This window comes from Ramlibacter lithotrophicus, from assembly GCF_012184415.1.
Taxonomy (GTDB): Bacteria; Pseudomonadota; Gammaproteobacteria; order Burkholderiales; family Burkholderiaceae_C; genus Ramlibacter; species Ramlibacter lithotrophicus.
Genome location: NZ_VTOX01000001.1, coordinates 726,565 through 781,248 on the forward strand (window position 1 = coordinate 726,565; position 54,684 = coordinate 781,248).

General features: G+C 69.0%; 53 protein-coding genes (2 of these 53 cut by a window edge). 19 read left to right on the top strand and 34 right to left on the bottom strand.

Annotated elements, in window-relative coordinates; all coding sequences use genetic code 11:
* Together RAMLITH_RS03395 and RAMLITH_RS03400 are read left to right on the top strand one after the other, a co-directional pair.
* Positions 1-226, top strand: partial view of an arginyltransferase gene (locus tag RAMLITH_RS03395; RefSeq protein ID WP_168105899.1) — the 3' portion only. Its footprint begins 527 nt before the window's first position; only the last 226 of its 753 coding nucleotides appear in the window; its start codon lies beyond the left edge, outside the window; its stop codon occupies positions 224-226.
* 70 nt (positions 227-296) lie between these two features.
* Positions 297-1,094, top strand: coding sequence for an IclR family transcriptional regulator (locus tag RAMLITH_RS03400; RefSeq protein ID WP_168105900.1), 798 nt, complete (start codon positions 297-299; stop codon positions 1,092-1,094).
* 60 nt (positions 1,095-1,154) lie between these two features.
* Here the strand turns inward: RAMLITH_RS03400 and pbpG are convergent, their stop codons facing one another.
* The 7 genes from pbpG to RAMLITH_RS03435 all read right to left on the bottom strand — a co-directional run bounded on the left by pbpG (position 1,155) and on the right by RAMLITH_RS03435 (position 10,218).
* A complete protein-coding gene (gene pbpG / locus RAMLITH_RS03405; RefSeq protein ID WP_168106441.1) occupies positions 1,155-2,132 on the bottom strand; it encodes a D-alanyl-D-alanine endopeptidase in 978 nt (325 codons plus the stop codon).
* Positions 2,133-2,304: 172 nt separating this feature from the next.
* Positions 2,305-3,843: a 2-isopropylmalate synthase gene (locus RAMLITH_RS03410; RefSeq protein WP_168105901.1), complete on the bottom strand. Its 1,539-nt coding sequence runs from the start codon at positions 3,841-3,843 to the stop codon at positions 2,305-2,307.
* A gap of 11 nt (positions 3,844-3,854) precedes the next feature.
* Positions 3,855-5,546 carry a 2-isopropylmalate synthase gene (gene leuA / locus RAMLITH_RS03415; protein ID WP_168105902.1) on the bottom strand — a complete coding sequence of 564 codons (1,692 nt, stop codon included), beginning with the start codon at positions 5,544-5,546 and terminating at the stop codon, positions 3,855-3,857.
* Positions 5,547-5,739: 193 nt separating this feature from the next.
* The gene (gene pssA / locus RAMLITH_RS03420; protein WP_168105903.1) at positions 5,740-6,564 is read right to left on the bottom strand and encodes a CDP-diacylglycerol--serine O-phosphatidyltransferase; all 825 of its coding nucleotides are present in this window, start codon (positions 6,562-6,564) and stop codon (positions 5,740-5,742) included.
* Between the two features lie 84 nt (positions 6,565-6,648).
* On the bottom strand, positions 6,649-7,665 hold the full coding sequence (gene ilvC, locus RAMLITH_RS03425; RefSeq protein WP_168105904.1) for a ketol-acid reductoisomerase: 1,017 nt from the start codon (positions 7,663-7,665) through the stop codon (positions 6,649-6,651).
* Between the two features lie 132 nt (positions 7,666-7,797).
* Positions 7,798-8,289: an acetolactate synthase small subunit gene (gene ilvN / locus RAMLITH_RS03430; RefSeq protein WP_168105905.1), complete on the bottom strand. Its 492-nt coding sequence runs from the start codon at positions 8,287-8,289 to the stop codon at positions 7,798-7,800.
* 156 nt (positions 8,290-8,445) lie between these two features.
* Positions 8,446-10,218, bottom strand: a complete 1,773-nt coding sequence (locus RAMLITH_RS03435; RefSeq protein ID WP_168105906.1) for an acetolactate synthase 3 catalytic subunit — start codon at positions 10,216-10,218, stop codon at positions 8,446-8,448.
* Between the two features lie 278 nt (positions 10,219-10,496).
* Between RAMLITH_RS03435 and RAMLITH_RS03440 the strand changes: the two genes are divergently transcribed.
* The 6 genes from RAMLITH_RS03440 to RAMLITH_RS03465 are packed head-to-tail and all read left to right on the top strand — an operon-like array spanning position 10,497 to position 13,788.
* Entirely contained in the window at positions 10,497-11,063 is a 567-nt protein-coding gene (locus RAMLITH_RS03440; RefSeq protein WP_168105907.1) for an RNA polymerase sigma factor, read from the top strand.
* Entirely contained in the window at positions 11,060-11,479 is a 420-nt protein-coding gene (locus RAMLITH_RS03445; protein WP_168105908.1) for a DUF3619 family protein, read from the top strand. The genes RAMLITH_RS03440 and RAMLITH_RS03445 overlap by 4 nt, the downstream gene beginning before the upstream one ends.
* A 58-nt stretch (positions 11,480-11,537) precedes the next feature.
* Entirely contained in the window at positions 11,538-12,233 is a 696-nt protein-coding gene (locus tag RAMLITH_RS03450) for a DUF3106 domain-containing protein (protein ID WP_168105909.1), read from the top strand.
* A 7-nt stretch (positions 12,234-12,240) separates the two neighbouring features.
* Complete coding sequence (locus tag RAMLITH_RS03455; protein WP_168105910.1) at positions 12,241-12,774, top strand: RDD family protein; 534 nt, start codon at positions 12,241-12,243, stop codon at positions 12,772-12,774.
* Between the two features lie 28 nt (positions 12,775-12,802).
* Positions 12,803-13,204, top strand: a complete 402-nt coding sequence (locus RAMLITH_RS03460; protein WP_168105911.1) for a diacylglycerol kinase — start codon at positions 12,803-12,805, stop codon at positions 13,202-13,204.
* Positions 13,201-13,788: an LOG family protein gene (locus RAMLITH_RS03465; RefSeq protein ID WP_168105912.1), complete on the top strand. Its 588-nt coding sequence runs from the start codon at positions 13,201-13,203 to the stop codon at positions 13,786-13,788. The genes RAMLITH_RS03460 and RAMLITH_RS03465 overlap by 4 nt, the downstream gene beginning before the upstream one ends.
* Positions 13,789-13,803: 15 nt before the next feature.
* Here the strand turns inward: RAMLITH_RS03465 and RAMLITH_RS03470 are convergent, their stop codons facing one another.
* Together RAMLITH_RS03470 and RAMLITH_RS03475 are read right to left on the bottom strand one after the other, a co-directional pair.
* Positions 13,804-14,142: a P-II family nitrogen regulator gene (locus RAMLITH_RS03470; protein ID WP_168105913.1), complete on the bottom strand. Its 339-nt coding sequence runs from the start codon at positions 14,140-14,142 to the stop codon at positions 13,804-13,806.
* A 122-nt stretch (positions 14,143-14,264) separates the two neighbouring features.
* The gene (locus RAMLITH_RS03475) at positions 14,265-15,935 is read right to left on the bottom strand and encodes an NAD+ synthase (protein ID WP_168105914.1); all 1,671 of its coding nucleotides are present in this window, start codon (positions 15,933-15,935) and stop codon (positions 14,265-14,267) included.
* A gap of 9 nt (positions 15,936-15,944) precedes the next feature.
* On the opposite strand from RAMLITH_RS03475, the gene RAMLITH_RS03480 reads away from it, so the two are divergent.
* On the top strand, positions 15,945-17,159 hold the full coding sequence (locus RAMLITH_RS03480; protein WP_168105915.1) for a GNAT family N-acetyltransferase: 1,215 nt from the start codon (positions 15,945-15,947) through the stop codon (positions 17,157-17,159).
* A 113-nt stretch (positions 17,160-17,272) separates the two neighbouring features.
* Here RAMLITH_RS03480 and RAMLITH_RS03485 read toward each other — a convergent pair whose 3' ends face one another.
* From RAMLITH_RS03485 to RAMLITH_RS03495, 3 genes are all read right to left on the bottom strand, one after another.
* A complete protein-coding gene (locus tag RAMLITH_RS03485; protein WP_168105916.1) occupies positions 17,273-17,593 on the bottom strand; it encodes a hypothetical protein in 321 nt (106 codons plus the stop codon).
* An 11-nt stretch (positions 17,594-17,604) separates the two neighbouring features.
* Positions 17,605-19,374 (bottom strand): DUF3373 domain-containing protein, encoded by a 1,770-nt coding sequence (locus tag RAMLITH_RS03490; protein WP_181017740.1) that lies wholly within the window; start codon positions 19,372-19,374, stop codon positions 17,605-17,607.
* 127 nt (positions 19,375-19,501) lie between these two features.
* A complete protein-coding gene (locus RAMLITH_RS03495) occupies positions 19,502-20,932 on the bottom strand; it encodes a tetrathionate reductase family octaheme c-type cytochrome (protein ID WP_168105917.1) in 1,431 nt (476 codons plus the stop codon).
* 127 nt (positions 20,933-21,059) lie between these two features.
* Here RAMLITH_RS03495 and RAMLITH_RS03500 point away from each other — a divergent pair, with 127 nt between their 5' ends.
* Positions 21,060-21,428 carry an ArsR/SmtB family transcription factor gene (locus RAMLITH_RS03500; RefSeq protein WP_168105918.1) on the top strand — a complete coding sequence of 123 codons (369 nt, stop codon included), beginning with the start codon at positions 21,060-21,062 and terminating at the stop codon, positions 21,426-21,428.
* Positions 21,429-21,432: 4 nt separating this feature from the next.
* Here the strand turns inward: RAMLITH_RS03500 and napE are convergent, their stop codons facing one another.
* The 6 genes from napE to ppa all read right to left on the bottom strand — a co-directional run bounded on the left by napE (position 21,433) and on the right by ppa (position 26,204).
* Positions 21,433-21,663, bottom strand: a complete 231-nt coding sequence (gene napE, locus RAMLITH_RS03505) for a periplasmic nitrate reductase, NapE protein (RefSeq protein ID WP_168105919.1) — start codon at positions 21,661-21,663, stop codon at positions 21,433-21,435.
* Positions 21,660-22,241, bottom strand: a complete 582-nt coding sequence (locus RAMLITH_RS03510) for a cytochrome c3 family protein (protein ID WP_168105920.1) — start codon at positions 22,239-22,241, stop codon at positions 21,660-21,662. The genes napE and RAMLITH_RS03510 overlap by 4 nt, the downstream gene beginning before the upstream one ends.
* A 7-nt stretch (positions 22,242-22,248) precedes the next feature.
* A complete protein-coding gene (locus RAMLITH_RS03515) occupies positions 22,249-22,740 on the bottom strand; it encodes a nitrate reductase cytochrome c-type subunit (protein WP_168105921.1) in 492 nt (163 codons plus the stop codon).
* Between the two features lies 1 nt (position 22,741).
* Entirely contained in the window at positions 22,742-25,246 is a 2,505-nt protein-coding gene (gene napA / locus RAMLITH_RS03520) for a periplasmic nitrate reductase subunit alpha (protein ID WP_168105922.1), read from the bottom strand.
* Entirely contained in the window at positions 25,221-25,535 is a 315-nt protein-coding gene (locus RAMLITH_RS03525; RefSeq protein WP_168105923.1) for a chaperone NapD, read from the bottom strand. Before RAMLITH_RS03525 ends, napA begins: the two co-directional genes overlap by 26 nt.
* Positions 25,536-25,658: 123 nt before the next feature.
* Complete coding sequence (ppa, locus tag RAMLITH_RS03530; protein WP_168105924.1) at positions 25,659-26,204, bottom strand: inorganic diphosphatase; 546 nt, start codon at positions 26,202-26,204, stop codon at positions 25,659-25,661.
* A gap of 264 nt (positions 26,205-26,468) precedes the next feature.
* Between ppa and RAMLITH_RS03535 the strand changes: the two genes are divergently transcribed.
* The 3 genes from RAMLITH_RS03535 to RAMLITH_RS03545 all read left to right on the top strand — a co-directional run bounded on the left by RAMLITH_RS03535 (position 26,469) and on the right by RAMLITH_RS03545 (position 31,078).
* Positions 26,469-28,631 (top strand): sodium-translocating pyrophosphatase, encoded by a 2,163-nt coding sequence (locus tag RAMLITH_RS03535; RefSeq protein WP_168105925.1) that lies wholly within the window; start codon positions 26,469-26,471, stop codon positions 28,629-28,631.
* Between the two features lie 140 nt (positions 28,632-28,771).
* On the top strand, positions 28,772-29,596 hold the full coding sequence (locus RAMLITH_RS03540) for a metal-dependent hydrolase (RefSeq protein ID WP_168105926.1): 825 nt from the start codon (positions 28,772-28,774) through the stop codon (positions 29,594-29,596).
* Positions 29,597-29,644: 48 nt separating this feature from the next.
* Positions 29,645-31,078, top strand: coding sequence for an aldehyde dehydrogenase family protein (locus RAMLITH_RS03545; protein ID WP_168105927.1), 1,434 nt, complete (start codon positions 29,645-29,647; stop codon positions 31,076-31,078).
* On the opposite strand, the gene RAMLITH_RS03550 is transcribed toward RAMLITH_RS03545, so the two are convergent.
* From RAMLITH_RS03550 to RAMLITH_RS03565, 4 genes are all read right to left on the bottom strand, one after another.
* Positions 31,050-33,092, bottom strand: a complete 2,043-nt coding sequence (locus RAMLITH_RS03550) for an ATP-binding protein (RefSeq protein ID WP_168105928.1) — start codon at positions 33,090-33,092, stop codon at positions 31,050-31,052. The two genes, RAMLITH_RS03545 and RAMLITH_RS03550, sit on opposite strands and share 29 nt — an antisense overlap.
* Positions 33,093-33,227: 135 nt before the next feature.
* Entirely contained in the window at positions 33,228-33,818 is a 591-nt protein-coding gene (locus RAMLITH_RS03555; RefSeq protein WP_168105929.1) for a hypothetical protein, read from the bottom strand.
* A complete protein-coding gene (locus tag RAMLITH_RS03560) occupies positions 33,815-35,017 on the bottom strand; it encodes a M48 family metallopeptidase (protein ID WP_168105930.1) in 1,203 nt (400 codons plus the stop codon). The genes RAMLITH_RS03555 and RAMLITH_RS03560 overlap by 4 nt, the downstream gene beginning before the upstream one ends.
* Complete coding sequence (locus RAMLITH_RS03565) at positions 35,014-35,718, bottom strand: hypothetical protein (protein WP_168105931.1); 705 nt, start codon at positions 35,716-35,718, stop codon at positions 35,014-35,016. Before RAMLITH_RS03565 ends, RAMLITH_RS03560 begins: the two co-directional genes overlap by 4 nt.
* A 239-nt stretch (positions 35,719-35,957) precedes the next feature.
* Between RAMLITH_RS03565 and moaA the strand changes: the two genes are divergently transcribed.
* The 3 genes from moaA to moeA all read left to right on the top strand — a co-directional run bounded on the left by moaA (position 35,958) and on the right by moeA (position 38,975).
* Positions 35,958-37,094: a GTP 3',8-cyclase MoaA gene (gene moaA / locus RAMLITH_RS03570; RefSeq protein ID WP_168105932.1), complete on the top strand. Its 1,137-nt coding sequence runs from the start codon at positions 35,958-35,960 to the stop codon at positions 37,092-37,094.
* A gap of 64 nt (positions 37,095-37,158) precedes the next feature.
* Positions 37,159-37,713 (top strand): molybdenum cofactor guanylyltransferase MobA, encoded by a 555-nt coding sequence (gene mobA, locus RAMLITH_RS03575; protein WP_168106443.1) that lies wholly within the window; start codon positions 37,159-37,161, stop codon positions 37,711-37,713.
* On the top strand, positions 37,710-38,975 hold the full coding sequence (gene moeA / locus RAMLITH_RS03580; protein ID WP_168105933.1) for a molybdopterin molybdotransferase MoeA: 1,266 nt from the start codon (positions 37,710-37,712) through the stop codon (positions 38,973-38,975). Before mobA ends, moeA begins: the two co-directional genes overlap by 4 nt.
* A gap of 21 nt (positions 38,976-38,996) precedes the next feature.
* Here moeA and RAMLITH_RS03585 read toward each other — a convergent pair whose 3' ends face one another.
* From RAMLITH_RS03585 to RAMLITH_RS03625, 9 genes are all read right to left on the bottom strand, one after another.
* Positions 38,997-40,436 carry a DUF5666 domain-containing protein gene (locus tag RAMLITH_RS03585; RefSeq protein ID WP_168105934.1) on the bottom strand — a complete coding sequence of 480 codons (1,440 nt, stop codon included), beginning with the start codon at positions 40,434-40,436 and terminating at the stop codon, positions 38,997-38,999.
* Positions 40,433-41,257, bottom strand: coding sequence for a DUF6502 family protein (locus RAMLITH_RS03590; RefSeq protein WP_168105935.1), 825 nt, complete (start codon positions 41,255-41,257; stop codon positions 40,433-40,435). The genes RAMLITH_RS03585 and RAMLITH_RS03590 overlap by 4 nt, the downstream gene beginning before the upstream one ends.
* Before the next feature lie 19 nt (positions 41,258-41,276).
* A complete protein-coding gene (locus RAMLITH_RS03595; RefSeq protein ID WP_168105936.1) occupies positions 41,277-42,068 on the bottom strand; it encodes a hypothetical protein in 792 nt (263 codons plus the stop codon).
* Between the two features lie 201 nt (positions 42,069-42,269).
* Entirely contained in the window at positions 42,270-43,364 is a 1,095-nt protein-coding gene (locus RAMLITH_RS03600) for a WD40/YVTN/BNR-like repeat-containing protein (RefSeq protein WP_168105937.1), read from the bottom strand.
* Positions 43,365-43,366: 2 nt separating this feature from the next.
* Entirely contained in the window at positions 43,367-43,636 is a 270-nt protein-coding gene (locus RAMLITH_RS03605; RefSeq protein ID WP_168105938.1) for a MoaD/ThiS family protein, read from the bottom strand.
* A 97-nt stretch (positions 43,637-43,733) separates the two neighbouring features.
* Positions 43,734-46,889 carry an efflux RND transporter permease subunit gene (locus tag RAMLITH_RS03610; protein WP_168105939.1) on the bottom strand — a complete coding sequence of 1,052 codons (3,156 nt, stop codon included), beginning with the start codon at positions 46,887-46,889 and terminating at the stop codon, positions 43,734-43,736.
* Positions 46,890-46,910: 21 nt separating this feature from the next.
* Positions 46,911-48,248 (bottom strand): efflux RND transporter periplasmic adaptor subunit, encoded by a 1,338-nt coding sequence (locus tag RAMLITH_RS03615; RefSeq protein WP_168105940.1) that lies wholly within the window; start codon positions 48,246-48,248, stop codon positions 46,911-46,913.
* Between the two features lie 146 nt (positions 48,249-48,394).
* The gene (gene rnhA, locus RAMLITH_RS03620) at positions 48,395-48,856 is read right to left on the bottom strand and encodes a ribonuclease HI (RefSeq protein ID WP_168105941.1); all 462 of its coding nucleotides are present in this window, start codon (positions 48,854-48,856) and stop codon (positions 48,395-48,397) included.
* Positions 48,853-49,641 carry a class I SAM-dependent methyltransferase gene (locus RAMLITH_RS03625; protein ID WP_238343988.1) on the bottom strand — a complete coding sequence of 263 codons (789 nt, stop codon included), beginning with the start codon at positions 49,639-49,641 and terminating at the stop codon, positions 48,853-48,855. The genes rnhA and RAMLITH_RS03625 overlap by 4 nt, the downstream gene beginning before the upstream one ends.
* Between RAMLITH_RS03625 and gloB the strand changes: the two genes are divergently transcribed.
* The 3 genes from gloB to RAMLITH_RS03640 all read left to right on the top strand — a co-directional run bounded on the left by gloB (position 49,640) and on the right by RAMLITH_RS03640 (position 52,632).
* Positions 49,640-50,413: a hydroxyacylglutathione hydrolase gene (gene gloB / locus RAMLITH_RS03630; protein WP_168105942.1), complete on the top strand. Its 774-nt coding sequence runs from the start codon at positions 49,640-49,642 to the stop codon at positions 50,411-50,413. The genes RAMLITH_RS03625 and gloB overlap by 2 nt on opposite strands.
* Positions 50,410-51,933, top strand: coding sequence for a transglycosylase SLT domain-containing protein (locus tag RAMLITH_RS03635; protein ID WP_168105943.1), 1,524 nt, complete (start codon positions 50,410-50,412; stop codon positions 51,931-51,933). Before gloB ends, RAMLITH_RS03635 begins: the two co-directional genes overlap by 4 nt.
* Before the next feature lie 126 nt (positions 51,934-52,059).
* A complete protein-coding gene (locus RAMLITH_RS03640) occupies positions 52,060-52,632 on the top strand; it encodes a YXWGXW repeat-containing protein (protein WP_168105944.1) in 573 nt (190 codons plus the stop codon).
* 50 nt (positions 52,633-52,682) lie between these two features.
* Here the strand turns inward: RAMLITH_RS03640 and RAMLITH_RS03645 are convergent, their stop codons facing one another.
* From RAMLITH_RS03645 to RAMLITH_RS03655, 3 genes are all read right to left on the bottom strand, one after another.
* A complete protein-coding gene (locus tag RAMLITH_RS03645) occupies positions 52,683-53,522 on the bottom strand; it encodes an ABC transporter permease (protein ID WP_168105945.1) in 840 nt (279 codons plus the stop codon).
* Positions 53,522-54,352 (bottom strand): ABC transporter ATP-binding protein, encoded by an 831-nt coding sequence (locus RAMLITH_RS03650; protein WP_168105946.1) that lies wholly within the window; start codon positions 54,350-54,352, stop codon positions 53,522-53,524. The genes RAMLITH_RS03645 and RAMLITH_RS03650 overlap by 1 nt, the downstream gene beginning before the upstream one ends.
* 86 nt (positions 54,353-54,438) lie before the next feature.
* Positions 54,439-54,684: the end of an ABC transporter substrate-binding protein gene (locus RAMLITH_RS03655; RefSeq protein WP_168105947.1), read on the bottom strand. It continues 801 nt past the right edge of the window; 246 of the gene's 1,047 nt are visible here — the last part of the coding sequence; its start codon lies off the right edge, out of view; it ends in the stop codon at positions 54,439-54,441.

Here is a 54,684-nt window from a genome sequence, read left to right on the forward strand (position 1 = left end):
CCTGTCGGCGGTCTACACCTTCTACGAGCCCGACTCCGCGTCGAGCTACGGCACCTACAGCGTTCTGTGGCAGATCGAGCAGGCCAGGCGGCTGCACCTGCCCCATGTGTACCTGGGGTACTGGATCGGGCAAAGCCCGAAGATGAACTACAAGGCGCGCTTCGCGCCCAATGAAGTGTTGCTCGACGGCCACTGGCGCCCCGGAAGCGAGCTGCAATCAGGCTGACCCTTGATCCCGCGCTGGCCGGGTCGCATTTCATAAGATAAAATCTTGGCACCTCGTTCCTGAGATTGCCATGAGAAAGTCGGAGCCCGGGGCCCACGCGACCCCCACCATCCAGGTGATCGAACGCATGTTCGCCCTGATCGACGTGCTGGCCTCCCGCGAAGAAGCGGTTTCGCTCAAGGAGATCAGCGAGAAGACGGGGCTGCACCCGTCCACCACCCACCGCATCCTCAACGACCTGGCCAGCGGCCGGTTCGTCGACCGTCCCGAGGCCGGCAGCTACCGCCTGGGCATGCGCCTGCTGGAACTGGGCAACCTGGTCAAGCAGCGGCTGAACGTGCGCGACGCGGCACTGGGCCCCATGCGCGAGCTGCACAAGCTGATCCAGCAGCCGGTGAACCTCTCCATGCGCCAGGGCGACGAGATCGTGTACATCGAGCGCGCGTACAGCGAGCGCTCGGGCATGCAGGTCGTGCGGGCCATCGGCGGCCGCGCGCCGCTGCACCTGACGTCCACCGGCAAGCTGTTCCTGGCGGCCGATGAGCCTCAGCGCGTGCGCGCCTACGCTGCGCGCACCGGCCTGCCCGGGCACACCAAGAACAGCATCACGCAGCTGCCGGTGCTCGAGCGCGAACTGTCCAGGGCGCGCCAGTACGGCATTGCCCGCGACAACGAGGAGCTGGAGCTGGGCGTGCGCTGCATGGCCGCCGGCATCTACGACGACCAGAACAAGCTGGTGGCCGGCCTGTCGATCTCGGCGCCGGCCGACCGGCTCGACGAAGGATGGCTCACCAAGCTGCAGGCGACCGCGGCGGAGATCTCCGACGCGCTGGGCCACAAGCCGGCGCCGCAGCGGGCGGCGGCGTAGCGACGCCCTGGACGCAAGAAAGCCGGCGCGGGGCCGGCTTTTCTGCTGGAGCGCAGCGGTTTACCCGTTCGTCGCCTTCAGCGGATTCGACAGCGCCGGATTGCTCTCCACCCAGCGGCGCACGCGCTCGGCATCGCCGATGCGGCTCAGCTTCCCGGCGGAATCCAGGAACACCATGATCAGCTTGCGGCCGGCGATCTTGGCCTGCATCACCAGGCACTGGCCGGCCTCGGAGATGTAGCCGGTCTTCTGCAAGCCGATGTTCCAGTCGGGGTTCTTCACCAGCCGGTTCGTCGTGCGGTACTGCAGGGTCTGCTTGCCCACGGCGACCTGGTGTTCGGGCGACGTGCTCAGCTCGCGCAGCAGCGGGTCGTCGTAGGCGGCCTTCACCAGCGTCGCCAGGTCCTGCGCGCTCGACTGGTTCTTGCTCGACAATCCGGTGGGCTCGACATAGCGGGTGTCGTTCATGCCCAGCATCCTGGCCTTGGCGTTCATCAACGACACGAACGCCGCCAGCCCACCCGGGTAGGTGCGGCCGAGGGCGTTCGCCGCCCGGTTCTCGCTGGCCATCAACGCCAGGTGCATCAGTTCGCCGCGGGTCAGCGTGGCGCCGACGCGCAGCCGTGAGCCGGTGAACTTCTCGGTGTCCACGTCTTCCTGCGTGATGGTGATCATCTCGTCCATCGGCAGCCTGGCTTCACTGACCAGCAGACCGGTCATCAGCTTGGTGATGGACGCGATCGGCAGGACGGCCGAATCGTTCTTGGAGATCAGCACCTCCTGGGTGTCCTGGTCGATCACGAGGGCGACGCTGGATTTCAGGTCGAGATCGTCCTGCACCGCGTGCAGCCCCGCCAGCTGGCCGTAGGACAGACGGGCCGGCGCGACGCGGACCACCGAGCGCGCCTTCGCCGTGTAGCTGCGGGCGACGCGCTTCTTGGAAACAGAGGACTTCTTGGCGCTGACCGTCTTGGCCTTGCGCGTGCCGGCGTCAGCCGCCGTGGGCGCGAACCCCGCCAGCAGGACTGCGACGGCCATCGAATGGAGCAGGAAGGCCCAGGGCTTTCGCTTCGCGGGTGCTGTGAGGTGCATCGATAAAACTCCTGAAACGCTGCAATCCGGCAGGAAGTTTACGAGATCTGAAAAAGTTACGCAAGATCAATGACTTGTGTAACTTTCCTCAGGCGGCACAGCAATTATATGAAGCGACCTACCCCTGGGCGGCCACGCGATCGGCCTTACTTTGTAACTTGTTGAGTGCGGCGAGGTAGGCCTTGGCCGATGCCACGATGATGTCCGGGTCTGCGCCGACCCCGTTCACCACCCGGCCGGAGTTCTGCAGCCGAACCGTCACTTCGCCTTGACTTTCGGTCGATCCGCTGATGGCGTTGACCGAATAGAGCACCATTTCGGCGCCACTCCTGACGATGGCTTCGATCGCCTTGAGCGAGGCGTCGACCGGACCATTGCCGTCCGACTCGCCTTTCACTTCCTTACCACCGCACGTGAACACAAGCACGGCATGCGGCCGTTCGCCGGTTTCGCTATGTTGCGCGAGCGACACGAAGCCGTAGTGTTCATGCTCGTGCGTGACGGCCTCGTCCGCCACCAGCGCCAGGATGTCCTCGTCGAAGATCTCGCTCTTGCGGTCGGCCAGTTCCTTGAACTTCGCGAAGGCGGCATTGACGTCGGCCTCGCTGTCAAGCGCCACGCCGAGGTCCTGCAAACGCTGCTTGAAGGCGTTGCGGCCCGACAGCTTGCCCAGCACGATCTTGTTGGCGCTCCAGCCGACGTCCTCGGCCCGCATGATCTCGTAGGTGTCGCGGGCCTTGAGCACGCCGTCCTGGTGGATGCCGCTCGCATGGGCGAACGCGTTCGCGCCGACCACTGCCTTGTTGGGCTGGACGACGAAGCCGGTCGTCTGGCTCACCATCCGGCTGGCCGCGACGATGTGCTTCGTGTCGATGCCGACCTCCAGCCCGAAGTGGTCGCGGCGCGTCTTGACGGCCATCACCACCTCTTCCAGCGAGCAGTTGCCGGCGCGCTCGCCCAGGCCGTTGATGGTGCACTCCACCTGGCGCGCGCCGCCGAGCTTGACGCCGGCCAGCGAGTTGGCCACCGCCATCCCGAGGTCGTTGTGGCAGTGGACCGACCAGATCGCCTTGTCGGAGTTGGGCACGCGCTCGCGCAACGAGCGGATGAAGTTGCCGTACAGCTCGGGCACGGCGTAGCCGACGGTGTCAGGCACGTTGATCGTGGTCGCCCCTTCGGCGATGACGGTCTCCAGCACCCGGCACAGGAAGTCCGGGTCGCTGCGGTAGCCGTCCTCCGGGGAGAACTCGACGTCGGCGCAGAGGTTGCGCGCGAACCGCACCGACTGCTTCGCCTGCTCCAGCACCTGCTCGGGCGTCATGCGCAGCTTCTTTTCCATGTGCAGCGGCGACGTCGCGATGAACGTGTGGATGCGGGCGCGGGCCGCGCCCTGCAGCGCCTCGGCAGCGCGCGAGATGTCGCGGTCGTTGGCCCGTGCCAGCGAACAGACGGTGGAATCCTTGATCGCGTTGGCGATCGTGTGCACCGCCTCGAAGTCGCCGTTGGAACTGGCGGCGAAGCCGGCCTCGATCACGTCGACCTTCAGCCGCTCGAGCTGGCGCGCGATGCGCAGCTTCTCGTCCCTGGTCATCGAGGCGCCCGGCGACTGCTCGCCATCGCGCAAGGTGGTGTCGAAGATGATCAGCTTGTCTGCCATGTGACTGTCCCTCATTTCGCAGTAACGCCGGCGGGCTGCTCCGACGCGCGCTGCCCCGGCTGCGCCCGCTGCACGCCGGAAACGATGGCCTTGAGCGACGCCGACACGATGTTGGAGTCGATGCCGACGCCGAACAGCGTGCGTTCGCCGACCCGCAGCTCGAGATAGGCGACGGCCTGGGCGTTGGCTCCGGCGCCGATGGAGTGCTCATGGTAGTCGAGCACCCGGATCGGCGTGTCGCAGGCCTGCCCGAGCGCCTGCACGAAGGCGTCGATCGGGCCGTTGCCGGCGCCTTGCAGCGCCAGCTTCCTGCCGGCCACCTGGACCTCGGCGGCAAGGCGCACGGCGCCCCCGGCCGCCTCCTCCACCTGGTGCTGCGGCGCCGGAGTGCTGCGCGCGCCGTACTCGCGCTCGAACAGGGCAAACAGGTCCTGCGCCGTGAGCTCCTTGCCGGTGGCGTCCATCACGCCCTGCACCACCTGGCTGAACTCGATCTGCAGGCGCCGCGGCAGCTCCAGCCCGTACTCGCTTTCCAGCAGGTACGAGATGCCGCCCTTGCCGGACTGGCTGTTGACGCGGATCACGGCCTCGTAGCTGCGGCCCAGGTCCTTGGGGTCCAGCGGCAGGTACGGCATTTCCCAGGCGGCGCCGGCCTGGCGGGCGGCGAACGCCTTCTTGATCGCGTCCTGGTGCGAGCCGGAGAAGGACGTATAGACCAGATCGCCGGCATACGGATGGCGCGGATGCACCGGAATCTGCGTGCAGTGCTCCACCGTGCGGCGGACCTCGTCGATGTCGGAGAAATCCAGGCCCGGGTCCACGCCTTGCGAATAGAGGTTCAGCGCCACGTTGACCAGGTCGACGTTGCCGGTGCGCTCGCCGCCGCCGAAGAGGCAGCCTTCCAGGCGGTCGGCGCCGGCCATCAGCGCGAACTCGCCGGCGGCCGTGCCGGTCCCGCGATCGTTGTGCGGGTGCACCGACAGCACGATGGCGTCGCGCCGCGCCAGGTTCCGGTGCATCCACTCGATCATGTCGGCGAAGATGTTCGGCGTGGAGTGCTCTACTGTCGACGGGAGGTTGACGATGCACTTGCGCGCGGGCGTCGGTTGCCAGACCTCGGTGACGGCGTCAACCACCCGCTTGGAGAACGCCAGCTCGGTGCTGGAGAACATCTCGGGCGAGTACTCGAAGATCCACTCGGTGCCCGGATAGTCGGCGGCGATGTCGCGGAACAGGCGCGCCTGGCTGGAGGCCAGTTCGACGATGCCGTCCTCGTCGAGGCCCAGCACCACCTTGCGCATCACCGGCGCCGTGGCGTTGTACAGGTGCACGATCACCCGTCGGGCGCCCTGCATTGCCTCGAAGGTGCGGCGGATCAGGGGCTCGCGCGCCTGCGTCAGCACCTGGATGGTGACGTCGTCGGGCACGAGCCCGTCGTCGATCAGCTTGCGCACGAAGTCGTATTCGGTCTGCGACGCCGAGGGGAAGCCGACCTCGATCTCCTTGAAGCCGATGTCCACCAGCGTCCTGAACAGCCGCAGCTTGCGGGCTACGTCCATCGGCTCGATCAGGGCCTGGTTGCCGTCACGCAGGTCGACGCTGCACCACACCGGGGGCCGGGCCAGCACGGCGTCGGGCCAGGTGCGATCGGCAAGGCGTACCGGGGCGAAGGCGCGGTACTTGCTGGCAGGGTTCTTCAACATGGGTCGCTCTCTTGCAGTTTCGGGTGAACCAGCAGCCCCAAAAGCAAACGGCCCGCTGCTGGTGCAAACGGGCCGTTGAACTGGTGTACGCGTGCGCTACCGTCTCCGCCCGTGGGTGGATAGCAGTAGGGCCAGCGAAATCAGGGACATGCGGCGCACTGTAGCACAACGGCGGGTCGGGGGTTTCCCTCGCCTACTTGTGCAGCCCGCGCTCGTCGGGCTCGTCGGTGGACGTGCTGATGACGCTCGTGTGCTGGCCCTTGGCCTTGCGCCACGCGTAGACGCCGTAGCCGCTCAGGCTGTACACCACGAACACGGCAAACAGGACGATCGGCGGGTGGATGTTGATCACGGCGATCACCAGCGCGATCAGGACGATGGCGGCGAACGGCACGCTGCGCTTCATGTGCAGGTCCTTGAAGCTGTAGAACGGCACATTCGTGACCATCGTGAGCCCCGCGTACAGCGCCACCGCGAACATCACCCACGACAGCTCGGCGCCGGGCCACTCCAGGTCGTTCATCACCCAGATCAGCCCCGTCACCAGCGCCGCGGCGGCCGGCGACGGCAGACCCTGGAAGTAGCGCTTGTCGACGACCGCGGTGTTCACGTTGAAGCGCGCCAGCCGCAGCGCGGCGCACGCGCAATACACGAACGCCGCCACCCAGCCCCAGCGGCCGAGGCCCTTGAGCGCCCACTCGTAGGCGATCAGCGCCGGCGCGGCGCCGAACGACACCATGTCCGACAGCGAATCCATCTGCTCGCCGAACGCGCTCTGGGTGTTGGTCATGCGCGCGACGCGGCCGTCGAGGCTGTCGAGGATCATCGCGGCGAACACGCCGATCGCAGCCAGGTCGAAGCGCAGGTTCATCGCCATCACGATCGCGTAGAAGCCGCCGAACAGCGCCGCCAGCGTGAACAGGTTGGGCAGGATGTAGATCCCCTTGCGCCGCTTGCGCACCACGATGCCTTCGGACGTGACGGACGGACCGTGCTGGGGATCGATGCCAGGTTGCATCCCGGCAGTGTAAGAGCAAAGACAAAGGCCGCCCAGGGGCGGCCTTCGAGGGGTCCGGGCGCGTCGCGCGCTGCGACGCGGCCTTCAGTTGCGGCTCTTGTCGACCAGCTTGTTCGCCTTGATCCAGGGCATCATGGCGCGCAGCTGCTCGCCCACGACCTCGATCTGGTGTTCAGCCATCAGGCGGCGGCGCGATTGCAGCGTCGGGGCGCCGGCGCGGTTTTCCAGGATGAAACTCTTGGCGTATTCACCGGTCTGGATGTCGCGCAGCACCTGCTTCATGACCTTCTTGCTCTCCTCGTTCACGATGCGCGGGCCCGTGACGTATTCGCCGTACTCGGCGTTGTTCGAGATCGAGTAGTTCATGTTGGCGATGCCGCCTTCGTAGATCAGGTCGACGATCAGCTTGAGCTCGTGCAGGCACTCGAAGTACGCCATCTCCGGCGCATACCCGGCTTCGACCAGCGTCTCGAAACCGGCCTTGATCAGTTCCACGGTGCCGCCGCACAGCACGGCCTGCTCGCCGAACAGGTCGGTCTCGGTCTCCTCGCGGAAGTTGGTCTCGATGATGCCGGCCTTGCCGCCGCCGTTGGCCATCGCGTACGACAGCGCCAGGTCGCGGCCCTTGCCGCTCCTGTCCTGGTGCACCGCCACCAGGTGCGGCACGCCGCCGCCCTGCGCGTACGTGCTGCGCACCGTGTGGCCCGGCGCCTTCGGCGCGACCATCCACACGTCGAGGTCGGCGCGCGGCACGACCTGGCCGTAGTGCACGTTGAAGCCGTGCGCGAACGCGAGCGACGCGCCCTGCCGGATGTTCGGCTCGACGTCCTTGCGGTACACCTCGGCGATCTGCTCGTCGGGCAGCAGGATCATCACGACGTCGGCGGACTTCACGGCCTCGCCCACTTCGGCGACCTTCAGGCCAGCCTTCTCGACCTTCGGCCAGGACGCGCCGCCGCGCCGCAGGCCGACGATGACCTTGACGCCGCTGTCGTTCAGGTTCTGCGCATGGGCGTGGCCTTGCGAGCCGTAGCCGATGATCGCGACCGTCTTGCCCTTGATCAGGCTCAGGTCGCAGTCCTTGTCGTAATAAACCTTCATGGTTTTCTCTCCGGGTTGAATTGAAACTCCGTTCGTCCTGAGCCTGTCGAAGGGCTCAAGCAAACCCTGGCGCACCAGGGCTTCGACAAGCTCAGCCCGAACGGAGGGAGGCTGAGCCGCTTTCCTTATCGCCTACACCCGCAGGATGCGCTCGCCGCGGCCGATCCCGCTGGCGCCGGTGCGCACCGTCTCCAGGATGGCGCTGCGGTCGATCGCCTCCAGGAACGCGTCGTTCTTGCTCTGGTTGCCGGTGAGCTCGATGGTGTAGCTCTTCTCCGTGACGTCGATGATGCGGCCGCGGAAGATGTCGGCCATGCGCTTCATCTCCTCGCGCTCCTTGCCGACGGCCCGCACCTTCACCATCATGAGCTCGCGCTCGGTATAGGCGCCCTCGGTGAGGTCGACCACCTTCACGACCTCGATCAGGCGGTTCAGGTGCTTGGTGATCTGCTCGATGACGTCGTCCGACCCCGTGGTCTGGATCGTCATGCGCGAGAGCGAGGCGTCCTCGGTCGGCGCGACGGTGAGCGACTCGATGTTGTAGCCGCGGGCGGAGAAGAGTCCGACGACGCGGGAGAGCGCACCGGGCTCGTTCTCCAGCAGGACGGCGATGATGTGTTTCATGGGTGATTCCTCTTTTCGGTGCCCTCCCCGCCCGGCGGTAACCGGGCGGCTCGGCAGCCAATAGATTCGTCTTCAGTTGGAATTCGGACTTCCGGACGCAGAGGCCGCAGAAGTACGTAGAGCCCGCAAAGGAAAACCTCTGTTCGGCCGTTGGGTTTAGAGGTCCTCCGACCCCAGCAGCATTTCGGTGATGCCCTTCCCGGCCTTCACCATCGGGAACACGTTCTCGGTCGGGTCGGTGCGGAAATCCATGAACACCGTCCGGTCCTTCAGCTTGCGGGCTTCCCGCAGCGCCGGCTCGACGTCGCGGGCATGCTCGATCAGCATGCCCACGTGGCCATAGGCCTCGGCGAGCTTCACGAAATTCGGCAGCGCGTCCATGTAGCTGTGGCTGTAGCGGCCCTCGTAATCGAGCTCCTGCCACTGCCGCACCATGCCCAGGTAGCGGTTGTTCAGCGAAACGATCTTGATCGGCGTGTTGTACTGCAGGCAGGTCGACAGCTCCTGGATGCACATCTGCACCGAGCCTTCGCCGGTGATCGCGTACACCTCGGCATCCGGCTTGGCGAGCTTGATGCCCATCGCGTACGGGATGCCGACGCCCATGGTGCCCAGGCCGCCGGAGTTGATCCAGCGGCGCGGCTCCTGGAACTTGTAGTACTGCGCCGCCCACATCTGGTGCTGGCCGACGTCCGACGTGATGTAGGCCTCGACGTCGCGGGTCTGGTTCCACAGGGTCTCGATCACGTGCTGCGGCTTGATCACGTCCTTGTTGCCACGGTCGTAGCGCAGGCAGTCGCGCCGGCGCCAGCCCTCGATCGTGTCCCACCAGGCGCCGAGCGCCTGCGCGTCGGGCCGGGCGCCGCCTTCCCTGATCATCGCGATCAGCTCGGCCAGCACTTCCTTCACGTCGCCCACGATCGGGATGTCGACGCGCACCCGCTTGGAGATGCTCGAGGGATCGACGTCGATGTGGATGATCTTGCGCTCGTTCTGGGCGAAGTGCTTGGGGTTGCCGATGACGCGATCGTCGAACCGCGCGCCGACGGCCAGCAGCACGTCGCAGTTCTGCATCGCGTTGTTGGCCTCGAGCGTGCCATGCATCCCGAGCATGCCGAGAAACTTGGGGTCGGTGCCCGGATAGGCGCCCAGCCCCATGAGCGTGTTGGTGATCGGGTAGCCGAGCAGGTCGACCAGTTCGCGCAGTTCCGCCGACGCGTTGGACAGGACCACGCCGCCGCCGGTGTAGATGTACGGCCGCCGGGCCGCCAGCAGCAATTGCAGCGCCTTGCGGATCTGGCCGCCGTGGCCCTTGCGCACCGGGTTGTACGACCGCATCTCCACCTTCTCGGGCTGGGCGACGTAGGTGGTGCGGTTGAACGAGACGTCCTTGGGGATGTCGACCACCACGGGGCCGGGTCGGCCGCTGCGCGCGATGTGGAAGGCGCGGCGCATCACGGCGGCCAGGTCCTTGACGTCCTTGACCAGGAAGTTGTGCTTGACGATCGGGCGCGTGATGCCCACCGCATCGCACTCCTGGAAGGCGTCCAGCCCGATGGCCGCCGTCGGCACCTGGCCGGTGATGATCACCATCGGGATGCTGTCCATGTAGGCGGTGGCGATGCCGGTGACGGCATTGGTCACCCCGGGCCCTGACGTGACGAGCGCGACGCCGACGTCGCCGGTGGCGCGGGCGTAGCCGTCGGCGGCATGGACGGCGGCCTGCTCGTGGCGCACCAGCACGTGCTGGATGGTTTCCTGCTTGTACAGGGCGTCGTAGATGTGCAGGACGGCGCCGCCGGGGTAGCCCCAGATGTACCTGACGTTCTCGGCCTGCAGGGTCTTGACGAGGATTTCGGCGCCGCGCAGTTCGGGCGTCCGGTCGCCGGCCGCGGCGGCGGACTTGAGTTCGGCCTTGGAGATTTCCATGATCAACCTTTGTGAATTTCTCTGACGAAAAACCTTGGGTGCCCCTGCAGCGCGCTCTCGTGAAGCCGCCTCGGGACTTTGAACCTCGGACCATGGACGGATGCTTCACCGCCGGATCCGGGCTCGTTTGCCTTTTGATGTGCAGGCGGCATTATCGCACTGCAACACGACCGTCCCGCAAGGGATTGCCCCTGCAATGCCATAATTTCGCGCTGCCGGCCGTCCGGCCCAGCCACCGCAGCCGCCCGGCGGCCTCCCCCAGTCCCAGGTCCGACTCCTTGGCCACCGAACAAGAACTGTCCGACTTTCTCAAGAGCGTCGAGAAACGCGCTTTCAAGCGCTCGATCTACCACGTTCGCGACGAGGAAGCGGCGCTCGACATCGTGCAGGAGGCGATGATGAAGCTGGCCGAGCACTATGGAGACAAGCCGACCGGCGAGCTGCCGATGCTGTTCCAGCGGATCCTGTCGAACTGCACGCTGGACTGGTTCCGCCGCCAGAAGACCCGCAACGCCCTGTTCTCGAACATGAGCGACTTCGAGTCGGCCTCGGATGACGGAGAATTCGACCTGCTGGAGTCGTTCGCGTTCGGCGAGGGCACGCAGCAGGCTGAGAGCGCCGAGGACGCGACCCGGCGGGCGCAGATCCTGCGGGAGATCGAGTTCCACGTCCAGGAGCTTCCCGCGCGTCAACGGGAAGCCTTTCTGATGCGTTACTGGGAGGACATGGACGTGGCCGAAACGGCGGCTGCCATGGGCTGCTCCGAAGGCAGTGTCAAGACCCACTGCTCGCGGGCGGTTGCGGCCCTCGGCAAGGCGCTGAGGGCAAAGGGCATACAACCATGACGAAGATCGAATCCACAGTGCCCGGCCAGCTCCACGAGCAGTTCGGGCGCGCAGTCGGCAGACGCTTGTCGGCCGGGACTGCCGAGCTCCCATACCACGTGACCGAACGGCTGCGCGCCGCGCGGATGCAGGCCCTGGCCAGCCGCAAGGCCGAGGCTGCCGCGCCCCAGGTCGTGCCCAACGGCCATGCCGCCGCACTGTCGCTCGGCAAGCGCGGCTTCGGCTTCTGGCAGCAGGTCGGCAGCGTGCTGCCGCTGGTGGTGCTGGTCGGTGGCCTGGTCCTCATCAACAATTTCATGAACGACCGGCGCGCCAGCGAAGTCGCCGAAGTGGACGCCGCGCTGCTCACCGATGACCTGCCCCCGTCCGCCTACGCCGACCCGGGCTTCGTCCAGTTCCTCAAGTCCGGCCGCTGACGCAGTGCCGATGCGACCTCCCGCAGTCCGAGGCTTCACTTCGCCGTGGCGCGCCGCCATGGCAGCCCTGGCACTGGCCGCCGGCGCGGCCTTTGCCGAAACGCCAGCACCTCCGCCGGTGCTGGCGCCGGCGCCGGCCCTCGCCACCCCCGTGCAGCCAGCGGCGTCCCAGCCAGCCCGCGCTGCTTCCAAGCCGGCCAGCGCGCGAGCCACCCGCCGGGTCACCGCGCCGCTGTGGACCGAGCTGAGCCCGGCCGAGAGGCAGTCGCTCGCACCCCTGGCCGGCACCTGGAACACGCTCAGTCCCGCCCAGAAACGCAAGTGGCAGGCCCTGGCCCCCACCTTCCCGACCCTGTCCGCCGACGAGCAGGCGAAGTTGCACAGTCGCATGACGGAATGGGCGGCGCTCACGCCGCAGCAGCGCACCCGCGCGCGGTTGAATTTCGGGACCACGAAGGAGTTGTCCGCCGACGAGAAGCGGGCCAAGTGGGAGGCCTACCAGGCCTTGTCGCCGGAAGAAAAGCGCAAGCTGGCGGCGTCGGCCGCCAAACCCCCGGTGACGGCGGCCGCCATCAAGCCGGTGCCCCAGGACAAGCTGGCCAAAGTGCCCAAGCCCCGGTCGCCGGCCTCGCGTCCTGCCGCGGCGGGGGGGCCGCGCGCCGCGGCGTCCGCCCCTGCCGCCGGCGCGAGCGCGGTGATGCCGCCGGCGGCCGCCCCGGCCACGCCCGCGTCGGTCCCCGGCCGGGCCGGCTGATCCGCCGATGGCATCGAAACGCGCCGTGGGCGCGGCCCCGGCCCCGTCGCACGTCGCATCGTCACTCGTTGCTCCACCGCTGGCGCGCCGCATGGCGTGCTGGGCCTACGAAGGCGTGCTGCTGTTTGCCGTGGTATTCGTGGCCGGCTGGCTCTTCAGCGCCCTGGGGCAGGTCCGCGACGCCATGGACGCGCGCCGCCCGCTGCTGCAGGCCTTCCTGTTCGTCGTCTTCGCGATCTACTTCGCCTGGTTCTGGAGCAGGGGCCAGACGCTGGCGATGAAGACGTGGAAAATCCGTGTCGTCGATGCCTCCGGCCGGCGCCTGAGCCAGGCGCGCGCGCTCCTGCGCTACCTTTGCAGCTGGTCGTGGTTCCTGCCGCCGCTGGCCGTGCTGGCGTTCGTACCCGTGACGCCGCTGCACGCCACACTGGTGGCCGGCGGCTGGGTGGTGTTCTGGGCCTTGCTGAGCCGGCTGCATCCGCAGCGCCAGTTCTGGCACGACGCACTCGCGGGCACGCGGCTGGTGCCCGAAGGCACCTGAGGCCGCGCGCGTGGGAGACAATCGATCCATGCCGCAGATCGACCTGGCATCGCCCGCCGAGCAGCAGAAGAGGCGCTCCGGACTCAGCCGCCTGTGGCACGCCACCGGCTTCTCGCTGGCCGGCCTGCGGGCCGGCTGGCAAGAGGCGGCCTTCCGCAGCGAGGCGGTGGCCGCGGTCGTGCTGGTGCCGCTCGCCTTCTGGCTGGGCCGCACCTGGGTGGAAGTCGCCCTGCTGGCCGGCTCGGTCGTGCTGCTGATGATCGTCGAACTGCTCAACACCGCCATCGAGACGGCCGTCGACCGCGTGGGCCCGGAGTGGCACGCGCTGTCCAAGCGCGCCAAGGACATGGGCAGCGCCGCCGTGCTGCTCACGGTGCTGCTCGCCGGCGCGATCTGGGCCGCGGCGCTCCACCAGAGGTTTCTTGCATGACCCCCAGTTTCTCCCTGTGCGTCTACTGCGGCTCGCGCCTGGGCGCCGTGCCGGACTTCATCGAACTCGCGCAGCAGGTCGGCCGCTGGATCGGCGCGCACAAGGGCCAGCTGGTGTACGGCGGCGGCAACAACGGGCTGATGGGGGTGGTGGCCGACGCGACCTTGGAAGCCGGCGGGCGGGTGGTCGGCATCATCCCGCACGCGCTGGTGGACCGCGAGTTCGCCAAGCTCGATTGCACCGAGCTGCACGTCGTGGACAACATGCACGATCGCAAGCGCATGATGGCCGAGCGCGCCGACGCCTTCCTCGCCCTGCCGGGCGGCATCGGCACCCTGGAGGAGCTGTTCGAGGTGTGGACCTGGCGCCAGCTGGGCTACCACGACAAGCCGGTCGGCATCCTCAACGCCCAGGGGTACTACGACCCGCTGCTGGCCTTCCTCGCGGCCAGCGTGCGGCACGGCTACATGAACGACTGGCAGATGGACCTGGTTCGCGTAGGCAGCGAAGCCGGCCAGTTGCTGGGCGAGCTGGCGCAGGCGGCGACGACGCGGACCGGGGCGGTCGACCTGTCGGAAATCTGACGGCCGGGCCGTCGCTCAGATCGCCGACTCGTCGGTCTCGCCGGTGCGGATGCGCACGACGCGCTCGATGCTGGTGATGAAGATCTTGCCGTCGCCGATCTTGCCGGTGCGCGCGGCCTTCACGATCGCGTCCACGCAGCGTTCCACGTCGTCGTCCTTGACCACCACCTCCACCTTCACCTTGGGCAGGAAGTCGACCACGTATTCGGCCCCGCGATAGAGCTCGGTGTGGCCTTTCTGGCGGCCGAAGCCCTTCACCTCGGTGACGGTGAGGCCGGTCACGCCGCATTCGGCCAGTGCCTCGCGCACCTCCTCCAGCTTGAACGGCTTGACGACGGCGGTGATCTGTTTCATGTGGAATCCAGTGGTAATCGGGCGAGGAACTTGCCGATCATAGGATAGCGCCATTGCCCGCATGGCGCAGCCGACGCGCTTGACCGGTTGAGGATGGAGCTGAAGATCCGTCCCGCAGGGTTTCAGAGACGGAACTTGCCGGTGATCGGATAGCGCCAGTCCTTGCCGAAGCTGCGGTGCGTCACCCGGATCCCGACCGGCGCCTGCCGCCGCTTGTATTCGTTGATGCGGATCAGCCGCGCCACGCGCTCGACCACGGCGCGTTCGAAGCCGGCCGCGATGATCTCCTCGACCCCCTGGTCGTTCTCCATGTACCGCTCGAGGATCGCGTCCAGGATCTCGTAGGGCGGCAGGCTGTCCTGGTCGACCTGGTCCGGCCGCAGCTCGGCGCTCGGCGGGCGCGTGATGATCCGCTCCGGAATCGGGCTGATGCCGGTGCCGTACGGGTCGTGGATGTTGCGCCACCTGGCCAGGCGGAACACCGTCGTCTTCAGCAGGTCCTTGATCACGGCAAACCCGCCCGCCATGTCGCCGTACAGCGTGCAGTAGCCGGTCGCCATCTCGCTCTTGTTGCCGGTGGTCAGCACGATGCTGCCGAACTTGTTGGACAGCGCCATCAGCAGCACGCCGCGGATGCGGGCCTGGATGTTCTCCTCGGTCGTGTCCTCTGGCAGCCCCTTGAACTCGCCGGCGAGCGAGGCGCGGAAGGCGTCGAATTCGGGCACGATCGAGATCTCGTCGTAGCGCACGCCCAGGCGCGCCGCCATGTCGCGCGCATCGATCGACGAGATGTCGGCGGTGTACGGCGACGGCATCATGACTGCCCGCACCTTGTCGCGGCCCAGCGCGTCGACGGCGATCGCCAGCACGAGCGCCGAGTCGATGCCGCCGGACAGGCCCAGCAGCACGCCGGGAAAGCCGTTCTTGCCGATGTAGTCGCGCACCCCCATGACCAGCGCGTCCCACAGGTCGGCTTCGGGCGAGCGTTCGTGCGCGATCGGACCGCCCAGTTCGAGCGGGCCCGGGGCGGCCGGCCGCGCCGCCTGCAGGGTGAAGATGGTCTCCTGGAACGCCGGCGCGCGCGCCACCAGCGTGCCGGCGGCGTCCACGGCGAACGAGGCGCCGTCGAACACGATCTCGTCCTGGCCCCCGACCGAATGGGCATAGATCACGGGCAGCCCCACGGCCTGCGCGCGCTCGGCCATGCGCGCCACGCGCTCGCCGCCCTTGCCGATGTGGAAGGGCGAGGCGTTGATGACGGCCAGCAGTTCGGCGCCGGTCTCCTTCGCCAGCAGCGCGGGCTCCTCGAACCACGCGTCCTCGCAGATCAACAGGCCGACGTTGACGTCTTCGACCTGGAACACGCAGGTACCCTGCCCCGGCGTGAAGTAGCGGCGCTCGTCGAAGACCTGGTAATTGGGCAGTTCGCGCTTGGCGTAGGTCTCCAGCACGCGGCCTTCGCTCACCACGCTCGCCGCGTTGAAGCGGCGCTGCACCTGCACCGACTTCGACCGGATGTCGCCGCCCATCGGGTGGCCCACCACCACGTGCAGGCCCTTCAACCCCGCCAGCTCGCGGGCCACCTGTTTCACGGCATCATCGCAGGCCGCGACGAACGCGGGCCGCAGCAGCAGGTCCTCGGCCGGATAGCCGCAGATCGACTGCTCCGGCGTCAGCACCAGCCGCGCCCCCTGGAGGTAGGCGGTCTTCGCGGCGGCAACGATCTTCTGGGCGTTGCCGGCCGTGTCGCCGACCAGGAAGTTGAGCTGGGCGATGGAGATCTTGAGAGCCATGGGCAGTCAGTGAAGAACAACCCGGACGATTATGTCAGCAAGGTCGTCGGCGCAGCGTCGCAGGTCGACCCGGCCGAATGGAATGCGCTGCTGGCTCTGCAGGCCCACCCGACGCCTTTCCTGCGGCACGAATACCTGGCCGCGCTCGAGGCCAGCGGCAGCGCCACCGCCGGCACCGGCTGGACGCCGAAGTTCTTCACCCTCACGCGCGGCGGCGAATTGCACGCCGCGTGTGCCTTGTACCTGAAGGACCACTCGTACGGCGAGTACGTATTCGACTGGGCCTGGGCGAACGCGTACCAGGAGCACGGGCTCGACTACTACCCGAAGGGCCTGGTCGCCGTGCCGTTCACGCCCGTGCCGGGCACGCGCCTGCTGGCCCGCGACGCGGCCGCGCGACTGGCCCTGCTCGAAACGCTGCTGACTTGGTGCCGGCGGGAGAAGCTCTCCTCGCTGCACCTGCTGTTCGGCGCCGGCGAGGACGTGGCGGCGTGCGAGGAAGCGGGGCTCATGTTGCGCCATACGGTCCAGTTCCACTGGCACAACGGCGGGAGCGAATCCGTGGATGCCGGCGGCCGCTACGCCAGCTTCGACACTTTCCTCGCCAGCCTGGCGCACGACAAACGCAAGAAGATCCGGCAGGAGCGGCGCAAGGTGGCCGACGCCGGCGTGACGTTCCGATCCAGCACCGGTGCCGGCATCGCCGCCGCCGACTGGGATTTCTTCTATCGCTGCTACGAACGCACCTACCTCGAGCACGGCAACGCGCCGTACCTCACGCGCGACTTCTTCCGCCGCATGGCGGCAACGCTGCCGCAGCACTGGCTGCTGTTCGTCGCCGAGCGCGGCGACCGGCCGATCGCAGCCAGCCTGGTGGCGCTGAACGAGCCGCCGCGCCAGCCCCGGGCTCCAGGCGCCGGGCGCGTGGCATACGGACGGTACTGGGGGGCGCTGGAACGCGTCGACTGCCTGCATTTCGAGGCCTGCTACTACCAGCCGCTGCAGTGGTGCATCGCCCATGGCTGGGACCGCTTCGAAGGCGGCGCCCAGGGTGAGCACAAGATGGCGCGGGCATTGATGCCGGCGAAGACGACCAGCGCCCATTGGCTGGCCCACCCGGCCTTCGCCGATGCGGTCGAACGCTTCCTGGCCCGCGAAGGCCGGGGAATCGAGCACTACCTCGACCGCCTGGAGCGGCGCAGCCCGTTCCGGCACGCCGGATGACTCCTGGAATGCCACTTTCCCGCGGCCCGGCCGCGTGAAGGTGCAGCGTGGCCGCGGAAGCGGCGGCAAGGAGTCAGGAGACTTGCCACCCCTTCCGCGGGCGCTGCACGGGGTCAGCAGCCGGCCGTCTTGCGGAACGACTTGCTGGCGTTCTGGCCGTCCTTGTTCTGGAACCGCGCACGGATCTCGTCGCCCTCGACGATGCGCTTGTCCTTGAACTTGTCGAGGGTCAGCTCGTCGGTGACGTTCAGCTGCACCTCGCCGCCGGACTTGCTGTCCTTGAGCGTCGCCACCGCGGACTGGCCGTCGGCCGACAGCACGATCTTCGTCACCGGGCCGACGACGGTGACGTCCTGCGCCGCCGCCCCCTGCCACGCGAATGCCGCTGCTGCCAGCACCGCGATCCGCAGTGCGGCTGGCAATGTCTTGCTCATGATTCCACCCTTCAGAACTTCACTTCGAACGTGCCGTAGATGTCGTAGGCCTTCTTCAGCGGCGCGAGGGCGCTGAACTGGCCGTTCATGTCGGAGATCGCGACCGGGGCGCCGACCCAGTTGTTGCTGCCCGTGTACTTGAAGTCGTAGTACACGAAGCCGAGCTTGAAGAACGCCTTCGAGGCAAAGGACGAGATCGGCTTGCTGTCCAGCTCCTGGATCAGGTAGGTCTCGTACACGTTGCCGCGCGTGCCGGCCTTGGCCGTCAGGATGTCGTCGGCGGCCGGCGCGAACGTGATCCAGTTCTTCGAGCCGCGGTTGAACTCCAGGCCCACCTTCGTGCGCGACGGCAGGTCGTAGCGCATTCCGACCGCGATGGCGTTGCCGCGCTTGCGGGAAGGCGCCTCGGGCGACAGGAAGCCGCCGGTGAGCAGGCCCTGGAAGCCGAACTGGGCCGACACGTTCTGGTTCGGGCGCGTGACGCTCAGCGCCACGTCGCCGAAGATGTTCAGGTTGCCCGGACCGACGTTCTTGATGGTGCTCATCGCGCCGATGCCGAACCAGTCGATGTCCCCGAGGTCCGCGCGCGGCGCGGTGTCGCCGAAGTAGGTCCCCTTCATCTTCGGCGCGTCGAAGATGTGGAAACCGCGGTTCCACTGGGCCCAGACCCGCAGCTTGTCGGTGTCGATCGGCACCAGGGAGATGCCGAGCATGTCGGTGTCGGAGATCGAGTTCGCCGGCGTGTTCCGGAAGCCGCTCTCGAAGCCTCGGCCGTAGCAGATCTTGCCGTAGGCGCCGGGCAGCCCGTCGATGTCGGGCGCATAGCCGAGCGTCATGCCGTCGAAGGCGTAATCCACCAGCAGCGACGGCGTGCCGCCGTTGCCCGGACGCGGCTCGTTGAGCTTGAGGTTGCTCGGGGCGCCGTTGGTGGAGGGCCGGCGGCCGACGGAGAACCACAGGTCACGTCCGCCGATGTTGCTCCAGGTGCCGTAGGCGCGGTCCACCGCCACCTCGCCGCTGGAAGGCACGTGGCCCAGCGTGCCGTCGAAGACGCCCACGCGGTCGGCGAAGAACGGCGCCGCGCCGCCGTTGGTGGCTGCGGCGTCGTCCTGCGCGCCGAAGGTCTTGTACATCGCGAGCCGGGTCGTGACGCTGACGTCCTGCGTCGCCTTCGCGTGCAGGTCCAGGCGCAGCCGGTTGGTGTACAAGGTGTCGTTCTTCGGTTTGTACGCCGGCACCGGAACGGCAAAGGCGCCGATCCCCTGCGCCATCCCCGCGTTCTGCGGCGTGCCGAGGAATCCCAGTGCCTGGTCGTACGTGCGAACGCCGTTCATCCCCTGCGCGAAGGCCATCAGGCCCGACAGGGCGCCGGCCGTGCTCATGCCGCCGGCCTGCGGCGCCCCGAAGAAGCTGGAGATGCCGCTGGGATTGCCGAAGAAGTCGCCCTGCAGCAGGTTCTGTGCGTTCGCGAACGTCGCGCCGACGTCGGTGAACGGGCGCGTCTCGCCGCGCAGGTGGTCGATGCGGAAGCGGTAGTCGCCGCCGATCGTCAGCCACCGGTCGAGCGACCGCTCCTGGGCCCGCTGGACCACCGCCTTGGTGTCGGCCGCGGTCCTGGCCGCCTTGTCCTCGGTGGCGCGGACCTGCGCCTTGAGCTGCTCGATCTCGCGCGACAGCGCATCGATCCTCTTCAGCACGTCTTCGTCGGCGGCCAGGGCGCCCATCGGCGCGAGCACCACCGCCACCGCCGCCATGACGCGGGACAGCTTTCTCCTGCTCATCGATCATTCTCCTTGTGGGACACGGGCTCCTCCGGGAGCGCCGGCCCTCGCACGGCGTTCCCCCTCCTCCTGTTGCTGTGTGGCGCACGCCGTCGTCGCGGGTGCGCTTCTTCGCTCGTTGCGTGCCTCAGTCGGGCTCGACGCCGGGCACGTGCTGCATGCGGCCGTTCTTGTTGTCGTGGCAGGCGTCGCATGGCAATGCCTTCGACTTCGGCGCCACCATGTGCGTGATCGGCCACATGCTGTACGTCTCGATGAAGCCGACCTGGCCCGAGAACGGCTGGTTGACCGCCTTCATGCCGGTGGCCACCGCCTTCTTCCAGTCGAGGTTCTTCCAGTACGCCGTGTCGTCGTTGCCGGCCAGATGCGTGATCGCCAGCGTCTGGTTCACCGGGTCCCAGGCCTGCTTGGCGCGGAACACCTTGACCGGCCAGATCTTGGACTTGCCGTCCTTGGGCGAGCCTTCGAACCAGTTGATCGCCACCGGGCCCTGCCCCGGCTGGATGCGTTCGCCCGGGGTCTGGTGACGCACCGTGCCGTTGAACCATGCATACGCCGGCACCACGTTCTCCTGGAGCACGAAGTCGCCCTTGATGGAGTTGTAGACCTCGTAGCCATTGGCGTCGCGCTTGACGAACGGCTTGCCGGAGGCGTCCCTCTTGCCCGCGGTCGACCAGTCCCAGGCCATCTTGGTCGGCACGCCGCCGCGCGCGAAGCTCGGGATGTGACAGGTCTGGCAGGCCATGAACTTGTTGTGGCGGTCGATGTCCTTGTCCTTGTGGAACGCCTTGGTGTTGTGGCAGGACTCGCACGTGAAGGTGACGTTCATCGGGCCGTAGCGGCTGCCGGGCACGTCGTGGTTGAGGGTGCGGTGGCAGGTGGTGCAGTTGAAGTTCAGGCCCTTGGCGTCCATGTGGACGTCGACGGCCGCTTCCGGCGCTTCCAGGGAGGAGTCGATGTCGCCATGCTTCACGCCGTCGCCGCCGCCGCCGTAGAAGTGGCAGGCCCCGCAGCTCGCACGGCTGGTGCGGCCGACGTTCTGCGCCACGCCCTTCAGGTCGATGCCCTTGACGAACTTGCCGGAGCCCGGCGGCATCTCGACATCCTTGGCGTAGACGTTGCCGAACAGGCCCGACGGCTTCTTGTAGCGTCCGGTCCGGTCATGGCACACCAGGCAGTCGACGTTCTCCTCCGAATTGAAGTTGAACGAGGCGTCCTTCAGCCCGTAACCCACATGGCAGGAGGCGCAGCCCGACATGTTGGTCGCCGTGGAGGTGCAGAAGTTGTTGACGACGTTGCGCTTGCCCAGCACCTGCCCGGCGGGGTTCACGTACTCCCATTTCCAGTGCTGCGTCTTGTGGATCTGCTTGGAGGCATTCTTGTGGCAGGTGAGGCAGGCCTTGGTGACTTCCGGCCCGGACTGGAAGTCCTGCTGCAGAACCTTGAAGCGGGAATGGAGGCTGGGCGGCTTGGCCGCCTTGGCGGGTTCGGCGGCCTGGATGGCGCCCGAAGCAAATACGGCGGCCAGGAAGCAGGCTGCCAGATACCGGAACGACATGAGCGATCCCCTTTCACAGCAAAATTAGGCGGAGATCGCCGTGAAACTTTGATCCAGATCAGTTATATGTCGATGTAGTTATGGAGTTTTCGAATAATCCCACCATAGTTGGTCGGGTGGAGGCGGCATGAAGAACCTCGATGAAGACGCGCTGGCGCTGGTCGCGCGCTATTTCGGTGCGCTGTCCGTGCCGATGCGCCTGAAGATCCTGAGCCAGTTGCGGGAGGGCGAACGCAACGTCGGCGAAATCACCGCCGCGACCGGGTGCACCCAGGCCAACGTTTCCAAGCATCTGGCGGTGCTGGCCCAGAACGGCCTGGTGGCCAAGACCCAGCGCGGCACCAGCGCGTACTACCGGTTTGCCGACGAGAGCGTCTACCGCCTGTGCGAACTGGTCTGCGACCAGCTCGACCGGCGCTTCGCCGAAGAAGCGGAACGCCACCGCGGCTTCGGCGAGGCCGCCCGCGCGGCGGTGGGCCGGGCGATCACCGGGTGACGGTTCAGCTGCCCGGCGGGCCGACGAACAGCTGGTAGAACCAGACCGCGAAGCCGTAGGCGCTGACGATCGCCACCGCCAGGACGGGCGCCATCACGAAGGTGAGGAAGAACCAGGTGCGGAACTCCTCCTTCCTGCGCCGGCGCTGCGTGGCCTCCTCGTCGACCACCGCGGGCGCCGGATCGGCGGGCGCCGGGCGGCCGTCGGCCGCAGTGTCGATGACTCGTCGGTTCATTGGATCCCCGCCATGTTCGGCAAGCGATGGGCGATGCCCTTGTGGCAGTCGATGCAGGTCTTGGCGCCGGTGTCGAGCGCCGTGGAGTGCGCGTAGGACGCGCGCTGGCTCTGGCGCGTGAAGTCCATCGAATCGTAGTTGTGGCAGTTGCGGCACTCGAGCGAGTCGTTCGCCCGCAGCCGCGCCCATTCGCGCTGCGCGAGTTCGAGCCGCTTGTCGAGGAACTTCTCGCGGGTGTTGATGGTCCCGAACACCTTGCCCCACACCTCCTTGGACGCCTGCATCTTGCGCGCCATCTTGTCGGTCCAGTCGTGCGGCACGTGGCAATCGGAGCATTTCGCGCGCACGCCGGATCGATTGGTGAAATGGATGGTCGGCTGCAGTTCCACGTAGACGTTGTCGCGCATCTCGTGGCAGCCGGTGCAGAACTGCTCGGTGTTGGTCGCTTCCAGTGCCGTGTTGAAGGCGCCCCAGAAGATGACCCCGCCGATGAAGCCGCCGATCGTGAGGAAGCCCAGGCTGTAGTGGACGCTCGGGCGCTTGAGGGTGCGCCAGTAGCGGCGCATCAGGTCTCTCATGGCCCGCCTACTTGCCGCGCCCCTGGGCCTTGGCCTTCGCCGCATCGGCGCGCATGCGCCGCACCACCGCGTCGACGTCCTCGAACGTGCTGGCCACCCGCGGCTGCACGTCCATCTGCACCACGTGGCAGGTGTCGCAGAAATAGCGGCGCGGGTCCACGTCGGCGAGGAACACGCCGGCACGATTGGTGTAGTGCGTGATGCTGATCGGCGTCGCCTGGCTCTCGCCGGCGCCCACGCGCGAATGGCACATCATGCATTTGTTGGCGAAGCGGTCGATCTGGTAGTTGTCGATCGAGTGCGGAATGGTGGGCGGCTGCATGGCGTAGGAGCGCACCCGCTTCAGGTCCTTGTTCTCCGCCCCGGTGAGCGGCGGCGGACGGGCGCTGTCGGAGAACGCCGTGTCGCCGCGGAAGGGGTCCTTGTGCACGGTGGGCGGCTGCTGGGCGAGCACCAGGCCTGTCCACAGGGCCAGCAGGCAGATCAGGAGCCGGCGCATGTCAGGCCACCTTCACGACCTTGCAGCCGCACTTCTTGAAGTCGGTCTGCAGCGAGATGGGATCGGTGGCGTCCAGCGTCAGCTTGTTGATCAACTGGCTGGAATCGAACCAGGGCACGAACACGACGCCCCGCGGCGGCCGGTTGCGCCCGCGGGTCTCGACCCGGGTGCGCATGCTGCCGCGGCGCGAGACGAGCTCGACCTCCGAGCCGCGCCGCACACCAAGCGCACGGGCGTCCTCGGGGTGCAGGAAGACCACGGCGTTGGGGAAGGCGCGGTGCAGTTCGGGCACCCGCCGCGTCATCGATCCGGAATGCCAGTGCTCCAGGACCCGCCCCGTCACCAGCCACAGCGGGTACTCCTTGTCGGGCACCTCCGCAGGCGGCTCGTACGGGAAGCCGAAGATGATCGCCTTGCCGTCGGGATGGCCGTAGAACTGGTAGCCCGCCCCCTTCTTCACGTAGGGGTCCGTGCCTTCCCTGTAGCGCCAGAGCGTTTCCTTGCCGTTCACCACCGGCCAGCGCAGTCCGCGAACCTTGTGGTACTCCTCGAAGGGGGCGAGGTCGTGGCCATGGCCGCGGCCGAACTTCGCGTATTCCTCGAACAGCCCTTTCTGCACGTAGAAGCCGAAGTGCTTCGCCTCGATGTTGCTGTAGCTGGCGTCGGTCTGCGACAGCGGAAACTGGTCCACCTGGCCGTTGCGGAACAGCACCTCGTACATGGTCTTGCCGCGGTATTCCGGCTTCCTGTCCAGCAGCTCCTTCGGCCAGACCTCCTCCATCCTGAAGCGCTTGGAGAACTCCATCAGTTGCCACAGGTCCGAGCGGGCCTGCCCCGGCGGCTCGACCAGCTGGCGCCAGAAATGGGTGCGCCGCTCCGCATTGCCGAACGCACCCTCCTTTTCCACCCACATCGCCGTAGGCAGGATCAGGTCGGCGGCGGCCGTGCTCACCGTGGGATAGACATCCGAGACGACGATGAAGTTGGCCGGGTTGCGGAAACCCGGATAGCCCTCCTGATTGAGGTTGGCCGCCGCCTGGAGGTTGTTGTTGGCCTGCTGCCAGTAGCAGTTCATCTTGCCGTCCTTGAGCATGCGGCTCTGCAGGACGGCGTGGTAGCCCGGCTTGTCGGGGATGGTTCCGGGCGGCAGCTTCCAAACCTCCTCCACCGCCTGCCGGTGCTTCGGGTTCATCACCACCATGTCGGCCGGGAGCCGGTGCGAGAAGGTGCCCACCTCGCGCGCCGTGCCGCAGGCCGACGGCTGGCCCGTCAGCGAGAACGGGCTGTTGCCCGGCGTGGAAATCTTGCCGGTGAGCAGGTGGATGTTGTAGACGAGATGGTTGGCCCAGACACCGCGCGTGTGCTGGTTGAACCCCATCGTCCAGAACGACATCACCTTGACCTTCGGATCGGCGTAGAGCTGCGCCAGCTTCTCCAGCTTGTCGCGCGGCACGCCCGACAGCTTAGAAACGTAGTCGGCGTCATACCTGGAGACGGCCCTGGCGAACTCGTCGAAGTTGCTCGGCTTGCTGCCGCCCGCGTCGGCCGCGTTCCTCGCCGCCTTCTGCAGCTCGTGCTCCGGCCGCAGGCCGTACCCGATTTCCGTGTTGCCCATCCTGAAGTTGACGTGCTTCGAGACGAACTCGCGGTCGTAGGCCTTCTTCGCGATGATGTAGTTCGCGATGTAGTTCAGGATTGCGATGTCGGTCTGCGGCGTGAAGATGACCGGCAGGTCGGCCAGCTCGAAGCTGCGGTGCTCGTACGTCGAAAGCACGGCGACGTTCACGTGCGGCGCGCTCAGCTTGCGGCCGGAGACGCGCTGCCACAGCACGGGGTGCATCTCGGCCATGTTGGAGCCCCACAGCACGAAGGCGTCGGCCTGCTCGATGTCGTCGTAGCAGCCCATCGGCTCGTCCATGCCGAAGGTGCGCATGAAGGCCACCGCCGCCGACGCCATGCAGTGGCGCGCGTTCGGGTCGAGGTTGTTGGAGCGGAAGCCGGCCTTCATCAGCTTGACGGCCGCGTAACCTTCCCAGATCGTCCACTGGCCGGAGCCGAACATGCCGACCGCGGAGGGCCCCTTCTCCTTCAGCGCCTGCTTCCACTTCTGCGCCATCACGTCGAAAGCCTGGTCCCAGCTGACCGGCGTGAACTCGCCGTTCTTGTCGTACTGGCCGTCCTTCATCCGCAGCAGCGGCGTCGTCAGGCGGTCCTCGCCGTACATGATCTTCGACAGGAAATAGCCCTTGACGCAGTTCACGCCGCGGTTGACTTCGGCCTGCGGGTCGCCGTGCGTGGCCACCACCTTGCCCGCCTTCACCGCGACGTTCACCCCGCAGCCGACGCCGCAGAAGCGGCACGGCGCCTTCGACCAGCGCAGCTCGCTCGATGCACTGTCCATGATCACGTTCTGGGCGGCTGCCGGCAGGGTGACCCCGCCGGCGGCGGCGGCCAGCGCGGCCGCCGAGTCCCTCATGAAGTCACGGCGTGTCTTGGGCAAGGTCATGCGAAAGTACCTCGTCGGCCGCCGACAGCGGCTCGCTGTGTTCGGACACGAGCACGGCCGACATGACGCCGCTCATGTGCTGCAGTTGCGTGAGCTGGTCCAGGATGTAGGCGCCGTCCTCGGACTCGATGGTGACCACCAGCTTGCCGTCCCCGGACTCGGCGTGGACGAAGGCGCCCGCCACCTGGGCGACCCGCTGCCCGACGGATCGCTGGAATCCGGGCAGCGTTTGCACGAGGACGCCGGCGACATGGAAGACGCCGGCCGGCGGATCGGGCGGTGCGGTCATGAACGCGCGAGTCTAGTGGATCGCGCGTTCCCGTGGGATCAGTGTTTCAGGCGGCGGCGGCGGCGACACACTGGCTCATCCGCGCGGCGCGACGCCCGTCGCGCCGACCGCCCGCCGCGGGGCTCAGGCGGCCTCGGGATGCTGGAGCCGGTAGTTCGCGATGCCGTCGGCGACTTCCTTGCGCGCCGACTCCGGGCCTTCCCAGCCGAGGATCTTGACCCATTTGCCGGGCTCGAGGTCCTTGTAATGCTCGAAGAAATGGGCGATGGTCTTCAGCCGCAGCGGGTTCAGGTCCTCGGGCTTTTGCCACTGGCTGTACAGCCCCAGGATCTTCTGGGTGGGCACGGCCAGCACCTTGCCGTCGACGCCCGCCTCGTCCTCCATCTTGAGGATGCCCAGGGGCCGGCAGGTAACCACCACGCCCGGGATCAGCGGCACCGGCGTGATCACCAGCACGTCGACCGGGTCGCCGTCCCCGCTCAGCGTCTTGGGCACGTACCCGTAGTTGGTCGGATAGTGCATCGCCGTGCTCATGAAGCGGTCGACGAAGATCGCGCCCGTCTCCTTGTCGACCTCGTACTTGATCGGGTCCGCATTCATCGGGATCTCGATGATCACGTTGAAGGCATCGGGGGCGTGCTTGCCGGGGGTGACTTGGTCGAGGGACATCGCGTGGCCTGAAAAAAAGAAAACGCCCTGCGGGCGTGGGGAAGCCGGTACAGCCGGCTCAGTGATAACCCTGATTTTAATCAGCGAAGCCACGCTTGGGCTCGGGCACGCGAAATCCGTCACAGGTTTGCCCTTATATTTCGACGGTTGGCCAATCGTCTCCGCCCCGCCTACAGGGGGCTTCACGAGGAAGCAACGCAGCGGAGGCACCCCGCTTGCGGGGCGCCTCGAAGCACGTTACTCGAAACAACGTAGGAGAAAACAATGACAGGCAATTCGGCGCTCATCCTGGCGCTGGTCTGCGGCTTCGCGGCCGTGGCGTACGGTTTCTGGGCGCGAGGCTGGATCCTCTCGCAGGATGCCGGCAATCCCCGCATGCAGGAAATCGCGGCGGCCATCCAGGCCGGCGCGGCCGCCTACCTGGCCCGGCAATACAAGACGATCACGGTCGTCGGCGTGGTGCTCGCGATCCTCATCGGCATCTTCCTCGACGTCACGACGGCCATCGGCTTCATCATCGGCGCCGTCCTGTCCGGCGCCTGCGGCTTCATCGGCATGAACGTGTCGGTGCGAGCCAACGTGCGCACCGCGCAGGCGGCCACCCGCGGCATCGGCCCGGCGCTGGACGTCGCCTTCCGGGGCGGCGCCATCACCGGCATGCTGGTCGTGGGCCTGGGCCTCCTGGGCGTCACCGCCTTCTACTGGTTCCTGGCCGGCAACGGCGTGCTGACGCCCGACCGCAAGCTCGCGACCCTGCTCAACCCGCTGATCGGCTTCGCCTTCGGCTCCTCGCTGATCTCGATCTTCGCGCGGCTGGGCGGCGGCATCTTCACCAAGGGCGCCGACGTGGGCGCCGACCTGGTGGGCAAGGTGGAAGCGGGCATTCCGGAAGACGATCCGCGCAATCCGGCGGTGATCGCCGACAACGTGGGGGACAACGTCGGCGACTGCGCCGGCATGGCCGCCGACCTGTTCGAGACCTACGCCGTGACGCTGATCGCCACCATGGTGCTGGGCGCCCTGCTGGTGACGGCCGCTCCGACCAACGCGGTGCTGTATCCGCTGGCCCTGGGCGGCGTGTCGATCATCGCCTCGATCATCGGCACCTTCTTCGTCAAGGCCTCGCCCGGCATGAAGAACGTCATGCCGGCCCTGTACAAGGGCCTGGCCATCGCCGGCGTGCTGTCGCTGATCGCCTTCTACGGCGTCACCGTCTGGCTCATGCCCGACAACTCGATCACCGCGACCGGCACGCAGATCCGCCTGTTCGGTGCCTGCGCCGTCGGCCTGATCCTCACTGGCATGCTGGTCTGGATCACCGAGTTCTACACCGGCACCCAGTACTCGCCGGTGCGCCACATCGCCGAGGCGTCCACCACCGGCCATGGCACCAACATCATCGCCGGCCTGGGCGTGTCGATGCGCTCCACCGCCTGGCCCGTACTGTTCGTCTGCATCGCGATCGTGGTCGCCTACCAGCTGGCCGGCCTCTACGGCATCGCCGTCGCGGCCACGTCGATGCTGAGCATGGCCGGCATCGTGGTGGCGCTGGACGCCTACGGCCCGATCACCGACAACGCCGGCGGCATCGCCGAGATGTCGGACCTGCCGCCCAGCGTGCGCGACATCACCGACCCGCTGGACGCCGTCGGCAACACGACCAAGGCCGTCACCAAGGGCTACGCCATCGGCTCGGCCGGCCTGGCGGCCCTCGTGCTGTTCGCGGATTACACCCACAAGCTGGAAACGTACGGCCGCAGCATCAGCTTCGACCTGTCGGACCCGATGGTCATCGTCGGCCTGTTCATCGGCGGCCTGATCCCCTACCTGTTCGGCGCCATGGCGATGGAGGCCGTCGGCCGCGCCGCCGGCTCCGTGGTGGTCGAGGTGCGGCGTCAGTTCCGCGAGATCAAGGGCATCATGGAAGGCACGGCCAAGCCGCAGTACGACGTGGCCGTCGACATGCTGACCAAGGCCGCGATCAAGGAAATGATGATCCCCTCGCTGCTGCCGGTGGTGGTGCCGATCCTGGTCGGCCTGCTGCTCGGCCCGAAGGCGCTGGGCGGCCTGCTGATGGGGACGATCGTGACCGGCCTGTTCGTCGCCATCTCCATGTGCACCGGCGGCGGTGCCTGGGACAACGCCAAGAAGTACATCGAGGACGGCAACCACGGCGGCAAGGGCTCGGAAGCGCACAAGGCCGCTGTCACCGGCGACACCGTGGGCGATCCCTACAAGGACACCGCCGGGCCGGCCGTGAACCCGCTGATCAAGATCATCAACATCGTGGCGCTCCTGATCGTGCCGCTGGTGGTGAAGTTCCATGCCGGCGACGTTCCCCCGACCCGTGCCGAAGCACCGGCCGCCGTGACGGCGCCGGCCGTTGCCTCCACGGTGCCCGGCGCGCCCGCAGCCCCCGCCAAGTAAGTCGCGCGCAGCGCAGGCAGGGCCCGCCCAGGTGGCGGGCCTTTTTCTTTGCGGCGGCAGCCGGCGTGCGCGACGGCCGGCGTGCGCGGGGACCGGCAAGGCGGGACAATGGCGCCCCTGCGAACCGTTCTTCACACTCCATGACCGACCTTGTCGTCCGCCGCCTGCTCGTCGACATGGAGGCACCGATGCCGCGCCACTGGTGCGCCGGCGACGCGTTCCGCACGGCCCTCTTCAACGCCATGTCGATGAGCTTTCCGGTCGGCGAGCAGTTTTTCATCGACGCCGTGCGCGCCGGCGTCAGGGCGCTGCCGCCCGACCGGCAGGAGCGCTTGCACGCCGAGGTGCAGGGATTCATCGGCCAGGAGGCCACCCACCGCCGCCTGCATGGCCTGTACAACGGCCACCTGGAGCGGCACGGTCTCGTCAACGAGTGGGCGCCGCGCTCGCTCGAGCGGCAGCGACTGCTCGAAGGCCAGGATGTCCGGCACCTGCTGGCGGTCACCGCCGCCTTCGAACACTTCACGGCCATCCTCGCCGACTGGCTGCTGCGCAACCCCGACCTGCTGGGCCGCGAGGATCCACGCCTCGTGACGCTGTGGCTGTGGCACAGCGCCGAGGAGTCGGAGCACAAGTCCACCGCGTTCGACCTGTACCAGGCGCTCGGCGGCAACCACGATTGGCGGATCACCTGGTTCCGGCGCATCACGGCCACGTTCCTGGTCGACCTGGGGCGCCAGACGCTGAACAACCTGCGGCGCGACGGGACGCTGTGGCGCTGGAGCACGTGGTGCAGCGCCGCGACCTTCCTGTTCGGCCGGCGCGGCCTCGTGCGCACCACCTGGCGGCCCTGGCGCGAGTACTTCCGCCGCGACTTCCATCCGCGCCAGCAGGACAGCGGGCCAGCGCAGCGCTGGCTGGCCGACCACCGGAACCTGTATACGCCGGTCGGCGCCGGGGCGTAGCAGGCGCGCGCGGCGGGCGCACTGCCGCGCTTGTCGCACAATGGCGGCATGCAACTCCACTACATCGCGAACGCCGGCCAGCCCTCGTCCTCTGGCCGCACCATTCCGGTCATCGATCCGTCCGACGGCCAGGCTTTCGACGAACTGCAGCGCGGCACGGCCGAAGACATAGCCGCGGCCGTAGCCGCCGCCCGCCAGTGCTACGAGCGGGTGTGGACCAAGTTGAGCGGCGCCGAACGCGGCCGGCTCCTCATGCGGCTGTCGAACAAGGTCGCCGAGCACGCCGACGAGCTCGCCGCGCTGGAGCAGCGCGACTGCGGCAAGCCGACGAAACAGGCCAGGGCCGACGCCCTCGCGCTGGTGCGCTATTTCGAGTTCTACGCCGGCGCCTGCGACAAGCTGCACGGCGACACGATTCCGTACCAGGAGGGCTACAGCGTCTTCACCTGGCGCGAGCCGCACGGGGTGACGGGCCACGTCATTCCCTGGAATTACCCGATGCAGATCTTCGGGCGCAGCGTGGGCGGCGCCCTGGCAGCGGGCAACGTCTGCGTGGTCAAGCCGTCCGAGGACGCCTGCCTGTCGCTGATCCGGGTGGCGCAGCTGGCGGCCGAAGTCGGGTTCCCGGCCGGCGCCATCAACATCGTCACGGGCTACGGCCATGAAGTAGGCGACGCGCTGGCGCGCCATCCCGGCATCGATCACATCAGCTTCACCGGCAGCCCGCGCGTGGGCACGCTGATCCAGCAGGTCGCGGCCGAGCGGCACTGCCCGGTCACGCTGGAGCTGGGCGGCAAGAGCCCGCAGATCGTGTTCGCCGACGCCGACCTCGACGCCGCGCTGCCGGTGCTGATCAACGCGATCGTGCAGAACGCCGGCCAGACCTGTTCCGCCGGCTCGCGCGTGCTGATCGACCAGGCCATCTACGAACCGCTGCTGGAGCGGCTCGGCCAGGCCTTCGAGAACCTGCGCGTCGGGCCGGCCGCGATGGACCTCGACGTCGGCCCGCTCATCCGCGCCAGCCAGCAGCAGCGCGTCTGGGACTTCCTGTCGGACGCGCACGTCGCCGGCATCGGCACCGTGGCCCAGGGCCAGGTGGTGGACGAGGCGCCGGAGACCGGCTACTACCAGGCGCCGACGCTGCTGCGCGACGTTCCGGTGCAGCACCGGCTGGCGCAGGAAGAGGTCTTCGGTCCGGTGCTCGCCGCCATGAGCTTCAAGGACGAGGACGAGGCCGTGGCTCTGGCCAATGCGACGCACTTCGGCCTGGTGGCGGGCATCTGGACACGTGACGGCGGGCGGCAGCTGCGCATGGCCAGGCGCGTGAAGAGCGGCCAGGTGTTCATCAACAACTACGGCGCCGGCGGCGGCGTCGAGCTGCCGTTCGGCGGGGTGAAGTCCTCCGGCTACGGCCGCGAGAAGGGCTTCGAGGCACTGTACGGTTTCACCACCCTCAAGACGGTGGCGATCCGCCACGGGTAGCGACCGTACGAGCAACCTGCACGGCGGCGCCGCGGGCGGCCGCCGTGCCGCCCGGCAGGGTGAAGCGGAACACGGCGCCCTGGCCGGGCGCGCCGTCGGCCCAGATGCGGCCACCGTGGCGCGTCACCACCTTGTGCACGATGCTCAGCCCGATCCCCGTGCCCTCGAATTCCTCGCGGCTGTGCAGGCGCTGGAACGGCGCGAAGAGCTTGTCCGCGTACTGCATGGCGAAGCCCGCCCCGTTGTCGCGCACGCAGAACACGGCCTGCCCGTTTTCCCCCTCCTCGCGACCGAAGGCGATCTCCGGCCGCGGCACGTGCGCGGTGAATTTCCAGGCATTGTCCAGGAGATTTTCCAGCGCGATGCGCAGCAGCCGCTGGTCGGCCAGGGCATGCAGGCCCGGCTCGATGGCGACGCGCACCGGCCGCGGGCGGGCGTGGCGCAGCGCGTCCGCCACCTCCTGGACCATCGCGCTGAGGTCGCACTCCTGGAGGTGCATCCCTTGCTCGGACAGCCGCGCCAGGCGCAGCAGGTCCTCGATCAGCCGCTCCATGCGCGCGCCGGAAGCCACGGCACGTTCCAGCAGCGATCGCGATCCGTCCGCCAGCTGCGGTGCGCCGTCGCGCAGGACCTTGCCGACGAATCCCGTGATGGCCGCCAGCGGTGCCCGCAGGTCGTGCGACACCGACTGGGCGAAGGTCTGCAGGTCCTCGTTGGCGCGCTGCAATTCCTCGGTGCGCGCCTGCAGCCGGCCGAGGAGCTGGCGCCGCTCGCTCTCGTCGCGGGCGACGCAGTACAGCTCGCCTTGCGCGCGCGACCAGGCGACGGACCAGACCATGTGCGCCACCGACCCGTCCTTGCGCAGGGCGTGGCTCTCCAGCAGTTGCGGGGAGGCGCCGTCGAGGATGCGCCGGAACCCGGCCAGCGCCTTGCCGCGATCGGCGGGCGGCAGGAAGTCGAGGGCCGACCGGCCCTCGAGCTCGCGCGGCTCGTAGCCGAGCAGCGGCACCGAAGCCTTGCTCACCCGCACGAAGTGCAGCCTGGCGTCGAGCACGCAGATCACGTCCAGCGAACGGTCGAAGATGCGCGCGAGCCCTTCGGCGAGTTGCCGCTGGACGCTCTCGGCCGCCCGCAGCCGCGCGGTGGCCCGGTGCAAGGTGAGCGCCCAGCCGAGCGACAGCGCGAGGAGCGCCGCCCCCGTCGCCACGGCCCACTTGAACCACCACGGGAGCGCCGCTGGGCGCCCGAAGCTGGTCCAGCGCTGCAGTGAACGGAAGTAGACCGAGTCCGGGTCGGCCTTGTACGCCTGCAGACGCCGGTCGATGGCAGCCAGCACGGCGCGATCGCGGCCCCTGGGCGCGGCAAAGAAGAGCCGGGACGGCGAAAAGATGATCGCGGTGTCTTCCAGCCCCGCCCCCGCCGCGTGCTGGTTGCCATGGAAGGCGTTGGTCACCAGGGCGTCCGCCATGCCCTCCTGCACGGCGCGCAACGCCCCGCGATAGTCCGTGAACGGCACCAGTTCCGGCCGCACGCCGAAACTGGCGGCCGTCTGCACCAGGAAGCTCTGCTGCACCGAGCCGTCGAGCACCGCGACCCGCTTGCCCGCCAGGTCCAGGATGTTGCGGATGCCGCTGCCGGGCCGCGCGTAGACCTGGCTCCAGCTGTGCAGGACCGGTTCGGCGTGAAACGCCATGACGGCCTGGCGCGCCGGGGTCATGGCGACGTCCGTCATGAGATCGAGTTCGCCGCGTTGCAACCGCCCCAGCCCCTCGCTGAACGTGCCGGGGACGTATTCGATCGTCCAGCCCTCCTCGCGCGCGATCGCCTCGAGCACGTCGACGAAGATGCCCTGGGCGCCCCTGGCTCCCACGGTGTCGACCTTGGGCGGGTTCTGGTACACGCCGACCCGCAGCGCCTGCTGCGCCCAGGCCGCGGTGCCGCATTGCAGGGCCAGGAGCAGCACCAGCGCGGCGGCCACCAGGCCCGGCCTTGGCCCCGCGGCGGGAGTTCTCATCGAAAGCAGGCGGATGCGATGTTGCAAGGCCTCGATTCTCGCCGGGCGGCGGCCTGGCTCTGTCCGCCCGCGTACGGCTCGGATTGCCGGACGCCATCCCGCTCGCGCGTCGGCGCCTCGCAATGGTGAGCTGGTTCACCCCCGGATCCGCGCGGAGCGGACCACCGCCTCGGCCATGGGGAGCAGCCGGGGGAAGAACGCCAGCTTCGGTGCGGCGAAGGTGGCGGCGTACAGCTCGCCGCGGTGCTCGGCGGCCCAGCCGACTCCCTGCAACACCAGGTCGTCGGCGCGGCGGGCCAGCGTGAACTCGAAGCGCACGCCAGCCTGCCCGGCAAAGGGTGCCGGCTCCATGCGGGTGACCTGCACCACGCCTTCATTGGCGTAGAGCTGCTCGAACAGGTTCACCAGCCGGTGCGGCCGCAGGCCGGCCGTGAACGTCGGATAGCGCGGGTCCTTCTCGCCCGGCGCCCGGAACAGCACGGTCGGCCTGGCCACCAGCGACTCGCCGGGGCGCAGGCCGGCCCACAGGCGCAGGTGATCGAGCGGAATGCCCTCCTGGGTCCACATGTCGTAGCGGCCCCGTTCCCATGGATCGGTGACCTTGTTCCAGGCGTGGGGCAGCGTGACCGCGAGCTTGCCGCCGACGATCTGCTCGCCATCGACCTTGGCGATCGTGGTGCAGGCAGCCAGCACGAGTGCGAGCAAGACTGCCGCCAGCCGCCTCATGGCCTGAGCTCCGCCAGCGACGCTTTCACGATGCCGGCATCCGGTGCGTCGGGCGCCAGCGCGAGGTAGCGCTCGAAGGCCTGGGCCGCGGCGGCGGTATCGGCGCGCTGCTGTTGCACGAGGCCCAGCGCGCGGAACGTCTCCGCCGGCGGGTCGTGGGCGGCCGCCGACCGGGACAGATCGTCGAGCGCCAGCGGCAGGTCGCTGGCTTCGCCGCGCAGCCGGTACACCTCGCCGCGCGCGAACAGCAGCTGCGCATCGGCCGGCGCGCGGCCGAGCAGGCGATCGAAGAGGACCAGGCTTTCCTCGTACTGGCCGCGCCTGATTTCGTCCTGCAGCCAGCCGAAGCGCAGCGGCGCCACCACGCGCTGGAACTCGGGCGAACCGGTGCTGCCGCCGCCCCCGCCTTCGGCCGCCATCTGCAGCAGCACGTCGCGCCGGTTGCCGGCGGGCGGATGAGTGGCGAACAGGGCGCTGCGCGAGCCGACGTCCTCGCCGCCGGTCACCTTCAGCTCGCCCAGCAGGTTGTCCCAGACCCGGGGCGCTTCGGTGCCGTCGTAGCCGGCCCGCTGCAGCAGGCGCATGCCGAGCCGGTCCGCCCGCTCCTCGTGCTCGCGCGAGAAGGCGAACATGCTGGCCAGGATGCCGATGCGGCCCACGGCGCCGGCCAGGCCGCCGACCAGCCCCACCAGCTGGGCGAGCACGGCCTTGTCCCTGGCGTCGCGCAGCTGCTCCAGCTGGTGCCGCTCGAGGTAGTGGCCCAGCTCGTGGCCGATGATCGCCGCCAGCTGCGCCTCGTTTTCCACCCGCAGCAGCAGCCCGCTCCACACCTGCATCATGCCGTTCGGCGCCATGCTGGCGTTGAAGAACGGCGTGCGCATCACGTGGATGCGGATGTCCGGGCAGTGGCCGTCGCTGAGGCGGCACGTGAGGTCTGCCAGGTATTTCGCGAGGGCCGGATCGCGGATCGCCAGCGGGCTGCGCCGCAGCCGCGCCTCTTCGCGGTCCATGAGGCTCCACAGGCCTCCTTCGTCCGTCTCCACCGCGGGGCGGCTGAAGCGGCCCGGAATCTGGAACGGTTTCGCCGGCCGCGCCTCCTGCGCCGGCGACGGCAGGCCGGCGGCCAGCGCGCCCAGGCCGAGGCAATGGCGGCAGGCGGTGCGCAGGAAGCCGCGGCGCGGCGCTTCTGGCCTGGTCATGGCACGGCGGGGAAGCGTTGGAGCAAGGTGTCGACGGTTTCCTGCGCACCCGCCGGCTCGCGCAGGTCGCCCGACATCCGGTCGAGGTCGTTGAACCAGACGATCCGGCCGGTGCGCAGGTCCACGAGCGAGGCATAGCCGATCTGGGTCCCACCGAAGCTGACGGCGCCCAGGAGAGCCATCGCGAACATGGCCGCCTTGCGCTCGCTGCTCGCGTAGCTGTCGCGGATCCAGGTAAAGAGGGCGTAGTCGGCGCCGGTCCTTGCCTGCAAGGGGCGCACCGCATCGCCGAGGGACCAGTCCAGCCGGTCGTTCTTGGTGGGCAATTTCCTGCCGTTGCGGCTGTGGTGCATGAAGACCGCTTCGGCCACCGCCCGGTGCAACGCGTGCAGTTCGGCGAACTCGTCGAGTTGCGCCTCGCCCAGCTCGATGACCTTGGCGCCCAGCTGCCCGCGACGCGCCGCGAGCGCGGCCTTGAAGTTCTGCTGGGCCGCGTCGGTCCAGTCGGCGCGGGGCTCCTCCACGCCGCCCGCGCTGATGGAGAACAGCTCCATCTCGGCCGGCACGATCACGAGGGCGGAATCGGGGGTGCGGGTGTCGAAGCCGGGCGCCAGCCGCCGCGTGTCGGCCTCCTGCGCGCCGGCACCGGCCGTGAACAGGATGGCGGCCAGGACCAGGGTACTTCGCAACAACTTCGGCATGAACTGCAGCCTCTGGCGCCATTCTGAGGCGGCCGGCCCGGCCGCGAAACCGGCAAAACCCGCATCGGGATCGGCAACAATCGATTGCATGAGCAATGCGACGGGGCCAACGTGTGCGTCAGGCCGGCGAGGACGCCGCCGGCTGCGCCTGCCGGGGCTGCCGGGCGGGGTCACGCCATGCCCGTGGGGCTTCTGTGGGCACGCGGGGCCGGGTGCCGCGCGGCCGGTCAGAATAGGCCATGGCTGAACGAGTGATTCCCCTGGTCGACCAGCGCTTCGCCGCGCTGGCCGCCGGCGTGCCGGAGCGCGCCATCCCGGCCACCGGCCTGCTCCTCGACCAGCTGCGGCGGCCGTTGCGGGACCTGCGCATCAGCGTCACCGACCGCTGCAACTTCCGCTGCAACTACTGCATGCCCAAGGAAGTGTTCGACAAGGACCATGCGTTCCTGCCCCATTCGGCCCTGCTCACCTTCGAGGAAATCACCCGCGTGGCGCGGCAGTTCGTCGCCCACGGCGTGCGCAAGATCCGCCTGACCGGCGGCGAGCCGCTGCTGCGCAAGAACATCGAGGCGCTGGTCGAGCAGCTCGCTCGACTGCGCACCGTGGACGGACAGCCGCTCGACCTGACCCTTACCACCAACGGCTCGCTGCTCGCGCGCAAGGCCAGGGCGCTGAAGGCCGCCGGCCTGCAGCGGGTCACCGTGAGCCTGGACGCGCTGGACGATGCGATCTTCCGGCGCATGAACGACGTCGACTTCCCCGTCGCCGACGTGCTCAATGGCATCGCCGCCGCGCAGGACGCCGGCCTCGGGCCGGTGAAGATCAACATGGTGGTCAAGCGCGGCACCAACGACCACGAGATCCTCCCGATGGCGCGCCACTTCAAGGGCACGGGCCTCGTGCTGCGCTTCATCGAGTTCATGGACGTCGGCGCCACGAATCGGTGGCGGATGGACGAGGTGGCGCCTTCCGCCGAAGTGGTGGAACGCATCCACCGCGAACTGCCGCTGGTGCAGCTCGATCCCAGCGCGCCCGGAGAGACCGCCGAGCGCTGGGGCTATGCCGACGGGGCGGGCGAAATCGGCGTCATCAGCAGCGTGACGCAGGCGTTCTGCGGCGACTGCAACCGCGCGCGGCTCTCGACCGAGGGGCAGCTGTACCTGTGCCTGTTCGCCAGCCGCGGCCACGACCTGCGGCCACTGGTGCGCGGCGATGCCGCGCGCGGCATCGCACCGGCCAGCGACGCGGAACTGGCTTCGGCCATCGCGCAGATCTGGCACGGGCGCGCCGACCGCTATTCGCAATTGCGCGCCTCGATGGCGCCCGACGAGGACCACGGCGAGCGCCGCGTCGAGATGAGCTACATCGGAGGTTGAGGGCTTGACCATTCCTGCCAGTGACATCACCGGCCTGATCCTGGCCGGCGGACGCGGCTCGCGCATGGGCGGCGCCGACAAGGGTCTGCAGAACTTCAACGGCATGCCGCTCGCGCTGCACACGATGCTGCGGCTGCAGCCCCAGGTCGGCGAGCTGATGATCAATGCCAATCGCAACCTCGCGGCCTACGAATCGTTCGGGGTGCCGGTCTGGCCCGACGTGCTGCCGGACTTTGCGGGACCGCTGGCGGGCTTCCTCACCGGGCTGGAGCGCTGCGAGACGCCGTGGCTGGTGACGGTGCCGTGCGACACGCCGCTGTTCCCGCCGGACCTCGTCGCGCGGCTGTCCGCGGCGGCGCAGGAGCAGGATGCGGAGATCGCAATGGCATCCGGCCGCGAGGAAGACGGCGAGTTGCACACCCAGCCGGTGTTCTGCCTCCTGCGCGTCGAATTGCTGGAAAGCCTGGTGCGCTTCACGCACGACGGCGGCCGCAAGGTCGACGCCTGGACGGCGCGCCACCGCACGGCGATCGTGCCGTTCGACGCGGCCGGCGACGACCCGCTCGCGTTCGGCAATGTCAACACGCTCGCGCAACTGCACCAGCTGGAACGCCGATGAGAAGCATCGCCGAGATCGCGGCCCGGCTCGAAGGCTATGACCCGCAGGCGCTGAGCGCCACGCAGGTCGGCGAATTCCTCGCCCAGCTCGTCGAGCCGGTGCGCGAGACGCAGCAGGTCGGGATCTTCGACGCGCTCGACCGGGTGCTCGCGCGCGACATCGTTTCCCCGATCAGCGTCCCGCCGCACGACAACTCGGCGATGGACGGGTATGCCTTCGACGGCGCGCAACTGACGGCGGACGCTCCGCTTTCGCTGGAGGTGGTCGGCACCGCGCTGGCCGGCGCCGCCTGGCGCGGCAGCGTCGGCCCCGGGCAGTGCGTGAAGATCATGACCGGCGCCATCATGCCGGCGGGCCTGGACACCGTGGTGCCGCAGGAGTTCACGCGGGCGGACGGCGGGCGCGTCGTCATTCCGCCCGGCCTGCTGCGTCCGGGGGACAACCGGCGCCTGGCGGGCGAGGACCTGCGCGCCGGGGAGCCGGCGCTGCGCGCCGGTCACCGCCTCGGGCCGGCGGCCTGCGGGCTGGTCGCGAGCCTGGGCATTGCCGACGTGACCGTGGTGCGCCCGCCGCGGGTCGCGTTCTTCTCCACCGGCGACGAGATCCTGAGCCTGGGCGAGGCACCGCGGGAAGGCGCGGTGTACGACAGCAACCGCTACACCGTGTTCGGCATGCTGAAGCGCCTGGGCTGCGAGGTCATCGACCTGGGCGTAGTGCGCGATCGGCCGGAACTGCTGGAGGCGGCGTTCCGCGATGCGGCAGCGCGGGCGGACGCCATCATCACCAGCGGCGGCGTGAGCGTCGGCGAAGCGGACTTCACCAAGGCGATGATGGGCAAGCTCGGCGACGTGGCGTTCTGGAAGATCGCGATGCGCCCCGGACGGCCGATGGCGGTGGGGCGCATCGGCCGGTCCGTCCTGTTCGGCCTGCCGGGCAACCCGGTGGCCGTGATGGTGACGTTCCTGGCGTTCGTGCGCCCCGCCCTGCTGCGCCTGATGGGCGCCGGTGCCGCGCCGCCGCCGCTGCTCAAGGCGCGCAGCCAGGAAGCGATGCGCAAGAAGCCCGGCCGCACCGAATACCAGCGCGGCCTGGTCACCACGGCGCCCGACGGCTCGCTGCAGGTGCGCACCACGGGCAACCAGGGCTCCGGCGTGCTCAGCTCCATGGTGCAGGCCAACGGCCTGATCGTGCTGCACCACGGGCAGGGCAGTGTCGCCCCCGGCGACGAAGTCGACGTGATGATGTTCGAGGGCGCGCTCTAGCGCCCTGCCCGGGACGCTAGGCTAGCGCATCGGCCCCGCGCGGCTCATCTCCCGCACCTGCAGCATCCCGCCGCCCCAGAAGCCGGCCGCGCGGACCGTGTCGCCAGGCCGTGGCAGGCCCATCATGGACCCGAAGCTGACGACGAGCGTTTCGCCGCTCGCCAGCAGCAGGACGACGTTGCGCGTGCCGGCATCCACGCTCTGCACGGTGCCGGTGACGTCGAGCATGGCCTGGTCGGGCAACGACGAGGGCACGACGACGCGATCTGCCATGAGCCCCTCCCCTGCGGCACTGCCGGCCACCTCGACATAACGCCCGGCGGACATCATGCCCGCGGTGGCGCCGGCGAACTGCGCCCGCGTCGCGTCGACGCGCTGGCCACGCACGACGAACACGCCGGGGGCGATCACCTCGGTGACCGATCCGTGCAACTCCATGGCCCGCCCGCCCGCAGGCATCGGCTCCACGCTGCTGGCCGTCAAGTGCCCCGTCGCCGGATCGAGCAGGCCTTCGACCGTGACGTAAGTGGCGGCCGCCAGTGCCGCCTGCGCGGCCGCGACGCCGACCTGCGCCAGGTCGACGCGCACGCCTTGCACCATCAACGCGCCGGGTAGCAACTGCGCCGCGCCGCTGACCCGCATCCGGTCGGCGGCGAAACGCGGCAGGCCGAGGCGTTGCAGCGCCGTGGGGCTCCAGCGCGCGGGCACCGCGCCAGCAGCCGCGGGCCAGGGCACGACGACGGTCACGGCCATCCCGGCGGCCAGCGGCCCCTGCCGAGCCAGGTCGGCGATCCGGGCGGTCTCGAGCGGCACGCCCGCCAGGCTCCAGCCGCCGCCATCGGGGCGCAGGTGGCCCGTGATGCGCGCGGGCAGTGCTGCATGCTGGATGCGCTCGATGCGGGTCGCCTGGACCAGGTCGCGGCCGGGGTCGGCCGGATCCGGTTGCAGCACGCCATAGACCTGGACCGGATCGAGCGCCGCGAGCTGGTCCAGACCCGACAAGCCGCCGAAGACGGTGACCGGCCCGGCGCCGGGATCGGCGTTGACGGCAACCGCCTGCCCCCAGACCGTGAACCGGTTGCCCGCAACGTGCGCGGCCGGCCCTACCAGTTGCGACTCCAGCCGCACCCGCGTAGGCGTGCCGAGCGCATCCACATGAAGATAGGCGTACTGTCCCAGGTGGAGGTCGGACAAGGCCAGCGTCTCGGTGCGCAGGAGGTCGGCCTGGCGCTCGAGCACCGCCTGGCTGTCGTCGTGGCGCCTGCCGTCCACGAAGATGCTGCCCAGCCCGGTCACGACGCCGGCCACGATGCCTGTGCCGCCGGTGCCGACGCCGGGGATCAGGACGAACAGCTCGCCGCCGCCGCAACCGGCCAGCGACAGCGCGGCCGCGCCGGCGACGAAGGAGCGGCGCCGGACTCCGCCGGGAAGGAGCCGTTGTGCCTGGGGATGCGGGATCATGATTGCGCCTCGTCGCCCGCGACCGGGCCATCGTGGAAGTAGGCGCCGAGCCGCACCAGCCGGTCGCCCCGGCCGCCGTCCTGCGCATGCAGGCGGGTGGCCTCGGTCAGGAATGCATTCAGCATGGCGGCCCACAGCTCGCGCGACAGCGCCGCCAGCCGCTGCGCCGATGGTGCCGTCAGTCCGCCGGCGTAGACCGCCTGTTCCAGCTGCGCCGGCGCATGCCCTCGCAGGTTGCCCGCCGCGGTCGCGAGGTGGGCCGTCAGGTTGTCGACAAACAACTCGATCAGCGCTTCCCAGTCCTGGCGCGGCACGAAACCGGTCCGCACCAGTGCCACCATCTCCGCGTCGCCATCGGCCTCGAGCCGCGCGAGGCCGAGCCTGATCAGCTCATTGAGTACCGACAGCGGATGCACGTCCTGGTTGACGCTGCGCGCCAGTGCTTCGAACGAAGGCATGGCGCCGGCACGGGGCAGCGGCCGCACCGATCCGTCGGCCGCCCGCAGGGCCGGATCGCTGATCCAGCGGGCGAACACCTCCGCCGGGATGCTGCGCCTGACCGGCCTGGCGCTGCGCACCGGCTGCCGCCGCCACGCCTTGATCTCCTTGCGCTGGACTCCCGAGCGCAGGCTCACGGCCGAATCCGTGTCCTTCTCCCCACTCGCGGCGATCTGGGCCAGCGCCTGTTCGATGAACACCGGCTTGAGCTGCGCGAGGAAGCCCTGGTAGCCGATGCCCTCGTCGATCAGCAGCCGCACGAGCGGCACCGACACGCGCCGGACGGCTTCCGCGACGCGTGCCTGCCGCTCAAGCGCTTCCATCGATGGCCGCCGCGCCGCCTCAGAGGGTGGGAGCCACCGCCTGGGTGGCGTCGAGCACGCCCACCAGGTCGACGAGCTGGCCCGTGCCGCTGGCCACTTCGGTGTAGCGGCCGTCGCCGTTGCCGTCGCGGAACACCTCCCAGGAGGTCGCGCCATTCGCGAAGGTGGCGGTCTCCACCACCAGCTCGCCCTGCCGCGCCCAGGCCACGCCGTCAGGGATCGTCGTCTCCGACAGCCGCACCCACTCATATCCGTTGGGCAGGATCTGCGTGACGCCGGTGACGACGCCGCCGGTGGCCGTCACCTCCAGCGCCTCGCGGCCGGACAGGCCGAAGAGGTTGACGTGGGGCGCCGTGGTGAGGACCCGTGCCGTGCTCACGGCCTGGTAGAAGCCATCGGCATCGACGTCGCTGTAGCGCACCTGGGAGAAGCCTCCGGCGAGCGCGCGAGTCGCCAGCACGTCCGTGCCGGCCAGGCCGTAGTCGACGCCGGCGGAGACCGGCAGCTGGATCGTCGTGCCCCAGGGCAGCGTGACGGCCGCGCCCGTGACTTCGCCGGCAGCGACGGAGAAACTGAACACGTCCCCAAGGCCGGCCGCCAGCCGCGCGGTGGCGCCGTCCAGCCCGTACGTGACCCCGAAGCCGTCGCAGACCTGTTGTGCCTGCCCGGCCATTCTGAGGGAGAGGCCGCCGCCATTGAACATCCCGCCGCCGTAACCCATGCCAGGGGCAACGCCGCCGCCCATCCCGCCGCCTACGCCGTACCCCATGCCGGCGGCCCCGCCGCCCTGCCCGAACTGCATCCGACCCATAGAGCTCTCCACTCGGCGGTGCGCTCCTGGCGACCGCCCAAGCCTGCACCACGACGGTGCACGTCACGCCGCCGAAGTCCAGCGGCATGAATGTGAAAATATCCCATTTCTTTCGGACTGCAAGGAGCGGAGCGCCCGCGCCGCCGCCCAAGTCGCGTGAAATTGATCCAGATCAGAGGTGGGGAGCCCGGGCCGTCCGCTTCAGGCGAAGCGCAGCACCGCGATCGGCGGGAGGTCGCGCGAGAGGCACTCCCAGCGCTCGCCACCGCTCGTGCTGACCCACAGCCCACCGGTCGTGGATCCGATCGCCAGCGTCTCGCCGTCGTCGCTGACGGCGAGCGCGTGGCGGTAGACGAGGTGGTAGGCATCGCGCTGCGGCAGGCCGCCGCCATGCGCGGCGAAGCTGGCGCCACCGTCACGCGTCTGCGTCACCACCATGCAGCCTTCCGGCGCCATGCGCTGCGCGTCCGAGTGCGCCGGCACGAACCAGGCGCGCTGCGGGTCATGCGGATGCGCGCCGACCGCGAAGCCGAACCCGCTCGGCGCCGGCGAGGCGACGGGCACCCAGCGCATGCCGCCGTCGGTCGAGCGGAAGATGCCGCCATGGTGCTGGCACCACAGCACGTCGGGCTGGGTGCGGCACTGGTCGATCCGGTGCACATCCTGGATGTTCGGATCCTCGCGCCGCTCGGGCGGCATGAAGTCGGCGACCATGCCCGAGGAGGTGTTGGTCCACGTCGCGCCACGGTCGCGCGTCTGCCACACGCCGCCGCAGGAGATCGCGACCGTGACGTGCGCAGGGTCGCGCGGATCGACCAGGATCGAGTGAATGCCCGGATGGTCGTAGCCGCCGCCGAACCATTCGCTCCGCTCCGGACGGTCCCACAGGCTCTCGACCAGCTGCCAGCTCGCCCCGGCGTCGTCCGACGTGAACAGTCCCGCCGGCAGGCAGCCCGCCCACAGGCGGCCGTCGGCGGCGGCTTCCAGCGCCCAGACCTGGTCGACGGTCCACGGCATGGGATCGTCCTTCCACGGACCTTCGGCCGGCTTGGGCGGGAAGGCCGGCGCGGCGACTTCCTTCCAGCTCGCGCCCGCATCGACGCTCTTCCACAGCTTGACGCCGAAGTGCCCGAGGCGCAGCGCCGCGTAAGCGTTGCCGTCCGCCCGCAGCACCACCTGCGACACCGGCTCGCCGGGAAAATGCGGGCGCCCGAGCTGCCAGCCGCCCCCCTGTTGGCGGACCGGGATGAGGCCCTTGCGCGTGCCTGCCCACAGCGTGAGTGCTCCTGCTGCCATCGCTATCCTCCGGTGAGCGCCTGGATGACCATGACCTTGTCGCCCGGCGCCAGCGAAACGTCGAGCCGCGCACGGTCGGCGATCATGCGCGCGTTGACGAACACCGCCACGTGCTTGCGCACGCAGCCCTGTTCGTCCAGCACGTAGCCCTTCAGCGCGGGCGCGGCCGTGAACGCGCCGGCCAGCGCCTCGCGCAGGGTCGCGCCGTCCACCCGCTGCGGCGGGCACGGCACGTGGCGCTGCAGCGCGGGCGCGAATTCCACCGTGGGCATGGCGGCATTCTGGCGCGCCCGCTTGACCTTGCTGGCGAGCGGGCTTCCCGACCCCGTTGCGGTGCGGACGCCGCGGCCGGCGACCAGTTGCCGCGCGTCACTTCGCGATCAGGTCGTGGCCGTGCGGCGGCAGCACTTCGTCGGCCGTCTTCGCCTTGTTGGCGCCGGGCACCTTGTTGCGTGAGAACAGCAGATACATGGTCGGCACCACGAACACCGTGAGCACCGTGCCCAGCGACATGCCGCCGACGATCACCCAGCCGATCTGGATGCGGCTCTCCGCCCCCGCGCCGGTCGACAGCGCCAGCGGCACCGCGCCCAGCACCATCGCACCGGTGGTCATCAGGATCGGGCGCAACCGCTGCGAGGCGGCCTTCACCACCGCGTCCACCTTGTCGAGGCCCTGCTGGCGCAACTGGTTCGCGAATTCGACGATCAGGATCCCGTGCTTGGTGATCAGGCCCACCAGCGTGATCAACCCGATCTGCGAATACACGTTGAGCGACCCGCCGGACCACTTCAGCGCCAGCAGCGCGCCGATCATCGACAGCGGCACCGACAGCATGATCACCAGCGGGTCGACGAAGCTCTCGAACTGCGCCGCCAGCACCAGGAAAATGAACAGCAAGGCCAGCGCGAACACGATGGCCAGCGCGCCCTGCGAGTTGCGGAACTCGCGCGACGTGCCGTTGAGCTCCGTCGTGTACCCGGTCTTGAGCACCTTCGCCGCCGTCGCGTCCATGAACTTGAGCGCCTCGCCCAGGGAATAGTCGGGCGCGAGGTTGGCGGTGATGGAAACGCTGCGCCGCTGGCCGAAGTGGTTCAGCTCGCGCGGGCTGACGCTCTCGCGCGCCTTCACCAGCGCCGACAGCGGGATCATGGTGTCGCCCCGGCCCCGAACGTTGATGCCGTCGATGTCCTCCGGCGTGGAGCGGCCGCTGGGCCGGGTCTGGACGATGACGTCGTACTGCTCGGCGTCGCGCTTGTAGCGGGTGACCTGCCGCCCGCCCAGCATCGTCTCCAGGGCCTTGGCGACTACTTCCACGCTCACGCCCATGTCGGCGGCCTTGGCGCGATCGACCTCGATCCGCAGTTCCGGCTTGTTCAGGCGCAGGTCGACGTCGGGCGACACGATCCCGGGGTTCTTCGCGATCTCGTCGAGGAACTGCCGCGTCACCCGGTTCAGGTTTTCGTAGCTGTCTGAGGTCTGGATGACGAAGTTCAGCGGCCGCTCGCGGAAGCCCTGGCCCAGCGAAGGCGGCGTGATCGGAAACGCATTGACGCCGGGCAGGTTGTTGAACTTCGGCGCCATCTCGCGCGCGAGTTCCAGCGTGGTCCGCTCGCGTTTTTCCCAGTCGACGGTGCGATAGACGACGCTCGCCTGCGACACCGTCGGATTGCCGACGTTGCCGAAGATGCGGTCGAATTCCGGGTACGCCTGCCCCAGCTTCTCGAGCGCCTGCGCGTACCGGTCGGTGTATTCCAGCGTCGAGCCGTCCGGCGCATTCACGGTGGCCAGGATCGTGCCGCGGTCCTCCAGCGGCGCCAGTTCCTGCTTCATCGTCGGCCACACCATGCTGATGCCCAGCGCGCTGAGCAGCATCACGCCGACCACCAGCCAGCGCGCCTGCAGCACGGCCCGCAACATGCCGCCGCCGCCGGCCGCGGGGCCGGGCTGCCAGCGGGCCAGGAGCACCCAGCGCAGCGCGCGGCCGTAGCGGTCCTGGAGGCGGGTGAGGAGCCGCTCCATGCCTCGGTCGAACCAGTTCGGCTTCGGGTTGTGGCGCAGCAGCTTGGTGCACAGCATCGGCGTGAGCGTCAGCGCGACGAAGCCCGAAACGCACACGGCGCCGGCCAGCGCCAGGGCAAACTCCACGAACAGCCGGCCGGTGCGCCCCGGCGTGAACGCGAGCGGCGCATACACGGCCACCAGGGTGAGCGTCATCGTCACCACGGCGAAGCCGATCTCGCGGGCACCGCGGATGCCGGCCGAGAAGGGGTCCATTCCCTCCTCGATGTGGCGGAAGATGTTTTCCAGCATCACGATCGCATCGTCCACGACGAGGCCGATGGCAAGCACCAGCGCCAGCAGCGTCAAGGTGTTGATCGTGAAGCCGAACAGCGCCATCAGGGCGAACGTGCCGATCAGGCTGACCGGGATCGTGATGAACGGGATGATCGACGCGCGCACGGTGCGCAGGAAGACGAAGATCACCAGCGCCACCAGCAGGATGGCCTCGGCGATGGTCTTGTAGACGTTCTTGACCGAGCGGTCGATGAACAGCGAGTTGTCGTTCGCGATCTCGATGTTGACGTCCGCCGGCAGGTCCTGCTTGAGCTTGGGGATGATCTCGCGCACGCCGTCGGCCAGGGTCAGCGGATTCGCGGTCGCCTGCCGGATCACCCCCGCCGAGATCGCCTGGCGGCCGTTCAGCCGCACCGCGCTGCGCTCGTCGGCGGCGCCCTCCTCGACCTGTGCCACGTCGCGGATCTTGACCGGGAAGCCGTTGACGTTCCTGATCACGATCTCGGAGAACTGGGCCGGCCGCACGAGGTCGGTCTGCGACGTCACGCTGAACTCGCGCTGCTGCGACTCGATGCGGCCCGCCGGCAACTCCAGGTTGCTGCGCCGGATGGCGTCCTCGACGTCCTGCGTCGTGAGCCGGTAGCCGGCGAGCCGGGCCGGATCGAGCCACACCCGCATCGCGTACTTGCGCTCGCCGTAGATGCGCACGTCGGCCACGCCCGTGACGGTCTGCAGCCGCGACTTGACGATGCGGTTGACCAGGTCGTTGATCTGCAGCCGCGTCAGCGTGTCGCTGGTGAAGGCGAGCCACACTACCGGGAAGGCGTCCGCCTCCACCTTGGCGATGACGGGCTCGTCGATGGCCTGCGGCAACTTGTTGCGCACGCGCGAGGTGCGGTCCCGCACTTCGGCGGCCGCCGCGTCGGCGTCCTTCTCGAGGCGGAAACGCACCGAGATCTGGCTCTGCTCGGCCCGGCTGATCGAGGTGAGCACGTCCACCGCGTCGATGCCCGCGATCGAGTCCTCCAGCGGCTTGGTCACCTGGGTCTCGATGACCTCGGCCGACGCGCCCGGGTAGCGGACGCTCACGGTGACGACCGGCTCGTCGATCTTCGGGTACTCGCGCACCGCCAGGCGCGTGAAGCTCACGGCGCCGATCAGGAGCACCAGCAGGGACAGCACGGTCGCAAAGACCGGCCGCCGGATCGAGATCTCGGGCAGTTGCATGGGACTTCTCCGGCCCGTGCGCTAGCGCGCGCTGTTGCCGCCGCGCGCGCGTTCGGCCGCCTGGGCCGTCGTCGCGCCGCAGGGATTGGGACCGCCGGCGCGCGCCGGGGCGGCCAGGCGTTCGGGGAGCGCGGCAGCAGCCGTCGCTCCTGCTGCCGCACCGGACGGGGCGCCGCCCATCGCCGCACCGTTGGGCGACGGACCGCCGCCATCGGGGGCCGCACCGGCCTGCGGCGCCGCCGCGCCGGACCGACCCAGATCGAGCACGCGCACCGGCATGCCATCCTTCTGCACGCGCTGCTGGCCGGCCGTCACCACCACGTCGCCCGCCTCCAGGCCCTCGACGATTTCCACCCGCCCCGGGCGCCGGATCCCGACCTTCACCGGCACCCGCTGCGCGATCTTCGTGTCGCGGTCCGGGCCGTCGACCAGCTTGATCACGAACTGGCGGCCGGCCTGCGGCACCACCGCTTCCTCGGGGATCACGCGCGCCTGCTCGCGCTCGCCGAAGACGGCGGTGACCCGCGCGAACATGCCGGGCCGCAGCAGCAGCCGCCGGTTGTCGATGCAGCCGCGCACGCCGACGGAACGGCCGTTCGCGTCAACCAGGGGGTCGATCGCCTGCACCACCGCCGTGAAGCGCTGCCCCGGCAGCGCGTCGAGGTCCACCAGCGCGGACTGGCCCTTGCGCAGCTTGCCCTGCAGCCGCTCGGGCAGGCGGAAGTCGACGTACATCGCGTCGATGTCCTCGATGTTGACAATGTCGGTGCCGTCCTTCAGGTAGTCGCCCACGCTGGTGTTGCGGATGCCGGCGATGCCGTCGAACGGGGCGGTGATGCGCAGCCGCGCGGCCGTCGCGCGCGCCAGCGCCAGCTTGGCCTGCGCCACCTGCAGGTTGGCCGCGCTCTCGTCGACCGAGCGGCGGCTGATGAAGTTCTGCGCCACCAGCTCCTGGTTGCGCTTGTGGTTGGCCTCGGCGATCGAGAGCTCCGCCTGCGCCTGCTGCACCTGCGCGAGCGGCAACTGGTCGTCCAGCTGCACCAGCAGCTGGCCGCGCCGCACCCGGTCGCCGTCGCGGAAATTGAGCTGCGTGACGCGCCCGCTGACCTCCGGCCGCAGCACCACGCTCTGGCGCGACCGCAGGCTGCCGACGGCCTGGGCCTCGTCGGCGAGCGTCATCAGCTCAACGCGGGCCACTTCCACCGCCGGCAGGCGGGCGGCACCCGCGGCGGCCGGCGCGGCCGCGCCCGTCCCCTGGGCCACGGGTTTCGCCGGCTGGCGCTGGTACCACCAGGCCGCGCCCGAGGCGGCGGCAATGCCGACGACGGCGACGACGCTGTAGATTGCTTTCGATGCCATGAGAACCGGGAGTCCGTCCTGAAGGTCATGCCGGGGACCGCCCCCAGGTCAACGCATCAATGTATCAGCAGGCGCGGGGCCCTGCATTCGCAACGGCCCTAGGCCCGCGCGTCGCGACAGCCGCCCGCGGCGCTTTTACCGCCGCTTTACACGGGCGCCGCGCGCCGGCCGAGCGCCACCTCGACGCCGCGGTTGGCGAGTTCGTCCGCCCGCTCGTTGCCGGGGTCGCCGTTGTGGCCGCGCACCCAGCGCCATTCGATCGCATGGCCGCTGCCGTTCACGAGCTGGTCCAGTTCCTGCCACAGCTCCTGGTTCTTGACCGGCTGCTTGCTGGCCGTGCGCCAGCCCTTGGCCTTCCAGCCCGGAAGCCACTCCGTCATTCCCTTGAGCACGTACTGGCTGTCGACGTGCAGCGTGACGGCGCAGGGCCGCTTGAGCGCCTCGAGCGCGCGGATCACTGCCATCAGTTCCATGCGGTTGTTGGTCGTGAGCGGCTCGCCGCCGTACAACTCCTTCTCGGTGGGGCCTGACTTCAGCAGCACGCCCCAGCCACCGGGCCCCGGATTGCCCTTGCAGGCGCCGTCGGTATAGATATGCACACCCGTCACAAATGCTCTTCCTGGTATTCCTGGTACGCGGGCTCCCGGTTGGCCACCGCCACCGCCGTGGCCCGCTTCCTCGATTTCTTCCACGGCAGCCCGATCAGCTTCATCCCGCGCACCCGCTTCACCGCCACGAGGAAGTACACGGCGCCGAAGATCGGCCACCAGCGCTCGCCGACGGCGTCGATCCAGTCCGATCGTTCCAGCCACTGGTCGGTCTTGAACGCCGGCCGATAGCAGCCGAAACTGCCCGACTCCACCTCGAAGCTCAGGAGCCGCAGCCAGTCGCGCAGCCGCCAGTAGCCGATGAAGTCCCCCGCGTCCGGCAGGAACAGCTCGCCGAAGCCGAGCCGCCGGTACAGGTGCGCGCGCCGCTGGCGCAGGCCCCACAGGCTCGCCGGATTCAGGCAGCAGATCACGACCTTGCCTTCCGGCACCAGCACGCGCTCGACTTCGCGCAGTGTCGCATGCGGATCGGTGTTGAGTTCGAGCGAATGCGGCAGCACCACGAGGTCGATGCTGTTCTCCTCGAACGGCAGGTTCGCGAAGTCGCAGTACATGGCGGGACGGACCGGATTGCCGTCGGCGGGCACCGCCTCGCGCAGCGCCAGCCAGCGATGCGGCATGCGGTTGGCGCGCAGCGCGTCGAGCTCCGGGAGCCCGAGCTGCAGCGCATGGAAGCCAAAAATGTCGCCGACGGCGCGGTCGAACTCCGCCCGCTCCCATGCCAGCAGGTAACGGCCGGGCGGCGTTTCAAACCACTGCCGCATTCCTATAATCTGCTCGCTCATGAAGCTGATACCGCTGCCGGCTTTCCAAGACAATTACCTGTGGTTGCTGCACGACGGGCGCCGGGCCCTCGTGGTGGACCCGGGCGACGCGCAGCCCGTACTCGCCTGCTTGCAGCGTGACCGACTGCAACTGGAAGCGATTCTAGTCACGCACCACCATCCGGACCACATCGGCGGCCTCGACGCACTGCGCGACGCCACCGGCGCCGCTGTGTACGGACCCGCCCGCGAACGCATCCCCGAGCCGCTCACGCGGGTCGCGCAAGGCGACGTGGTGCAAGCCCTCGGCCTCGCTTTCCAGGTGCTGGACGTGCCGGGGCACACTGCCGGCCACGTGGCGTATTACTGCCCCGAGGTCGATGGCCGTCCCTTGCTGTTCTGCGGCGACACCCTGTTCTCGGGCGGGTGCGGGCGCCTGTTCGAAGGTACGCCGGCCCAGATGCTGGCTTCGCTGGACAAGCTCGCCGCGTTGCCCGGCGCCACACAGGTGTGCTGTACGCACGAATACACGCTTTCGAACCTGAAGTTCGCACTGGCCGTGGAACCCGGCAATGCCGAACTGATCAATTACCAGCAGCGCTGCGAAGAACTGCGCGCCCGCGACCTGCCCACCCTGCCAACGTCGATCGGCAGGGAAAAGCAGATCAATCCGTTCCTGCGCACGCGCCTTCCGGGCGTGGTGCAGGGCGCCCGCGCGCACGATGCCGCCACACCGCCGGACGAAGTGGCTGTGTTTGCCACCCTCCGGAACTGGAAGAACCAATTCAAATGAAGCTGCTCCACGCTGCGGTCCTGTCCACCTCGCTCTGGCTCGCCGCCTGCGCCACGCCGCCCGCCCCCTCGTTCGAGACGCCCGCCGCCGCAGCCGCACCGGCGCCCCAGGCCAAGCCGGCTGCGTCCGCGGCCGCCGTCATCCCGACCGGCCCGCTGACGCCGATCGCGCCGGCGGACATTTCCTCGCAAGGCGTGACGCTGCTGCAGCCGCCGGCCGACCTGTGGGAGCGCATCCGGCGCGGCTTCGCGATGCCCGACCTGCAGAGCGACCTGGTGCGCCAGCACGAACAGTGGTACGCGACGCGGCCGGACTACATGCAGCGCATGACCGAGCGCTCAAGCAAGTACCTGTTCCACATCGTCGAGGAACTCGAGCGCCGCAACATGCCGACCGAACTGGCGCTGCTGCCCTTCATCGAGAGCGCGTTCAATCCGCAGGCCGTCTCCAGCGCGCGCGCCGCCGGCATGTGGCAGTTCATGCCGGCCACCGGCCGCGACTTCGAGCTGAAACAGAATGTGTTCCGCGACGACCGGCGCGACGTGCTCGCGTCGACCCGCGCGGCGCTCGACTACCTGACCAGACTGCACAACATGTTCGGCGACTGGCACCTGGCGCTCGCCGCGTACAACTGGGGCGAAGGCAGCGTCGGCCGCGCCATCGCGCGCAACCAGAAGACAGGCCTGGGCACGTCGTACACCGACCTCAGCATGCCGGCCGAGACGCGCAACTACGTGCCCAAGCTGCAGGCGGTGAAGAACATCATCGCCAATCCGGACAGCTTCCGCGCGGAACTGCCGGTGATCGGAAACCACCCATACTTCCAGACCGTCACGCTCACGCGCGACATGGACGTGGAACTGGTGGCGCGCCTTGCCGACGTCTCGGTGGAAGACTTCAAGGCGCTGAACCCTTCGATGAAGCGTCCGGTGATTCTGGCGAACGGGACGCCGCAGATCCTGCTGCCATGGGACAACGCCACCGTGTTCAGGCGCAACTTCGAAGCGCACGACGCCGGCCAGTTCGCGAGCTGGACCGCCTGGAGCGCGCCGTCGACCATGTCGGTCGCGGAGGCCGCCCGCCGCGTCGGCATGAGCGAAAGCGACCTGCGGTCCGTGAACACGATCCCGCCGCGCATGCTGATCAAGGCCGGCTCGGTGCTGATCGTGCCGCGCGGCGCCAAGATGAATCGCGACGTGGCGGACCACATCGCCGACAACGGGCAGCTGAACCTCGCCCCGGAGCAGGTCACGCGCCGCACGACGGTCAAGGCCGGCAAGCGCGACACCGTGCAGAGCATCGCCCGCCGCTACCGCCTGAACGCGGCCCAGGTTGCCGACTGGAACGATGTCGGGGCCTCGGCGGCGTTCAAGCCCGGGCAGCGGGTGGTCGTGTACCTCCCGGTGCGCTCGGCCGCGCGCGTGCCGGGCCGCATGGTCCACAAGGCCTCGACGGCCAAGGGCCGCAAGGGCAAGGCGGCGCCCCAGCGGCGCCCCGCCAGGTCCAAACGCGCCCGTTGAGCCGGCGCGGCGCGCCTTCCTACGGTCGCGCAGGAGCACTCCCACGGGAAATCGCTCCCGCCGCCGATCCTGTCGGGCTCCACGGCGGCGCAAAGTGGTCGCATCACTTCGAAAAGGAGTTCGACCATGTTCAAGAAGACCCTGCTCGGCGCCGTCGTGGCCGCCGGTTCGCTGATCAGCCTGGTGCCGACGGCGGCGAACGCACAGTACACCGCCATCGTCGCGACGACGGCCCCCCCGCCGCCCATCGCCGAGGCGGTGCCTGAGCCGCGCCGCGGCTACGTCTGGGCGCCCGGCCACTATGAGTGGCGCGGCAACCAGTACGTGTGGGTGCGCGGCCACTGGCTGGAGGACCGCGCCGGTTACGACTACCGCGAGCCGCGCTGGGTGCAGCGCGCCAACGGGGACTGGGTGCTGGTGGGCAATACCTGGGAAAGGCGCGGGCCGTACGGCGACCGTGACCGCGACGGCATCGCCAACCGCTACGACCGCGACAAGGACGGCGACGGGATTCCGAACGCCCGCGACGACCGCCCCAATCGCGACCAGTACGCCCGCGCCGACCGCCGTGCCCATCGCTTCGGCCCGTATGGCGACATCGACCGCGACGGCATCGCCAACCAGGACGACCGCGACCGGGACGGCGACGGCGTGCGCAATGGCCGCGACCGCTACCCGAACGATCCCGACCGCGACTGATCCCGCGCCCCCCTCGCGAAACAGCCCGGCGTGCCGGGCTTTTCTTCGCCTCAGAGTTTCTCGGTCTCGCCCTGGCGCGGCTGCCACTTCATCAGCCGCTTCTCGATGCGGCCGACCATGCCGTCCAGGCCCAGCGCGAACGCCGTCAGCACCGCGATTCCGGCGAAGACGGTGTTGACGTCGAATGTGCCCTCGGCCTGCAGGATCAGGTAGCCCACGCCGCGCGCCGACCCGAGGTACTCGCCGACCACGGCGCCGACGAAGGCCAGGCCAACCGAGGTGTGCAGGCTCGAGAACACCCAGCTGGTCGCGCTCGGCAGGTACACCGTGCGCAGCAGCTGCCTGCCGCTCGCGCCGAGCATCCGCGCGTTGGCCAGGACCACCGGGCTGACTTCCTTGACGCCCTGGTAGACGTTGAAGAACACGATGAAGAACACCAGCGTCACGGCCAGCGCCACCTTGCTCCAGATGCCCAGCCCGAACCACAGCGCGAAGATCGGCGCCAGGATCACGCGCGGCATCGAGTTGGCCGCCTTGATGTAGGGGTCGAGGATCGCGCTGGCCGTCGGCGCGAGCGCCAGCCACAGCCCGAACACCAGCCCCAGCAGCGTACCGATCACGAACGCGAGCAGGGTCTCCAGCAGCGTGACGCCCAGGTGCACGTAGACGTCCGCGCGACCCGGCAGGCCGTCCGGGAACAGCGCGTTGGGCGCCACCTCCCACGGCAGGAACCAGGACCAGATGCGACCCGCCACCTTGACCGGCTCGCCCAGGAAGAATGCGTACTGATCGTTGCGCGAGATCGCATGCCACAGCAGCATGAACACGACCAGCACGCCGAGCTGCCATGCGCGCAGGTTCCGCCCGGAAGGCCTGAATGCGGAGAACATCAGGCCGCCTTTTTCAGCTGCTGGGCGTAGCCCTTGAGGACTTCGTCGCGCAGCACCGCCCAGACCTGCGAATGCAGCTCGATAAAGCGAGGGTGCGCGCGCACCTCGGCGACGTCGCGCGGGCGCGGCAGGTCGATCTCGAATTCGCCGATCGGCCGGGTCGCCGGGCCCGCCGAGAGCACGACCACGCGGTCGCTCATCGCGATCGCCTCGTCGAGGTCGTGCGTGATGAACAGCACCGCCTTGCGTGCCCGTTGGCCCCCGCCGGCCGCCCAGAGCTCGAGGACCTCGTTTTCCATCAGCTGCCGCGTCTGCACGTCGAGCGCGCTGAACGGCTCGTCCATGAGGATGATGTCCGGATCGAGCGCCAGCACCTGCGCCAGTGCCGTGCGCTTGCGCATGCCGCCGGACAGCTGGTGCGGATAGCGGTCGCCGAACCCGGCCAACCCCACGCGCTCCAGCCAGGCCTGCGCCTGCGCGCGGGCCGCGTCGTCCGGCACGCCGCGGTATTGCAGGCCCACCATCACGTTGGCGATCGCGCTGCGCCAGGGCATCAGCGCATCGGACTGGAACATGTAGCCGGCGCGACGGTTGACTCCCGCGAGCGGCTGGCCGAACACCGTGACGGCACCCGCCGACGGCTGCAACAGGCCGGCAGCGATGTTGAGCAGCGTGGACTTGCCGCAGCCGGTGGGACCGACGACCGAGACGAACTCGCCCGCCCGGATGCGCAAGGTGGTGTCCGCGACGGCGTTGTACCGCTGTCCCGGCGCGTGCGCCGAGGTGAAGGTGACAGTGATGTCCTCGAGTTCGAGCGCGAAGTCGGACATGGTGTGTTGTTCCTGGCCACGCCGGGCCGGCCACGCGCGCGAACACGCGGGACTTCATGCGCACGGCCGCGGCCGGCGCGCCCGGGTCACGCCTTGAACTTCTCCTTCGCGCGGCGGGCGAACTCGTTGGTGTAGGTCTTGGCCAGGTTGATCTTCTCCGGCTTGATCGCCGGGTCGAAGCTGGCCAGCGCGCGCAGCGCCGTGCGCGCCCCTTCGTCGGGCAGGACGCCGTCGGTGGCGATGGCCTCGCGAACCTTGTTGAACGAGGCCAGGTACAGCGCGCGGTCCCCCAGGAGATATCCCTCGGGCACCGTCTTGATGATGTCGCTCGG

What these genes read in the sequence shown, in the direction of transcription:
- RAMLITH_RS03400 (WP_168105900.1), top strand. Translation starts at nt 297, where the DNA reads ATGAGAAAGTCGGAGCCCGGGGCCCACGCGACCCCCACCATCCAGGTG.
- pbpG (WP_168106441.1), bottom strand. Translation starts at nt 2,132, where the DNA reads ATGGCCGTCGCAGTCCTGCTGGCGGGGTTCGCGCCCACGGCGGCTGAC.
- RAMLITH_RS03410 (WP_168105901.1), bottom strand. Translation starts at nt 3,843, where the DNA reads ATGGCAGACAAGCTGATCATCTTCGACACCACCTTGCGCGATGGCGAG.
- leuA (WP_168105902.1), bottom strand. Translation starts at nt 5,546, where the DNA reads ATGTTGAAGAACCCTGCCAGCAAGTACCGCGCCTTCGCCCCGGTACGC.
- pssA (WP_168105903.1), bottom strand. Translation starts at nt 6,564, where the DNA reads ATGCAACCTGGCATCGATCCCCAGCACGGTCCGTCCGTCACGTCCGAA.
- ilvC (WP_168105904.1), bottom strand. Translation starts at nt 7,665, where the DNA reads ATGAAGGTTTATTACGACAAGGACTGCGACCTGAGCCTGATCAAGGGC.
- ilvN (WP_168105905.1), bottom strand. Translation starts at nt 8,289, where the DNA reads ATGAAACACATCATCGCCGTCCTGCTGGAGAACGAGCCCGGTGCGCTC.
- RAMLITH_RS03435 (WP_168105906.1), bottom strand. Translation starts at nt 10,218, where the DNA reads ATGGAAATCTCCAAGGCCGAACTCAAGTCCGCCGCCGCGGCCGGCGAC.
- RAMLITH_RS03445 (WP_168105908.1), top strand. Translation starts at nt 11,060, where the DNA reads ATGACGAAGATCGAATCCACAGTGCCCGGCCAGCTCCACGAGCAGTTC.
- RAMLITH_RS03450 (WP_168105909.1), top strand. Translation starts at nt 11,538, where the DNA reads ATGGCAGCCCTGGCACTGGCCGCCGGCGCGGCCTTTGCCGAAACGCCA.
- RAMLITH_RS03455 (WP_168105910.1), top strand. Translation starts at nt 12,241, where the DNA reads ATGGCATCGAAACGCGCCGTGGGCGCGGCCCCGGCCCCGTCGCACGTC.
- RAMLITH_RS03460 (WP_168105911.1), top strand. Translation starts at nt 12,803, where the DNA reads ATGCCGCAGATCGACCTGGCATCGCCCGCCGAGCAGCAGAAGAGGCGC.
- RAMLITH_RS03465 (WP_168105912.1), top strand. Translation starts at nt 13,201, where the DNA reads ATGACCCCCAGTTTCTCCCTGTGCGTCTACTGCGGCTCGCGCCTGGGC.
- RAMLITH_RS03470 (WP_168105913.1), bottom strand. Translation starts at nt 14,142, where the DNA reads ATGAAACAGATCACCGCCGTCGTCAAGCCGTTCAAGCTGGAGGAGGTG.
- RAMLITH_RS03475 (WP_168105914.1), bottom strand. Translation starts at nt 15,935, where the DNA reads ATGGCTCTCAAGATCTCCATCGCCCAGCTCAACTTCCTGGTCGGCGAC.
- RAMLITH_RS03485 (WP_168105916.1), bottom strand. Translation starts at nt 17,593, where the DNA reads ATGAGCAAGACATTGCCAGCCGCACTGCGGATCGCGGTGCTGGCAGCA.
- RAMLITH_RS03490 (WP_181017740.1), bottom strand. Translation starts at nt 19,374, where the DNA reads ATGAGCAGGAGAAAGCTGTCCCGCGTCATGGCGGCGGTGGCGGTGGTG.
- RAMLITH_RS03495 (WP_168105917.1), bottom strand. Translation starts at nt 20,932, where the DNA reads ATGTCGTTCCGGTATCTGGCAGCCTGCTTCCTGGCCGCCGTATTTGCT.
- RAMLITH_RS03500 (WP_168105918.1), top strand. Translation starts at nt 21,060, where the DNA reads ATGAAGAACCTCGATGAAGACGCGCTGGCGCTGGTCGCGCGCTATTTC.
- napE (WP_168105919.1), bottom strand. Translation starts at nt 21,663, where the DNA reads ATGAACCGACGAGTCATCGACACTGCGGCCGACGGCCGCCCGGCGCCC.
- RAMLITH_RS03510 (WP_168105920.1), bottom strand. Translation starts at nt 22,241, where the DNA reads ATGAGAGACCTGATGCGCCGCTACTGGCGCACCCTCAAGCGCCCGAGC.
- RAMLITH_RS03515 (WP_168105921.1), bottom strand. Translation starts at nt 22,740, where the DNA reads ATGCGCCGGCTCCTGATCTGCCTGCTGGCCCTGTGGACAGGCCTGGTG.
- napA (WP_168105922.1), bottom strand. Translation starts at nt 25,246, where the DNA reads ATGACCTTGCCCAAGACACGCCGTGACTTCATGAGGGACTCGGCGGCC.
- RAMLITH_RS03525 (WP_168105923.1), bottom strand. Translation starts at nt 25,535, where the DNA reads ATGACCGCACCGCCCGATCCGCCGGCCGGCGTCTTCCATGTCGCCGGC.
- ppa (WP_168105924.1), bottom strand. Translation starts at nt 26,204, where the DNA reads ATGTCCCTCGACCAAGTCACCCCCGGCAAGCACGCCCCCGATGCCTTC.
- RAMLITH_RS03535 (WP_168105925.1), top strand. Translation starts at nt 26,469, where the DNA reads ATGACAGGCAATTCGGCGCTCATCCTGGCGCTGGTCTGCGGCTTCGCG.
- RAMLITH_RS03540 (WP_168105926.1), top strand. Translation starts at nt 28,772, where the DNA reads ATGACCGACCTTGTCGTCCGCCGCCTGCTCGTCGACATGGAGGCACCG.
- RAMLITH_RS03545 (WP_168105927.1), top strand. Translation starts at nt 29,645, where the DNA reads ATGCAACTCCACTACATCGCGAACGCCGGCCAGCCCTCGTCCTCTGGC.
- RAMLITH_RS03550 (WP_168105928.1), bottom strand. Translation starts at nt 33,092, where the DNA reads ATGAGAACTCCCGCCGCGGGGCCAAGGCCGGGCCTGGTGGCCGCCGCG.
- RAMLITH_RS03555 (WP_168105929.1), bottom strand. Translation starts at nt 33,818, where the DNA reads ATGAGGCGGCTGGCGGCAGTCTTGCTCGCACTCGTGCTGGCTGCCTGC.
- RAMLITH_RS03560 (WP_168105930.1), bottom strand. Translation starts at nt 35,017, where the DNA reads ATGACCAGGCCAGAAGCGCCGCGCCGCGGCTTCCTGCGCACCGCCTGC.
- RAMLITH_RS03565 (WP_168105931.1), bottom strand. Translation starts at nt 35,718, where the DNA reads ATGCCGAAGTTGTTGCGAAGTACCCTGGTCCTGGCCGCCATCCTGTTC.
- moaA (WP_168105932.1), top strand. Translation starts at nt 35,958, where the DNA reads ATGGCTGAACGAGTGATTCCCCTGGTCGACCAGCGCTTCGCCGCGCTG.
- mobA (WP_168106443.1), top strand. Translation starts at nt 37,159, where the DNA reads ATGGGCGGCGCCGACAAGGGTCTGCAGAACTTCAACGGCATGCCGCTC.
- moeA (WP_168105933.1), top strand. Translation starts at nt 37,710, where the DNA reads ATGAGAAGCATCGCCGAGATCGCGGCCCGGCTCGAAGGCTATGACCCG.
- RAMLITH_RS03585 (WP_168105934.1), bottom strand. Translation starts at nt 40,436, where the DNA reads ATGATCCCGCATCCCCAGGCACAACGGCTCCTTCCCGGCGGAGTCCGG.
- RAMLITH_RS03590 (WP_168105935.1), bottom strand. Translation starts at nt 41,257, where the DNA reads ATGGAAGCGCTTGAGCGGCAGGCACGCGTCGCGGAAGCCGTCCGGCGC.
- RAMLITH_RS03595 (WP_168105936.1), bottom strand. Translation starts at nt 42,068, where the DNA reads ATGGGTCGGATGCAGTTCGGGCAGGGCGGCGGGGCCGCCGGCATGGGG.
- RAMLITH_RS03600 (WP_168105937.1), bottom strand. Translation starts at nt 43,364, where the DNA reads ATGGCAGCAGGAGCACTCACGCTGTGGGCAGGCACGCGCAAGGGCCTC.
- RAMLITH_RS03605 (WP_168105938.1), bottom strand. Translation starts at nt 43,636, where the DNA reads ATGCCCACGGTGGAATTCGCGCCCGCGCTGCAGCGCCACGTGCCGTGC.
- RAMLITH_RS03610 (WP_168105939.1), bottom strand. Translation starts at nt 46,889, where the DNA reads ATGCAACTGCCCGAGATCTCGATCCGGCGGCCGGTCTTTGCGACCGTG.
- RAMLITH_RS03615 (WP_168105940.1), bottom strand. Translation starts at nt 48,248, where the DNA reads ATGGCATCGAAAGCAATCTACAGCGTCGTCGCCGTCGTCGGCATTGCC.
- gloB (WP_168105942.1), top strand. Translation starts at nt 49,640, where the DNA reads ATGAAGCTGATACCGCTGCCGGCTTTCCAAGACAATTACCTGTGGTTG.
- RAMLITH_RS03625 (WP_238343988.1), bottom strand. Translation starts at nt 49,641, where the DNA reads ATGAGCGAGCAGATTATAGGAATGCGGCAGTGGTTTGAAACGCCGCCC.
- RAMLITH_RS03635 (WP_168105943.1), top strand. Translation starts at nt 50,410, where the DNA reads ATGAAGCTGCTCCACGCTGCGGTCCTGTCCACCTCGCTCTGGCTCGCC.
- RAMLITH_RS03640 (WP_168105944.1), top strand. Translation starts at nt 52,060, where the DNA reads ATGTTCAAGAAGACCCTGCTCGGCGCCGTCGTGGCCGCCGGTTCGCTG.
- RAMLITH_RS03645 (WP_168105945.1), bottom strand. Translation starts at nt 53,522, where the DNA reads ATGTTCTCCGCATTCAGGCCTTCCGGGCGGAACCTGCGCGCATGGCAG.
- RAMLITH_RS03650 (WP_168105946.1), bottom strand. Translation starts at nt 54,352, where the DNA reads ATGTCCGACTTCGCGCTCGAACTCGAGGACATCACTGTCACCTTCACC.